The organism is Collinsella aerofaciens, assembly GCF_040926405.1.
Classification (GTDB): domain Bacteria; phylum Actinomycetota; class Coriobacteriia; order Coriobacteriales; family Coriobacteriaceae; genus Collinsella.
This window is the reverse complement of the sequence record NZ_JBCOIG010000003.1, coordinates 1-56,416: the sequence shown is the minus strand read 5'-3', so window position 1 is coordinate 56,416 and position 56,416 is coordinate 1. Positions and strand designations below refer to the sequence as shown.

The 56,416-nt window shown below is 59.4% G+C and carries 53 protein-coding genes and 1 riboswitch (1 of these 54 cut by a window edge); of the genes, 29 read left to right on the top strand and 24 right to left on the bottom strand.

The features are described 5' to 3' along the window. A protein-coding gene (locus AB5758_RS02045; protein ID WP_368141178.1) for a HAMP domain-containing sensor histidine kinase crosses the window boundary here: on the bottom strand, positions 1–1,026 show its 5' portion. 114 nt of this gene lie to the left of the window's left edge; only the first 1,026 of its 1,140 coding nucleotides appear in the window; its start codon is at positions 1,024–1,026; the stop codon falls past the left edge of the window. After that, entirely contained in the window at positions 1,023–1,715 is a 693-nt protein-coding gene (locus tag AB5758_RS02040) for a response regulator transcription factor (RefSeq protein WP_438265952.1), read from the bottom strand. Before AB5758_RS02040 ends, AB5758_RS02045 begins: the two co-directional genes overlap by 4 nt. Positions 1,716–1,844: 129 nt before the next feature. On the opposite strand from AB5758_RS02040, the gene AB5758_RS09735 reads away from it, so the two are divergent. The 5 genes from AB5758_RS09735 to AB5758_RS02015 all read left to right on the top strand — a co-directional run bounded on the left by AB5758_RS09735 (position 1,845) and on the right by AB5758_RS02015 (position 8,346). Then, the gene (locus AB5758_RS09735) at positions 1,845–1,934 is read left to right on the top strand and encodes a CD1871A family CXXC motif-containing protein (protein WP_022094046.1); all 90 of its coding nucleotides are present in this window, start codon (positions 1,845–1,847) and stop codon (positions 1,932–1,934) included. Positions 1,935–2,139: 205 nt separating this feature from the next. Then, entirely contained in the window at positions 2,140–2,829 is a 690-nt protein-coding gene (locus AB5758_RS02030; protein WP_438266098.1) for a 4Fe-4S binding protein, read from the top strand. Positions 2,830–2,858: 29 nt separating this feature from the next. Next, complete coding sequence (locus tag AB5758_RS02025; RefSeq protein WP_368141175.1) at positions 2,859–3,830, top strand: TlpA family protein disulfide reductase; 972 nt, start codon at positions 2,859–2,861, stop codon at positions 3,828–3,830. A gap of 254 nt (positions 3,831–4,084) precedes the next feature. Continuing rightward, on the top strand, positions 4,085–7,339 hold the full coding sequence (locus tag AB5758_RS02020) for an ATP-binding cassette domain-containing protein (RefSeq protein WP_368141174.1): 3,255 nt from the start codon (positions 4,085–4,087) through the stop codon (positions 7,337–7,339). Between the two features lie 53 nt (positions 7,340–7,392). Then, positions 7,393–8,346 (top strand): tRNA dihydrouridine synthase, encoded by a 954-nt coding sequence (locus AB5758_RS02015; RefSeq protein ID WP_368141173.1) that lies wholly within the window; start codon positions 7,393–7,395, stop codon positions 8,344–8,346. 169 nt (positions 8,347–8,515) lie between these two features. Here AB5758_RS02015 and AB5758_RS02010 read toward each other — a convergent pair whose 3' ends face one another. Further along, positions 8,516–8,761 (bottom strand): glutaredoxin family protein, encoded by a 246-nt coding sequence (locus AB5758_RS02010; RefSeq protein WP_368141172.1) that lies wholly within the window; start codon positions 8,759–8,761, stop codon positions 8,516–8,518. A 51-nt stretch (positions 8,762–8,812) separates the two neighbouring features. Continuing rightward, positions 8,813–9,640 (bottom strand): TipAS antibiotic-recognition domain-containing protein, encoded by an 828-nt coding sequence (locus tag AB5758_RS02005; protein WP_368141171.1) that lies wholly within the window; start codon positions 9,638–9,640, stop codon positions 8,813–8,815. A gap of 141 nt (positions 9,641–9,781) precedes the next feature. Here AB5758_RS02005 and AB5758_RS02000 point away from each other — a divergent pair, with 141 nt between their 5' ends. The 4 genes from AB5758_RS02000 (at position 9,782) to AB5758_RS01985 (ending at position 15,050) form a co-directional block, all read left to right on the top strand. Then, positions 9,782–10,519, top strand: a complete 738-nt coding sequence (locus tag AB5758_RS02000) for a tRNA (N6-threonylcarbamoyladenosine(37)-N6)-methyltransferase TrmO (protein ID WP_368152420.1) — start codon at positions 9,782–9,784, stop codon at positions 10,517–10,519. Between the two features lie 112 nt (positions 10,520–10,631). Continuing rightward, positions 10,632–11,846, top strand: coding sequence for a MalY/PatB family protein (locus AB5758_RS01995; RefSeq protein WP_368155336.1), 1,215 nt, complete (start codon positions 10,632–10,634; stop codon positions 11,844–11,846). 145 nt (positions 11,847–11,991) lie between these two features. Continuing rightward, positions 11,992–12,861 (top strand): substrate-binding periplasmic protein, encoded by an 870-nt coding sequence (locus AB5758_RS01990; protein ID WP_368141168.1) that lies wholly within the window; start codon positions 11,992–11,994, stop codon positions 12,859–12,861. Then, positions 12,858–15,050, top strand: coding sequence for a hybrid sensor histidine kinase/response regulator (locus AB5758_RS01985; RefSeq protein ID WP_368141167.1), 2,193 nt, complete (start codon positions 12,858–12,860; stop codon positions 15,048–15,050). The genes AB5758_RS01990 and AB5758_RS01985 overlap by 4 nt, the downstream gene beginning before the upstream one ends. A gap of 69 nt (positions 15,051–15,119) precedes the next feature. Here AB5758_RS01985 and AB5758_RS01980 read toward each other — a convergent pair whose 3' ends face one another. Both AB5758_RS01980 and AB5758_RS01975 read right to left on the bottom strand, forming a co-directional pair. After that, positions 15,120–15,599 carry a pyridoxamine 5'-phosphate oxidase family protein gene (locus AB5758_RS01980; RefSeq protein WP_270225690.1) on the bottom strand — a complete coding sequence of 160 codons (480 nt, stop codon included), beginning with the start codon at positions 15,597–15,599 and terminating at the stop codon, positions 15,120–15,122. Between the two features lie 42 nt (positions 15,600–15,641). Then, on the bottom strand, positions 15,642–18,446 hold the full coding sequence (locus AB5758_RS01975; protein ID WP_368141166.1) for an ATP-binding protein: 2,805 nt from the start codon (positions 18,444–18,446) through the stop codon (positions 15,642–15,644). A 198-nt stretch (positions 18,447–18,644) separates the two neighbouring features. On the opposite strand from AB5758_RS01975, the gene AB5758_RS01970 reads away from it, so the two are divergent. The 3 genes from AB5758_RS01970 to AB5758_RS01960 all read left to right on the top strand — a co-directional run bounded on the left by AB5758_RS01970 (position 18,645) and on the right by AB5758_RS01960 (position 21,070). After that, positions 18,645–19,070: a potassium channel family protein gene (locus tag AB5758_RS01970; RefSeq protein WP_225093282.1), complete on the top strand. Its 426-nt coding sequence runs from the start codon at positions 18,645–18,647 to the stop codon at positions 19,068–19,070. 36 nt (positions 19,071–19,106) lie between these two features. Continuing rightward, positions 19,107–19,640, top strand: a complete 534-nt coding sequence (locus AB5758_RS01965) for an LOG family protein (protein WP_225093283.1) — start codon at positions 19,107–19,109, stop codon at positions 19,638–19,640. Between the two features lie 125 nt (positions 19,641–19,765). Then, positions 19,766–21,070 (top strand): chloride channel protein, encoded by a 1,305-nt coding sequence (locus AB5758_RS01960; protein ID WP_225093284.1) that lies wholly within the window; start codon positions 19,766–19,768, stop codon positions 21,068–21,070. A gap of 88 nt (positions 21,071–21,158) precedes the next feature. Here AB5758_RS01960 and AB5758_RS01955 read toward each other — a convergent pair whose 3' ends face one another. From AB5758_RS01955 to AB5758_RS01945, 3 genes are read right to left on the bottom strand one after another with little or no spacing between them, the layout of a single operon-like run. Next, positions 21,159–21,857, bottom strand: coding sequence for an ABC-2 transporter permease (locus tag AB5758_RS01955; protein ID WP_368141165.1), 699 nt, complete (start codon positions 21,855–21,857; stop codon positions 21,159–21,161). Next, the gene (locus tag AB5758_RS01950; RefSeq protein ID WP_368141164.1) at positions 21,854–22,735 is read right to left on the bottom strand and encodes an ABC transporter ATP-binding protein; all 882 of its coding nucleotides are present in this window, start codon (positions 22,733–22,735) and stop codon (positions 21,854–21,856) included. The genes AB5758_RS01955 and AB5758_RS01950 overlap by 4 nt, the downstream gene beginning before the upstream one ends. A 23-nt stretch (positions 22,736–22,758) precedes the next feature. Next, a complete protein-coding gene (locus tag AB5758_RS01945) occupies positions 22,759–23,139 on the bottom strand; it encodes a GntR family transcriptional regulator (protein ID WP_117746148.1) in 381 nt (126 codons plus the stop codon). 472 nt (positions 23,140–23,611) lie between these two features. Between AB5758_RS01945 and AB5758_RS01940 the strand changes: the two genes are divergently transcribed. The 3 genes from AB5758_RS01940 (at position 23,612) to AB5758_RS01930 (ending at position 26,794) form a co-directional block, all read left to right on the top strand. Then, complete coding sequence (locus AB5758_RS01940; RefSeq protein ID WP_368141163.1) at positions 23,612–25,225, top strand: peptide chain release factor 3; 1,614 nt, start codon at positions 23,612–23,614, stop codon at positions 25,223–25,225. A gap of 156 nt (positions 25,226–25,381) precedes the next feature. Next, complete coding sequence (locus tag AB5758_RS01935) at positions 25,382–26,104, top strand: VUT family protein (RefSeq protein ID WP_022093974.1); 723 nt, start codon at positions 25,382–25,384, stop codon at positions 26,102–26,104. A gap of 9 nt (positions 26,105–26,113) precedes the next feature. Beyond that, positions 26,114–26,794 (top strand): SDR family NAD(P)-dependent oxidoreductase, encoded by a 681-nt coding sequence (locus tag AB5758_RS01930; RefSeq protein ID WP_368141162.1) that lies wholly within the window; start codon positions 26,114–26,116, stop codon positions 26,792–26,794. Between the two features lie 50 nt (positions 26,795–26,844). Here AB5758_RS01930 and AB5758_RS01925 read toward each other — a convergent pair whose 3' ends face one another. Then, complete coding sequence (locus AB5758_RS01925; protein ID WP_368141161.1) at positions 26,845–27,570, bottom strand: uracil-DNA glycosylase; 726 nt, start codon at positions 27,568–27,570, stop codon at positions 26,845–26,847. 88 nt (positions 27,571–27,658) lie between these two features. Then, the gene (locus AB5758_RS01920; RefSeq protein WP_368141160.1) at positions 27,659–28,561 is read right to left on the bottom strand and encodes a DMT family transporter; all 903 of its coding nucleotides are present in this window, start codon (positions 28,559–28,561) and stop codon (positions 27,659–27,661) included. A 158-nt stretch (positions 28,562–28,719) separates the two neighbouring features. Between AB5758_RS01920 and AB5758_RS01915 the strand changes: the two genes are divergently transcribed. Further along, a complete protein-coding gene (locus tag AB5758_RS01915) occupies positions 28,720–29,586 on the top strand; it encodes a LysR family transcriptional regulator (protein WP_271757054.1) in 867 nt (288 codons plus the stop codon). 27 nt (positions 29,587–29,613) lie between these two features. Here AB5758_RS01915 and AB5758_RS01910 read toward each other — a convergent pair whose 3' ends face one another. After that, positions 29,614–30,996 carry an MATE family efflux transporter gene (locus AB5758_RS01910; protein ID WP_195621471.1) on the bottom strand — a complete coding sequence of 461 codons (1,383 nt, stop codon included), beginning with the start codon at positions 30,994–30,996 and terminating at the stop codon, positions 29,614–29,616. 216 nt (positions 30,997–31,212) lie between these two features. Between AB5758_RS01910 and AB5758_RS01905 the strand changes: the two genes are divergently transcribed. Then, entirely contained in the window at positions 31,213–32,025 is an 813-nt protein-coding gene (locus AB5758_RS01905; protein WP_368141159.1) for a putative RNA methyltransferase, read from the top strand. A 125-nt stretch (positions 32,026–32,150) separates the two neighbouring features. Here the strand turns inward: AB5758_RS01905 and AB5758_RS01900 are convergent, their stop codons facing one another. Then, positions 32,151–32,552, bottom strand: coding sequence for a hypothetical protein (locus tag AB5758_RS01900; RefSeq protein ID WP_368141158.1), 402 nt, complete (start codon positions 32,550–32,552; stop codon positions 32,151–32,153). A gap of 436 nt (positions 32,553–32,988) precedes the next feature. Between AB5758_RS01900 and AB5758_RS01895 the strand changes: the two genes are divergently transcribed. Then, positions 32,989–33,693 carry a class I SAM-dependent methyltransferase gene (locus tag AB5758_RS01895; protein WP_368141157.1) on the top strand — a complete coding sequence of 235 codons (705 nt, stop codon included), beginning with the start codon at positions 32,989–32,991 and terminating at the stop codon, positions 33,691–33,693. Positions 33,694–33,741: 48 nt separating this feature from the next. On the opposite strand, the gene AB5758_RS01890 is transcribed toward AB5758_RS01895, so the two are convergent. After that, the gene (locus tag AB5758_RS01890; protein ID WP_006234539.1) at positions 33,742–34,038 is read right to left on the bottom strand and encodes a hypothetical protein; all 297 of its coding nucleotides are present in this window, start codon (positions 34,036–34,038) and stop codon (positions 33,742–33,744) included. A gap of 77 nt (positions 34,039–34,115) precedes the next feature. On the opposite strand from AB5758_RS01890, the gene AB5758_RS01885 reads away from it, so the two are divergent. From AB5758_RS01885 to AB5758_RS01870, 4 genes are all read left to right on the top strand, one after another. Further along, a complete protein-coding gene (locus AB5758_RS01885; protein WP_368141156.1) occupies positions 34,116–34,604 on the top strand; it encodes a GNAT family N-acetyltransferase in 489 nt (162 codons plus the stop codon). A gap of 254 nt (positions 34,605–34,858) precedes the next feature. Beyond that, a complete protein-coding gene (locus AB5758_RS01880; protein WP_368141155.1) occupies positions 34,859–36,862 on the top strand; it encodes a GTP-binding protein in 2,004 nt (667 codons plus the stop codon). A gap of 93 nt (positions 36,863–36,955) precedes the next feature. Continuing rightward, entirely contained in the window at positions 36,956–38,074 is a 1,119-nt protein-coding gene (locus AB5758_RS01875; RefSeq protein ID WP_368141154.1) for a DUF8462 domain-containing protein, read from the top strand. Between the two features lie 10 nt (positions 38,075–38,084). Then, positions 38,085–40,580, top strand: a complete 2,496-nt coding sequence (locus AB5758_RS01870) for an excinuclease ABC subunit UvrA (protein WP_368141153.1) — start codon at positions 38,085–38,087, stop codon at positions 40,578–40,580. A gap of 40 nt (positions 40,581–40,620) precedes the next feature. Here the strand turns inward: AB5758_RS01870 and AB5758_RS01865 are convergent, their stop codons facing one another. The 5 genes from AB5758_RS01865 to AB5758_RS01845 form a co-directional block, all read right to left on the bottom strand. Then, positions 40,621–41,721, bottom strand: coding sequence for a DUF8462 domain-containing protein (locus AB5758_RS01865; RefSeq protein ID WP_368141152.1), 1,101 nt, complete (start codon positions 41,719–41,721; stop codon positions 40,621–40,623). A 143-nt stretch (positions 41,722–41,864) separates the two neighbouring features. After that, on the bottom strand, positions 41,865–42,464 hold the full coding sequence (locus tag AB5758_RS01860) for a tRNA (cytidine(34)-2'-O)-methyltransferase (protein ID WP_225093302.1): 600 nt from the start codon (positions 42,462–42,464) through the stop codon (positions 41,865–41,867). 94 nt (positions 42,465–42,558) lie between these two features. After that, entirely contained in the window at positions 42,559–43,689 is a 1,131-nt protein-coding gene (locus AB5758_RS01855; protein ID WP_138341106.1) for a GTP-binding protein, read from the bottom strand. 86 nt (positions 43,690–43,775) lie between these two features. Further along, a complete protein-coding gene (locus AB5758_RS01850) occupies positions 43,776–44,114 on the bottom strand; it encodes an arsenate reductase family protein (RefSeq protein ID WP_368141151.1) in 339 nt (112 codons plus the stop codon). Between the two features lie 14 nt (positions 44,115–44,128). Further along, positions 44,129–44,752, bottom strand: coding sequence for a flavodoxin family protein (locus AB5758_RS01845; protein WP_368141150.1), 624 nt, complete (start codon positions 44,750–44,752; stop codon positions 44,129–44,131). Positions 44,753–45,010: 258 nt separating this feature from the next. On the opposite strand from AB5758_RS01845, the gene AB5758_RS01840 reads away from it, so the two are divergent. Next, entirely contained in the window at positions 45,011–45,880 is an 870-nt protein-coding gene (locus AB5758_RS01840; RefSeq protein WP_225093305.1) for a patatin-like phospholipase family protein, read from the top strand. Positions 45,881–45,992: 112 nt separating this feature from the next. Here the strand turns inward: AB5758_RS01840 and AB5758_RS01835 are convergent, their stop codons facing one another. From AB5758_RS01835 to thiM, 3 genes are read right to left on the bottom strand one after another with little or no spacing between them, the layout of a single operon-like run. Next, complete coding sequence (locus AB5758_RS01835) at positions 45,993–46,688, bottom strand: thiamine phosphate synthase (RefSeq protein ID WP_225093306.1); 696 nt, start codon at positions 46,686–46,688, stop codon at positions 45,993–45,995. Further along, complete coding sequence (locus AB5758_RS01830) at positions 46,685–47,026, bottom strand: thiamine-binding protein (RefSeq protein ID WP_225093307.1); 342 nt, start codon at positions 47,024–47,026, stop codon at positions 46,685–46,687. Before AB5758_RS01830 ends, AB5758_RS01835 begins: the two co-directional genes overlap by 4 nt. A gap of 3 nt (positions 47,027–47,029) precedes the next feature. Then, on the bottom strand, positions 47,030–47,869 hold the full coding sequence (gene thiM / locus AB5758_RS01825; RefSeq protein ID WP_055310018.1) for a hydroxyethylthiazole kinase: 840 nt from the start codon (positions 47,867–47,869) through the stop codon (positions 47,030–47,032). Positions 47,870–47,920: 51 nt separating this feature from the next. Continuing rightward, a riboswitch (TPP riboswitch) is annotated at positions 47,921–48,031 on the bottom strand. A gap of 93 nt (positions 48,032–48,124) precedes the next feature. Here thiM and AB5758_RS01820 point away from each other — a divergent pair. From AB5758_RS01820 to AB5758_RS01805, 4 genes are all read left to right on the top strand, one after another. Continuing rightward, positions 48,125–49,033 carry an HAD-IIB family hydrolase gene (locus AB5758_RS01820; RefSeq protein ID WP_225093308.1) on the top strand — a complete coding sequence of 303 codons (909 nt, stop codon included), beginning with the start codon at positions 48,125–48,127 and terminating at the stop codon, positions 49,031–49,033. Positions 49,034–49,043: 10 nt separating this feature from the next. After that, complete coding sequence (locus AB5758_RS01815) at positions 49,044–49,940, top strand: LysR family transcriptional regulator (RefSeq protein ID WP_055286633.1); 897 nt, start codon at positions 49,044–49,046, stop codon at positions 49,938–49,940. Positions 49,941–50,095: 155 nt separating this feature from the next. After that, positions 50,096–51,229 (top strand): 5-methyltetrahydropteroyltriglutamate--homocysteine S-methyltransferase, encoded by a 1,134-nt coding sequence (locus AB5758_RS01810; protein WP_368141149.1) that lies wholly within the window; start codon positions 50,096–50,098, stop codon positions 51,227–51,229. Between the two features lie 123 nt (positions 51,230–51,352). Beyond that, entirely contained in the window at positions 51,353–52,687 is a 1,335-nt protein-coding gene (locus AB5758_RS01805; RefSeq protein WP_368141148.1) for a uracil-xanthine permease family protein, read from the top strand. Between the two features lie 60 nt (positions 52,688–52,747). Here AB5758_RS01805 and AB5758_RS01800 read toward each other — a convergent pair whose 3' ends face one another. Continuing rightward, complete coding sequence (locus AB5758_RS01800; RefSeq protein ID WP_225094240.1) at positions 52,748–53,407, bottom strand: alpha/beta hydrolase; 660 nt, start codon at positions 53,405–53,407, stop codon at positions 52,748–52,750. A 143-nt stretch (positions 53,408–53,550) separates the two neighbouring features. Beyond that, complete coding sequence (locus tag AB5758_RS01795; protein WP_225093310.1) at positions 53,551–54,861, bottom strand: NCS2 family permease; 1,311 nt, start codon at positions 54,859–54,861, stop codon at positions 53,551–53,553. Between the two features lie 193 nt (positions 54,862–55,054). Here AB5758_RS01795 and AB5758_RS01790 point away from each other — a divergent pair, with 193 nt between their 5' ends. Continuing rightward, positions 55,055–55,474, top strand: a complete 420-nt coding sequence (locus AB5758_RS01790; protein WP_196025965.1) for a peptide deformylase — start codon at positions 55,055–55,057, stop codon at positions 55,472–55,474. A 243-nt stretch (positions 55,475–55,717) separates the two neighbouring features. Next, the coding region (locus AB5758_RS01785) for a linear amide C-N hydrolase (RefSeq protein ID WP_368155334.1) at positions 55,718–56,416 on the top strand (699 nt) is incomplete at its 3' end.

Below are 56,416 nucleotides of genomic sequence, written 5' to 3'. Positions count from 1 at the left end.
CCCGAGTCCTGCGCCGCCGTATGCCCTGCTGCGGGATTTGTCTAGGCGAAAGAACGGCTGGAAGATGCTCTCTCGGTACTGCTTGGGTATTCCCGGGCCCTGGTCCTCGACTCGCAGGAGTACGTGGCTGTCGCTGTCGCTGATGGAGACGTTGACAGTTGAGCCGGGGCGGCTGTAACGGATGGCGTTTTCGACCAGATTAAACACCAACCGATAGAGGAGCGTATCACTTCCGATTGCCAAAGCGTCTCCGGCGCAATCGAGGGTTACGTCCTTATTTTCGGCAAGTGGCGCAAGGTCGGTGAGGACCTCTTCGGACAGGGGACCGAGTTCCACATCGTCATCGCAAGGAACGCTGCGGAGCTCACTCATCTCGAGCAATACCTTGGTCATCCGCGACATCCGCTCGGTTTGTTCTTGTAGCAGGCCGAGCAGCTCGGCTGTTTCGGGTTGCAGACCGGAGTGTTCGGAGATGAATAGTTCAACCTGTGCTTGCATAAGGGCGAGCGGGGTGCGCAGCTCGTGTGCGGCGTTGCCGGTAAACTGACGCTGTGTAGAGAACCCTTCGCCAAGACGGGCGATCATGTCGTTGAATGAGGCGCTGCATCGTTGTAGCTCGGTGGGCACATCTTCACTGAGTCTGATTTCGCTTAGGTTGTCAGGCTGCACGCGTTCTACCTGGGCGGCAAAAGCCCGTAGCGGTTTGAGCGCACGGCCGCTCACAAAGTATGCCAGCGCGCCGCCAAGGAGTGTGACTCCAGCCGTGATGTACCAGGTTGTCGTGCCAAAAGACTCCTGTGCGTCGTTTACGACGATCGTGACCTTGTCATCGGGGGTCGCTTTCGTTGGGTCGAACGCCTGGGGCGAATCTTCGCCGGTTGCGTTAAATGCCGAGATGTTACTGCCGATGGCATCCATGTAGCGCATGCCCGTATAGCCGACCAGGCAGTTCGTCAGCACGCATGCCGCACACGTGAGCAGTGCCGTCATAATCGTTATGCGCCATTGCAGGGAAAGCCTTTTCATTCGCTATCCTCCATAACGTAGCCCTCTCCAATCCGATTGCGAATCGGGTCGTATCCCAAAGCGCTGCGTAGCTTTTTGCGGAGTGACGAGATGTGAACGCGGGTTGCGTTGCTAAAGCTGTTCACGCTGCTATCCCAAACGTGCTCGATAAGCTCCTCTTGACTTACCGGACGCCCCTGATTAAGCATCAGGTATTCCAAGATTCCCGTTTCCTTGCGCGTAAGAGATAAAGCCTCGCTGTTCACGGAGGCGATGCGCGCCTTGGTGTCAAAGCGGAGCTTTCCGCAGGTTAAAACTATGTCGCTTTGTGTAAAGCGTCTGAGGGTAAGGCTGCGGATCCTTGCCGCAAGCTCGTCCAGATGGAACGGCTTGGTGAGGTAATCGTTGGCGCCGCCATCGAGTCCGGCGACTTTATCGGATACTTCGCCACGTGCGGACAGAATCAGTACCTTAGTCTCGCAGTCAGTTTTCCTAAGTTTCCCGAGCACGGTCATGCCGTCGATGCGGGGAAGGTTGAGGTCGAGTACCACGAGGTCGAAGGCCTCAACGTCCAGTAGGTCGAGCGCCTCCTGTCCGTCGTGACAGCAGTCGACGCTGTATGCCAGGTTTCGCAAGCTGCGCGCGATTGCGTCACACAGCGCCCGCTCGTCCTCGACGATCAAAATACGCATAACAGTCTCCTTGCACATTTCAAATCGCGCTTAACACGGATTTTATAGTCGATATGGTCCAATGGTCGCGTAACGAAAGGAGTGGTCAGGTTGTTCAAAGCGGTAAAACCCGTGGTACAGGTCGCTTTGTTGATCGTCGGAATTGCCATGGTGTGCTTTGGCGTTATGCGTGGCGAGGCGGATGCCGTGCTGGCCAAAGCGATTAGGCTGTGCTTGGAGTGTATCGGAATTGGATAAAAGAGAAAACACTGCGTCGCATGTTTTGGCTCGATTTCGCGGATTCATTCAGGCGGCGGCGACGCTCGTCACCAACATTCACCTGCCAAACTTTGCCAAAGGCGGCATCTATCAGGGCACGGGGAAAACAGTCTGCGTACCTGGGCTTAACTGTTATTCGTGCCCCGCGGCATCGGGTGCGTGCCCCATCGGGTCGTTCCAGTCGGTGGTAGGTTCATCCAAGTTCAACTTTTCTTACTACGTCACCGGTACGCTCATTTTGCTCGGCGTGCTGCTGGGACGCTTTGTATGCGGCTTTCTGTGCCCGTTTGGCTGGCTGCAGGAGCTGCTTCATAAGATTCCCGGCAAAAAGTTCTCCACGAAAAAGCTTAAGCCGCTCACGTACATCAAGTACGGCATGCTGCTGTTTGCCGTGGTGCTGCTACCCGTCTTGGTGGTTAACGACGTGGGCATGGGCGACCCGTTCTTTTGTAAGTACATCTGTCCGCAGGGAGTGCTCGAGGGCGCCATTCCTCTGGCCATTGCCAATGCCGGCATTCGATCTGCGTTGGGACATCTCTTTACTTGGAAACTTGCCGTTCTCATTGCCGTGGTAGTGCTGAGCGTTTTGTTCTACCGCCCCTTCTGCAAATGGATTTGTCCACTCGGCGCATTCTATGCGCTCATGAATAGGGTGTCCCTACTGGGGATTCGGGTTGACGCATGCAAATGTGTCTCGTGCGGCAAGTGCTCAAAGGCTTGTCAGATGGACGTTGATGTGGTCCGCGCGCCCAATCATGCCGAATGCATCCGGTGCGGAAAGTGCATCGGGGCCTGTCCCGTCGATGCCATCAGCTATCGCTATGGCCTGGATGTGTCGGCGGAAAAGCTTCCCTTGACCGCCGATAAAAAGTAAACAAGCTTCGACAAAACGGAGGAATGACTATGAAGCTTTCTAAGATTGCGGCCCTGTTTATGGTGCCGGTATTGGCCTTGTGCCTTGTGGCATGTTCGGCGCCCGGTGGCAATGTGAGCGAATCTGCGAGCTCCGATCCTAAGATCGCAGAACTCACTGCGCAGAAGCCGGCCAATGCCGACGAGGCCGCCGAGCTGTATGCGAAGCTCATGCAGAAGGAGAACGAGATCTTTTCGAGTGATAACGCGCTGTGGGAAAAGGTATTCAATGCGGCAAATAAAGACTCGGCAATGATTGAGGACGGCAGCAATTACGGCGAGTTTCTGCTCAAGACCATCGACGGCGCCAAGGATAAGTTCACGGCGGATGAGCTTAAGACGCTCAAGGCCGGTGCGCAGCAGATCAAGGAGATCGAGGACAAGCTCGAGAGCCTGGAGAAGGAGTTCCCCGGCTGTGGAAGCACGCCGAGTGCAGGCGAGAGCGTCGACGCTTCGACCGCTGGCATGACGGCTGGTGCCAATGCTTCGAGCGAGGCGACGAAGTTCCCCAGCTTTACGGGCAAGGACCTGGATGGCAACGACGTGAACAGCGACGAGCTGTTCTCTAAGAACAAGGTCACCGTCATGAACTTCTGGTTCACTACTTGCAAGCCGTGCGTGGGCGAGCTGGGCGATCTTGAGAAACTGAATCAGGAGCTTGCCGAGAAGGGCGGCCAGGTCGTGGGCGTCAATTCCTTTACGCTCGATGGCAACAAGGGCGAGATTGCGGATGCCAAGGACGTGCTGAGCAAGAAGGGCGTGACGTATAAGAACATCTGGTTCAAGTCGGATAGCGAGGCCGGTAAGTTTACGTCAAATTTGTTCTCGTTCCCGACAACGTATGTCATCGATCAGAATGGCAACATCGTAGGGGATCCAATCGTGGGAGCCATCAGCTCCGCCGAGCAGCGCGCGGCACTCGACAAGCTTATCGACCAGGCGATTGCGAATAGCGAGCAGTAGAAAACGCGTAAAACATAGCGAGGATCGTGTGCCGCCGTGCGAAGTAGTCCGCTACCTCTCAAGATAAACTCCACCATATAGAGGTCCCGCTTGGGACCTCTTCTTTTGGGCACCGTCCCGTTCGTTTTTTGCTGCGGTTCCCTACATTCCTCACTGGTGCCGGCAAAAAATGGGGATAGAGTAGGACAAACGCGTCGAATACGAACGGCGGAGGAGAGCGGGTGAACGTGCCCGCGTGGGAGAGGTTGCCGTCCATGCTGGAGCTCAAAGGTATTTGCAAAAGATACGTTACGCAGTCGTTTACGCAAGTGGCGCTCGATAACGTGAGCCTGGCTTTTCGCGATAACGAGTTCGTGGCCATTTTGGGTCCCTCGGGTTCGGGCAAAACCACGATGCTCAACGTTATCGGTGGGCTCGATCATTTCGATTCCGGCGACCTGCTCATCGACGGCATCTCGACCAAGGACTTTCGCGATCGCGATTGGGATGCCTACCGCAACAACCGCATCGGCTTTGTGTTCCAAAGCTATAACCTCATTCCGCATCAGACCATTTTGGAAAACGTGGAGCTGGCGCTCACGCTCACAGGCGTGGGGCATGCCGAGCGCCGCCAGCGTGCGCGCGAGGCGTTGGAGAAAGTTGGCCTGGGCGAGCACGTTAACAAACGCCCGAGCCAGCTTTCCGGCGGACAGATGCAGCGCGTGGCCATCGCCCGCGCCCTGATTAATGATCCCGAGATTGTGCTGGCAGACGAGCCGACCGGCGCCCTGGACTCAACGACATCCGTGCAGGTCATGGATCTGCTCAAGGACGTGGCGCGCGACCGTCTGGTTATTATGGTCACGCACAATCCCGAGCTGGCGTACCAGTACGCTACACGCATCGTCAACCTGGCGGACGGCAAGATCACCGACGATTCCGATCCTTTCGATGTCGCTGACGCCACGCGCCGCGAAGCCAAGCCTACGCGCAAAACCTCGATGAGCTTTGTGACGGCGCTGGGGCTTTCTGCCCGAAACCTCATGACCAAGAAGGGCCGCACGGCCATGACTGCCTTTGCGGGCTCGATTGGCATTATCGGTATCGCGGCGATCCTGGCGCTCTCCAATGGCGTAAACGGCTACATCAAAAAGGTCGAGGAGGATACGCTCTCGAGCTACCCGCTCACCATTTCCAAGCAGGATTACGACCTGTCGTCCATGATGGGCGGACAGGGGGCTGCGGATGATGACTCGCCTGAAAACGTGGATTCGTCCGACGACAGTGCCGGCGACAAGGCTCAGGGAAACGATAAGATTCCCGTGGTCACGGCCGTAAAGGATATGTTTGCGAGCGTTAAGTCCAACGACATGACGAGCTTTAAGGCATGGCTCGATGCCGGTGGCGACGGCATCGACAAAGAGGTCAACGCCATTCAGTACGGCTACGGTGTATCGCCGGTTGTCTATCGTGCGGGTAAGGGCGACGAGAAGCCTGTCCGGTTGGTGCCCAACGCCATGACCGAGGCCATGAGCGGAGGCGCGAGCTCGGCGGCAACGGTGAGCATGGAATCCATGGGAACCTCGGTCTTTAACGAGATGATCGACGACCAGAGCCTGCTCGACAGTCAGTACGATGTCGTCGCCGGTCATTGGCCCACGTCCGCCAACGAAGCCGTAATGGTGCTCTCGAGTCGTGGCACGGTGGGTGACTACACGCTTTACAGCATCGGCGCGCTGGATATCAATGAGCTCAACGATCTGGTAAACAGCGCTATGACGGCTGACGGTGGGGTCGAAACGCCCGAGACCGGCACCGAATTTACCTACGACGATGCGCTGTCCACGACGTTTAAGGTGCTGTCGCCGGCCGATGCCTATCGCAAAAACGAAGAGACCGGCATGTGGACTGACATGTCTGACGATGCCGACTTTATGACGGCCAAGGTTGCCGACGGTATCGACGTGCACATTGTGGGTGTGGTGCGACCTAACGAGACCGCCAACGCGAGCGCGTTGTCTCCGGGTATTGCCTATACGCATGCACTGACTCGCCAGCTTATGGAGCGCGCCGCCGATTCGCAGATTGTGCAGGAGCAACTCGCCCACCCCGAGACGGATGTCTTTACGGGCAAAACCTTCGACGAACTGCAAGGCGAGGCCAAGCAAGGCGTTGATCTGGGCAGCATGTTCAGTGTGGACGAGGCGGCGCTCAAGAGCGCGTTCTCGTTCGATACCTCCGCGCTCTCGGGTGTTGCCGGCGGTATGGACCTGTCGGGTCTTGACTTGTCCGGGCTGGACATTGACCTTTCGGGCGTTGGCAAGGACATCGACTTCAGCGACATCATGGCAAAAGCGCCAACCCCAGATTTCTCGGGCGTCTTCGATGGCTTGGAACTCACGCCCGAGCAAATGCAGCAGGTGGGAACACTAGCCAACCAGCTGTTTGAGGGCTTTTTGCAGTCTGATCAGTTTAAGGCGCTGTCGCCCGATGATCTTAAGGACGCGTCAAAGCTCTCTGCCGCATTCTCAACGTATCTTGAGAATGATGACACAGCCCAGCAAATCCTGGCCCAGCTCAAAGCGCTCGGCGGCGATGCTCCGGCCGAGCGTCTGCAGCAGGCGATGACCGACTATGTGCAAAAGCAGCTGGCTCCGTATCTGCAGCAGGCTATGGATCAGGTGATGAAGTCGATCAGCGATCAGATTGCGGCGACGGTGTCAGCTCAGCTCAAGGCAGGCACAGCAGAGCTCATGGGCCAGATGGCGACGCAGATGTCGTCGAGTTTTGCTAACCTGGCGAGCGCCATGCGCGTGGATGCGAGTGCCTTTGCTCATGCCATCCACTTCAACATGGACGCCGAGGACCTGAGTTCGCTCATGATGAGCTATGCCAAGGCTTCGAAGCTCACCTATGATAACAATCTGGCCACACTGGGCTATGCGGACGAGGCCGATCCCATCTCGGTTAAGATTTTCCCGCGCGACTTTGAGGCCAAGGAGCGCGTACTCGATCACATCGATGCGTACAACAAGCAGGTCAAAGCCGCTGGCCACGATGATCGGGCAATTTCGTACACAGACTACATGGGCATCATCATGGGTTCGGTGACCGACATTGTGAACACCATCAGCTTGGTGCTCATCGCATTCGTGAGTATCAGCCTGGTGGTGAGCTCCATCATGATCGGCATCATCACGTACATCAGCGTGCTGGAGCGTAAAAAGGAGATTGGCATCCTGCGTGCGATTGGCGCGTCGAAGCGTAACGTGGCAAACGTGTTCAACGCCGAGACCTTTATCGAGGGCCTCATCGCCGGCGTCTTTGCCATTGTCGTCGTGGTGCTCGTGAGTTTCCCGGTCAATGCCTGGGCGCTTGCGGCCAAACAGGTCCCCAACCTGATGAGTCTGCCCGTGCAGGATGCGCTGGTGCTCATTGCAATTTCGGTGCTGCTGACGGTTGTTGCCGGCCTGCTGCCGGCCCGTAGCGCATCCAAGAAGGACCCCGTCGAAGCCCTGCGCTCCGAATAATGTGACAAAGGGACAGTCCCTTTGTCACGTTCGTTGATATGAGAGAAGAGTAGATGATCCTTTCGCTGGCCCCCATGGAGGGGATTACCGGGCATGTGTTCCGTCGCGTGCATGCGGAGTGCTTCGGTGCGCTCGATTGCTATTACACGCCGTTTTTGCCGCCGCCGCGGGTGGGAAACCGCTTTGGCGGCAAGGCGTTTAAGGAGATCGATCCTGCAAATAACCAGGGGCTCAACGTGGTGCCTCAGCTGATGTCCAAGAATGCGGACGAGTTTGTGTGGGCGGCACAAGTGCTTGCCGACATGGGCTACCGCGAGGTCAATCTCAACCTGGGTTGCCCCTCGGGTACGGTTGTTGCCAAGGGCAAGGGCTCGGGTTTCTTGCGCAATCTCGACGAGCTCGAGACGTTCTTAAGCGATGTGTGCGAGCGGTCGCCGTTGCCGGTGTCGGTAAAGACCAGGCTGGGGTTGGAACGCGATGACGAGTATGAACGTGTGCTCGATCTGTATTGCCGCATGCCGTTGGCAGAGCTGATTGTGCACCCGCGCGTACAGAAGGACCGTTATACGGGCTCGCCGCGCAAGGAGTTTTACGGCGAGACGCTGGAGCGTGCGCCGTTTCCGGTGGCCTATAACGGCGACATTTTCGATCTTGAGGATATGGACGCGCTGGCGGAGGCCTATCCCGACACGCGCCATGTAATGCTAGGGCGTGGCCTGCTCGCGAACCCCGCGCTGGCTCGCATGGTTAAGGGCGGTCCTGCTGCCACGGCAGCCGAACTGCAGCGTTTCCACGACACTCTGTTTGCGGTCTATGCAGAAGAGATTGGCGGCAACGCGGTCTTTCGTATGAAGGAGTGGTGGTTCTACGCCAAGTGCGCTTTCGCTGACCCCGCTACCGTTCACAAGCTCGTGCGTAAGACCAAAAAAGTCGACGAATATCGCGCCGCCGTCGAGCGCGTCTTTCGCGAGCAGCCACTCGCACCCATAGCTCGCTTCCGCGGCTAGTTAGACATCGGGGACGTTCTTTAACGACTAGTCATTTAAGAACACCCAATGACTATGTTGCAAAAGCTGTACACCAGCATCCAAAGATGTCGAAAAATGTCGACTTTGGATGCTGGTGTACATGTTTAGGCCGTATGGGGTGGGGCCTTGGACGGACGGGATGCGCGTACTAGAGCAGGTTCTCTTGCGCCCACGCGATGATGTCGCTCGATTCGTAGAGTGGCTTGCCGTCGATGAACAGGCAGGGAACCTGGCGCTTTCCGCCGACGGCGATGAGTGTCTGTTCGGCATCGGAATCGGTCGAGATATTGCGCTCGGGGATGGTCACGCCGTTATCGGCAAGGAAACGCTTGACCTTTATGCAGTACGGGCAGCCGGTCATAACGAATAGTGCGAGCTCATGATTAGTAGCCATAGGTCTCCAATCGGTTGCGGTTTTGATTGAAATACCCAAAGCCGCCGCGGTCTATGCACGCGCCAAAGACGACTCGATGGCCTGGACCAGAAACGCCGTAGCTCCGGTGCCGCAGGGCTTGTCGTAGTAGTCGATAAAGCGCTGGTCGGCAAGATAGCCGTGGGCGAGGGCCAGGTACGCTTCGTTCTGGGGTTCGCGTCCCCAGTTGAGACCAATCCAACGACGATGCATCGCGACAAGCTTGCGAGCCTCGCTTCCGTTCGCATCGCCATCGCCCATGGCAATCGAGAGTTGGCCCAGAATAGCGCGTTCAAGTTCCTTCATGTCGTTCCATGTCTCGGGGTCCATGTCCAGCAGTGCTTCGTTTGCTGCGTCGATCGCCTCGGCGCCGTAGCGCTTCCGGGCTTCGGCGCCGTAGCGCTCCTCGTTTTCCTGCACGGTGCGCCAGCGCTCCAGTTGCGGCAGGACGGCGCCCATGAGCGAGACGGCTTCGTCGAGCGACATGCCGGTGTTTTGCGCCAGCCGTGGGGCACAGTCCTCGATCATCGCCTCCATCGTGGTCTCGTAGGTGTACTTGCCGTGGTCGTAGCACCACTTGCAGTAATGGTCGGTCGCGGTGCCCGCAGCATCGGTGCCGCAGTCGTCGGGCGTGAGTGTCATGCCGCAGCTCTGGCAATAGTGCTCGGGCATTTCGAGCAGGTGAGACAGGGGTTCTCCGGTTACGGCTGCAATGAGCTTCATCATGTCGATGCCCGGTGTGACCTCGCCGCGCTCCCAACGGCTGACGGCTTGGCGTGTGACGAAGAGCTTGGCGGCGAGCTGCTCCTGGGTAAGGTGATGGGCGCGACGGACGGCGATGAGCTTTTCTGCAAAGGCCATAGCGGCTCCTTTCTGCTGGTTGATGGCTTAAGCATACGCGGCGGCAGGCGCCCTTCCAAGCAACCGTTGGTTGCACGACGGAGGACCGCGGCGAAGAATTGCGCACAACGCCTCACGCCTTCATGCCGTACAATGACCGGCATGGAACCTATCGCACACATACATACCGACCTGCCGCAGAAGTTCGGCATTCCGCGCAACAGCTTTTTGGCGCCCCATCTGCAGGGACGCATCGTCTTTGAGCCGGAATTTGCCTCCAGTGCGGCGGTTGAGGGTCTGGATTCTTTCTCTCACCTGTGGCTGCTCTGGCGCTTCGAAAACGGAACGCCCGGCGGCACGGCTAAGGACATAGCCGCCGATGCCAAGACGCGGGGCAGGTCCGGCACCAACGCAAAATGGTCGAAAACCGTGCGCCCGCCGCGTCTGGGTGGAGCCGAGCGCGTGGGCGTGTTTGCCACACGCAGTCCGTTTCGCCCTAATCCCATCGGTCTTACCTGTGTCAAGCTCGATCGTGTCGAGCTCACCGACGATGGTCCCATCATCCATGTGCTGGGGGCCGACCTGCGCGACGGTACGCCCATCTACGACATTAAGCCCTACATTCCGTTTGCGGACTGCCACCCGGATGCAACGGGCGGCTGGATTGAGGACGCCCCGTGGCAAGAGCTCGACGTCGAGTTCCCGCAAACACTACAAGACAAAGTCCCAAGCGCAAAGCTCCCCGGCTTGGTCGAAGTCCTTCGCCAAGATCCGCGCCGCGCGGGCAGCAAGCACGAGCCAAACCGCGTCTATCATCTGGCCTTCGCCGGGCTCGACATATCTTTTACAGTCGATGAAACCCAGCTAACCGTAGTCGCCGTCAACGACGCGCAAGACTAACCAGCCATTCGTCCGCACCCGTCAAATTAAGCGCCAAACCCCGCGCCAAAACCGCCCGCGCTGGTGGACAATAACGCCTACCGAAACAATCCGCTTTGCACGGGAGCTCAGCATGAAATACGACTTTAGCTTGCTTATCGACCGCCACGGCATGGACTCTATCGCCGTTGACTCTTGGGGTGAAATTCCCGGTATGGCTCCGAACGCACCCGACGAGGGCTTCGACCGCATCCCCATGTGGGTGGCCGACATGAATTTTGCCACGGTGCCCACGGTCCAGGAGCACATCATTCAGCGCGCGCAGCACCCCATGTTTGGCTATTTCAATCCGCGCGACGAGTACTTTGACTGCATCATCGAATGGCAGAGTCGCCGCAATGGCGTCGAGGGCCTGGCACTTGAGCATATCGGCTACGAAAACGGCGTGCTGGGCGGTGTCGTGTCGACGCTGCGTGCGTATGTTCAGCCGGGCGATGCGGTGCTGGTCCACAGCCCCACCTACATCGGCTTTACCAAGTCTATCGAAGCCGCAGGCTATCGCATTGTCCACAGCCCGCTTAAGCTCGACGACCAGGGCGTGTGGCGCATGGACTTTGAGGACATGGAGCGCAAGCTCGCCCAAAACCACATCCATGCCGCGGTGTTCTGCTCGCCGCACAATCCCTGCGGCCGCGTGTGGGAGCGTGACGAGATTGAGCGCGCCATGGACATTTATCGCCAGCACGATTGCGTGGTGATCTCGGACGAGATTTGGTCCGATATCATCCTGCCGGGGCACAAGCATATCCCGACGCAGTCGGTGAGCGAGGATGCCCGCATGCGCACGGTTGCCCTCTACGCGCCCAGCAAGACGTTCAACCTGGCGGGTCTGGTCGGCAGCTATCACATCATCTATAACGAGACGCTGCGCGACCGCGTGTGCGCCGTGTCCAACAAGACCCACTACAACGAGATGAATGTCCTCTCCATGCATGCGCTTATCGGTGCTTACCAGCCGCAGGGCTATGAGTGGGTGGACGAGCTCAACCAGGTGCTTGCCGGCAATATCGAGTACTTCTGCGATTACGCGGACGAGCATTTTGAGGGCGTGTCCTATTCGCGTCCGCAGGGCACGTACATGGTGTTTCTGGACTGCGCCGAGTGGTGCTGCGAGCATGGCCGCGATATTCAGTGGCTGCTCGACGAGGGAGCGCGCGTGGGCGTGGGGTATCAGGACGGCCGCCCGTTCCACGGACCCTGCCACATTCGCGTGAATCTGGCGCTGCCGCTTTCGCGCGTGAGAGAGGCGTGCGACCGCCTGGACCACTACGTTTTTAATGCACGGTAAATGAGAGCTTCGCGCGGGGCCTTCTGCCGCGTCGGCGGGAAGGTCCCGTACGGTAAGGCGTCTGTAACCATTGGGCGCTCGAGTGATTTCATTTGCTATTATTTTTTTAGCATTTCAGTCCGTGAATAGGATCGTCTGGAGCTCGATGAAAAGACCTCGCCGCTCGGTTGCCATATCGTTGTTTGTTGCGCTTGCGGTAGTGTGTGCCTTTGTCGTAGCGATAGCCGGCTGTTCCGGGTCGAATGACGGAGCCTCGACGTCTGCATTAGAAGGTCTGGACGCCTCGCAAGTCAAAGACGACGACCTTACGACGCTCAACGTCGGCAGCGACCTCTATCCACCGTTTGTGTATACCGACGAGTACGGCGATATCGTTGGCCTGGATGTCGAGATATTGACCGAGGCTTTGGCCCGCATTGGTTACAAGCCAAAATACCAGCTGATCGATTGGGAAAAGAAGAAAGAGCTGCTGGCGAGCGGCGAGCTCGATTGCGTCATGGGCAGCTTTAGCATGACGGGTCGCGAGAACGAGTATCGTTGGGCCGGCCCGTACCTTGCGAGCCGCCAGGTAGTCGCGGTCGATCCCCAGAGCGATATCTACACGCTTGCCGATCTTGAGGACAAGGTTGTGGCGGTCCAGTCCACTACCAAGCCCGAGGACATTTTGCTCAATCGTACAAATGAAAACGTTCCGCAGATCAAGGAGCTCTACAGCTTTTCGGACCGCTCATGCCTGAACCCGGCGCTCGTCGAGGGCCTGGTCGACGCCATCGCCGCGCATGAGTCTTCGCTGCTCACCTACGAAAAAGACTATGGTGTGACGTATCGCATTTTGGATGAGCCGCTGCTGGAGGTTGGTTTGGGCACCGCTTTCGATCTCAACGATACGCGCGGCATCGACGTTAAGCTCACCCATGCCTACCAAGAAATGCTTGTCGATGGCACCATGGAACGCCTGGTGTCAAAGTACTTTGATGACCCTGCACCATTTTTGAATACGGAGGGCCTGTCATGATCGATGCGCCCGACCACGCCGTAGAGGAGCGGGACGATCGTTCGGCATGGGTATGGCTCATTGCCGCCCTGTTGGGGATAGCGCTCTCGGTTGTTGCCGGCATGATGAGCTACGGTTACACGACAGCCCAGGCCGAGCAGCGCTTTGCCGACGTTGTCGATTACGTGGCGACGCAGAGCCTTTCCTACGATGCATTCAATAGCGCCTATACGACCAAAAACCTGATTCGCGTTATGGAGATCGCCGGAGAGGCGGCGCGCGATATGGAGCGCGACGGCTCGGTGGATAACGCCGCGCTGGAGCAATATGCTGACCAGTTCAACGTGAGTGCGCTGATCGTGACGGACGCATCGGGCAACTTGGTGTCCGAGTCCTCGACGGATGGCGTGGGCTACGAGTCGCTTGCTACGTATCTCAAAGAAGCGCCCGTGTTGGAGGTGGCAACCCATCCGCTTAAGTCTTATACCGATAGTATTACGCTTGCGGATGATTCGGTTGCAGACATTGGCTGCGTGACTCGGCAGGATGGCGAGGGCATCGTTATCGCGGTAAGGCATCAGAGCGCGAAAGCGGTTGCAAGCAATACACTCAAACTGCAGAGCCTGCTTGATGGCTATGAAACCATCGATAGCGGCAATATCGTGATCGAAAGCGACGGCAAGGTCGTTGCGACCAATGCCGTTGAACCCACCGTATTGGGCGTGTTCGATCTGCCTGCGACGGATGTCTTTATTGTCGACGGTATTAAGGATCGATGCCTGGCTGGTAAGGTCAGATTGGTTAACGCCGACGGCGAGTGGTATTTGGGCACATTTGGAAAAGCGCACAAATTCTATGTGTACACCTATGCCTCGGCGCAGCGCTACTTTGAGGTCGCCGCGGCTGTTGCCGCCGGCGTGCTGGTGCTCTACGGCGGTGTTATAGCCGTTGTTGTGACGGTGCGTCGCCGCGCTGATCGTCGACGTTTGACGGACTTGCTGCAGCAGGAGCGCGACTATGGCGACAAGCTGGCAAAGGCGGCGCGTGAGGCCTCGTCTGCCAACTCGGCAAAGACGGAGTTTCTGCGTCGCATGAGCCACGATCTGCGCACGCCCATCAACGGCATTCGCGGCATGGTCGAGGTTGGCGATGCCAATGCGGACGATCTGCAAAAGCAGACTGAGTGCCGCTCAAAAATCTGGACGGCATCGGGACTGCTGCTCGACCTTGCCAACGAGGCGCTCGATATGAGTCGCCTGGAGAGCGGGCAGGTCGACCTGAACCTCGTGCCCATAAATTTGGTGGCCCTCAACTGTGAAGTGCGCGATATTCTGGAGCGCCAGGCCGAGGAGCGTCTGGTGACAATTATCTCCGACCAGCAGACGCTTAATCATCCCTATGCGCGGGTGAGCGTGACGCACCTCAAGCGTTTGTTGCTCAATATTGCCGGCAATGCCGTCAAGTACAACCGCCAGGGCGGCTATGTCCGCCTGGTGTGCCGCGAGGTGGAGCCAGCGGATGGCGTCCCCGTCTATGAATACACGATCGCCGACAACGGTATTGGCATGAGCGAGGAGTTCCAAAAGCACCTCTACGAGCCGTTTTGCCGCGAGGAGCAGCAGGTGGAAGGCGCTTCGTCGGGAACTGGCCTGGGCGCGCCTATCGCAAAACAGCTGGTCGAGCTTATGGGCGGAACCATGAGCTTTACGAGTGTCTTGGGGCAGGGGACGACGTTTACCATTCGCCTGCCGTTCGAGAAGTGCGACCGCTCCGAGATTCCTCAGGCAGTTCCCGCGGATGCGGGAGACGGCGATGCGCTCCAGGGCTTGCGCGTTTTGCTCGTAGAGGATAACGATCTGAATGCCGAGATCGCGCAGTTTACGCTCAGCCGTGCCGGTGCCATCGTGACGCATGCTAAGGATGGTGAGTCTGCCGTCGAGATGTTTACCGCGAGCGCACTGCACGAGTACGACGTGGTGTTGATGGACATCATGATGCCTGGCATCGATGGCCTTGAGGCCACGCGTCAGATTCGAGCACTCGATCGCGAGGATGCCGCGACCACGCCGATTATCGCCGTGAGTGCCAACGCCTTTGCCGACGACCGTAGGCTTTCGCGTGAGGCGGGCATGAACGCGCACCTGAGCAAACCTGTGAGCTCGCAAGAGCTCGTCGAGGCGCTAGCGCACATCGCCGCCGACGCTTCATAAGCATATGGCCCGGTTCCAAGGTGGGTTGGAACCGGGCCATATTATTATTGATGAGGCCTGCTGAGGGGCTTACTTTTCTTGAATCTGCTTGCCGCAAAGATGCTCAATCGAAATCTCGTAGAGCTGGACGCCCTTGATGTCTTTGGCGATTTCCTCTTCGACTTCTTCGGCAGAAGGGTAGTACTTAAGGGCGAGCTGGCGGACTTTGTCTTCGATAAACGCGGGAGTGTCGTTCGCTAGGCGACAGCGGCCAAAGACCACGGTACTCATAACGTAGGGAGCCCAGTCACCGTCCTTGTGCCACTCGTTGCCGTAAACGGTAAAGCAGACCTTGTCATCGCGCTTGAGTGCGTCGACCTTGTGGCCGGCTTTGGCGCCATGGAAATAAATCTTGTCGTGCTCGGCGTCAAAGAAGTAGTTGACGGGAATGGCGTACGGGTAGCCATCGTCGCCGTTGACGGCAAAGACGCCGCGCTTGCAGGTAGCGAGCAGTTCGCGCGCTTCCTCGTCAGTGATGGCGCGTTTCTTTCGACGTAAGGGCCTAAACATCGTTGGCTTCCTTTCTGGTCGTGCGTGGTGGTTGAGCACAAACTATAGCGAAACGGATCCGTTTTTCTTGATGCGGGCGAGTATGTTTTTGAGCTTGTTAAAGTCGAGCGGTTTGGACAGATGGGCGTTCATGCCGGCGTCGTGTGCCGCCTTGGCGTCCTCGGCAAAGGCATTGGCGGTGAGCGCGATGATGGGGATATCGGCTGCATCGACCTTCTCGCTCAGGCGAATCGCGCGGGTTGCCTCGTAACCGTCCATGTCCGGCATCATAATGTCCATCAGGATCGCATCGAAGCTGCCGGCGGGATGAGACAGGTACAGATCGACGACTTCGTTGCCGTTGACGGCGCGGGTGACCACGACGCCCTCGGATTCTAGCAGCGCCTGGGCAATCTCGGCATTCAATTCGTTGTCTTCGGCGAGCAGCACGTTCATGTCGGCGAGCGAGCAGTCGAGCGCCCTCTCGACCGTATTCGCCCGCGCCCGGGGGTTCTTGTCGATATCGAGCGGAATTTCCACGTAGAACGTGGTGCCCACATGGAGTTCGCTGGTGACTTCGATGGTGCCGCCCATCAGTTCAATAAGCGACTTGACGATTGGCATGCCCATGCCGGTTCCTTGGAACCTGCTGCGCGCATCGTCGCCTTCTTGGGCAAACGGCTCATAGATATGCTTTAAAAACTTGGGAGTCATGCCAATGCCGGTATCCGAAACGCTAAAGCAAAAGAGCGCGCGCCCGTTATCGAGTGGCTTGGTCTTTGAACTAAAGGTGACGGAGCCGCCGTGCTTGTTGTACTTAATGCTGTTGTCTAACAGGTTGATCATGATCTGTCGGATATGGGTGGGACTGCCGATCATGTATGGCCCCGTGGCGTACGGCAGACTATTGTCCTGCATGGTGATGCCGTTACTGGACGCGCGGAGCTTGCACAGCACCAGCGTATTGTCACAGAGCTCTTTGAGGTTAAAAGGCGTATGCTCCAGTGTTAGCTTGCGGTCTTCGATTTTGCCCATCTCGAGGATGTCGTTGATCAGCGAGAGCAGGTGATTGGCGGCAACGCGCGCCTTGGCACGGCTCTCGCGGGCGACCTGGATATCGCCTTCCTTCAATTCCTCGATCTCGATAAGGCCCAGGATACCGTTGAGCGGCGTTCGGATGTCGTGGCTCATGCGCGTGAGGAATGCCGTCTTAGCGGCGTTGGCAGCATCGGCTTTTTTGCGCTCGGTTCGAGCGCGTGCGAGCGCCCAGATGAGCAGGACGATGCCGACCGACAACATACCGATGAGGGTAGCTGCAACGGCGGCACGGTTGCGATAAAGGAATTGAAGCGTGTTTGATTCCTGGGCCGTGTACGACGTGGAGGAGTAATTGCTTGCGGAGAGCGATTCTCCGGCATTGATGATGCCCTTGTTGATGATTCCCAGCAGCTCGGGCTTTCCGCGCGAAATCCAGCACGAGAGCTCACAGGTGTCAGGGAGCTCGACCGTCTCGTAGCCTTCGAGATCATGACGATCGCCGATGGTTTTTATGCGTGAGCTGGGAGCGACGATGCAGTGCGCCGTTCCCTTCCTGAGGGCGTCGAACGCTTCATCGTCGGATTGGTATTCGGTCACGGTCGCTGTGGGGAACAGACTTTCAAGTACATTTTGGTTGACAAACGATGATTTAGTGCAGGCGATGTTCTGAAGGTCTTTGTTCAGATTGCCGTCGGTGTGGATGGCGGTGAGGGACACGGTCCCCAACGATACCGACTGCACAACGCCTGATTGCTCGGCAAACCAGTAATCTCGGTATACCGGCAGCGCAACGTCTATGCTTCCCTTTGACAGGGCCTTTGACATCATCTTGTAGCTATCAAAGGGGACGGTTTTGACCGTAATGCCAAATTTATCGTGCAGCGTCGTCGCAAGCGATGCGAGCGAGCCTTCCATTTCGCCGTTTTCGTCTTCGTTGCAGTAGGGGAGTTTGCCCGTAATGTAGCCGAGCGTGATGGTGTTGCCATTTGCTTTGAGCCAGGAACGTTCGGGGCCGTTGAGCGATGATGAACCGCTGTTTTGGGCCGAGTAGTTAGATTTGACTTCGTCGATATAGCGTGGGTTGACGCGGGCGATTGCCGACATGGCGGCATTGATGTCGTCCATCAGGTCGGGGCGGCTTTTGGGGACGGTAAAATAGTAGTCGCTCGAACCAATGTAGAACATGGGGGAGGCGCTGGGCGACGAGGTCGTGTCGTTCATGATGATGGCATCGACCTCGTTGTTTGCGAGCGCGTCAAAGAGGGCACTGCCAGTGTCGATTTCTTTATAGGTGCAGGTAATGCCTTCGTTGGCGAGCCACTGCTGGCCGACGAGGGTTTGCATAACACCGCGGTTGCAGCCGATAGTGAGACCTTGAAGTGCTTGAGGGTCACCCTTTGCGAGGTCGTCACGGTCGGGCCTGGCGTAGATGTAGTAGCGCTCGGTGCCCTCGGGGTTCGAGGAAAAGAGCAGCTTTTGGGCGCGTTCCTCGGAGTAGGAGATGTTGGGCATGAGGTCGATCTCGCCCGCCTCGAGCATGTCCATAAGCTCGGTGAAGGTGCCGGAGACGTATTCGTACCGCCAGCCGGGCGTGTAGTATGACAGGGTCTGGAGGTACTCGTAACCCCATCCCGAGAGACGCTCGCCGGGGGTGCCGTCTTGGAAGCCCTCGTTGCTGACGAGCCAACCAACGCGGACCGTCTTGACTTGCTGACTAGAGTCATCGGCAAAAGCCTGGACAGGCGCGATAGAACTCAGCACGGCAAGCGCGGCAAGCACAATGGTCAGGGCGCGATATATAACTGAACGAAGGACAGTGGCAGCTCTCACGTGCAATCCTAACGAATCGAGACATTACCGCATAAGGATACCAGCTCAGCCTGCCCAGTCGGCAGCTGCACCGCTAAACGCTCCCGCCCGGCAGTTGGGGACAGTCCCTTTCTGCTGGCACAAAAGGAACGTCCCTAACTGCCGGTTGTGGGACAATACCGAGCGAACGAGATTGGGTGTCTGGGAAAAGGGGTCGCGATGAACAGGTTGAGGACGCTTGCCGATGTGCTGCGACAGGCTGGCTTTGCACGCATCACGGGCCTGTTTCTTATCTTTTACCTGCTGTGCTCGACGGCTGTCTGGCTGTCCGAGCCTACGACCCTCACCTTTGGTGATGGCCTGTGGTTTAGCTTTGAGACGGTCTCGACGATCGGCTTTGGCGATATCCCGGCAGAAACGCCGGTTGCCCGCGGCATTACCGTCATCCTAAGCGTCATCAGTATCTTCTATATCGCCATGCTTACGGGCGTGGCGGTGAACTACTGCAATACGCTCATCAAGCTGCGCCAAAAGGACACCATGGCGCGCTTTATGGACGATCTTGAGCATTTGGAGGAACTCGATCGTGACGAGCTCGCCGACCTGTCGCGCCGCGTGCGCGAATATCGCCGACGCCAACGCTAGAACGGACGTCGCGCGTCACGACGAGGGGGACTGAATATGAATATCACCGTGTATCTGGGTGCCAGCGTCGGTAATGACCCGGCGTTTCTGCCCGCGGTGCAGGAGCTGGGCAACTGGATTGGCGCCAACGGACACGCGCTGGTATACGGCGGGTCCAAGTCGGGACTGATGGGCGCGCTCGCCGATAGCGTACTCGAGGCAGGTGGACATGTGACGGGTGTTGAGCCGAGCTTTTTTATCGAGGCCGAGTTTCAACATGACGGAATCGACGACCTCATCGTGACGAGCGATATGGCCGAGCGTAAAGCCAAGATGATCGAGCTTGGTGATGCCTTCATTGCCTTTCCCGGCGGGACGGGCACGCTCGAGGAGATTGCCGAGGTTATGTCCGCGGTGTCGTTGGGGCACCTGAGTGCTCCGTGCATCCTGTATAACCTGGACGGTTACTACAACGACCTCAAGGCGCTGCTCGGGCACATGATTGATAAAGGGCTTTCGAGCCCGAGGCGCCAGCACGGCATCTACTTTGCCGACGATTTGCGCGAGATCGCCTCGATTATCAACGGATAAGGCTTGAGCCTGCCCCACTATGACTCCCAATGGTGCCGTTTGCAGCGCAGATGGTTGGCTCGTTCGGGCGACGCTCGCTCTACAATAAAACGCATCTATGTCGACTTTGACCGCGGGAGGACCCGATGGATAACCTTGCCAAACCCACAAACCGCGTGCTGTTTTTAGTTAGCGTTGCCGTGACCGGCGCACTCGCGGGCGCCGCAGTCTGGCTGTTCTTCTTTGCGATGGAGCACGGCATCGACTATCTATGGACTGAGATCCCGCACGCACTGGGCGTCGCTTCGCCCGAGCTCGCCAGCGGCCCGTTTGGCTTTCTGCCGTACCCGTTTTTTGTCTGCCTGCTGGGCGGCCTGTTAATCGGTCTGTACGAAAAGCTTACGGGCGCCAAGACCGATAACCTCAATCAGGTGATGGCTAAGGTCAAGCAAGATGGGCGCTACCCGTACGACAACCTGGGCAAGCTTTCGCTCGCGGCATTGCTGCCGCTGCTGTTTGGCGGAAGTATTGGACCGGAGGCGGGCCTGACCGGCGTTATCGCGGGTCTGTGCAGCTGGGTTGGCGACCGCATGCGCCGCTTTGGCGCCGAGTTTAGGGAGCTCACACTGCTGGGTACCCAGGCTGCCCTGACGGCGCTCTTTACCGCGCCCGTCTTTGGCTTTGTGGCGCCGCTCGCCGGTAGCGCTGACGGCCAGGGCGAAGACGCCCACAATGAGTCCGCGTCCGACGAGATCACCATCAAGCTGCCCAAGGCGCAAAAGACGGTGGTCTATGGCATTGCGATTGCCAGCGGTCTGGGTGCCTACCTGCTGCTTGGCCAGCTTGTGGGCGGCGGCATGGGCATGCCCAGGTTCGAGTCCGCCGAGGTGGGCAACCTGGAACTTGCCTGGCTTATCCCCCTGTCGCTCGTCGGTACGGTCTGCGGCTGGCTGTACTTTGTTTCGGAGCACGCGAGCGAGGCCCTGGCGCACGCGATGGGGGAGCGCCCCATCGCCAAGGCAATGCTGGCCGGTCTGGTACTTGCCGCCTGCGGTACGGCTCTGCCCTTCACCATGTTTGCCGGCGAGACGCAGGCCGACGTGCTCATGGAAACCTATCTGACCATCCCCGCCGGCGTGCTCATCGCGACCGGTCTGGTTAAGGCCATGCTGACCCCCGCCCTCATCAATATGGGCTGGCGCGGCGGCCATTTCTTTCCCGTCATCTTCTCGGGCGTAAGCCTGGGCTACGGCCTTGCCATCCTCACCGGCGCCGATCCGGTATTTTGCGTCGCCGTCTGCACGGCATCGACGATGGGTGCGGTCATGCGTCAGCCGGTCATGGTCGTGGGCCTGCTGCTCATGTGCTTCCCACTCAAGGGTATCGTCTGCATGATCATCGCCGCCGTTATCGCCGCTGGCATTCCGCTGCCCAAGCCGCTGCGCAAGTAGTACGGTGGCGCACGCCGGGGACATGCCGTTTGCCACGGATTGGCGGGGAGGGGGCGATCACGCCCTTCGTAGATCGAGACTCGCGTGCTTACAAATCGCGTGCTCGGTAAACCTTGGTGCTGACGGTGCAGCTGATTGCACATAGCGCGAGGGCCAGTACGGCAATTCCTGCACACAGACAGCCAAGAACGGCGGGATCGGGATTCGCTCCGGCAATCGACATGAGCCAGTTGCTGATGGGGTTGGAGGAACCCAGCATTGCCATGGTGCCGCAGCCAAACAGGGCAAACAGGCCAAGGGAAAGGCGCAGCGCCTCCATGTGCCCAAAGCGAAAGAACAGCGGCTGTGTCAAGAATACCATCATGAGGGAGATGAGCATCGATGCCGCCGAGGCGATTGCGATTTCAAAGATCGTCTGGCATGTCGAAGGGATGCCCATGGGGTCGAAGAGCGGAAGGGCGAGGATGTTCAGAAGCGTAGCCGCGCATGCCATGACGACCGAGAAGACAACGATGCACAGGTAGCGTGCGCAAATAATGTCTTTGCGCGAGAACGGCAGCGTTGCCCGATAGCGCTCCCAGCCGTTTTGGTTATCGTAGCCAGCCAGTGAGTTCATGATCATGATGGGCGACATGGCGCTGACCGCGCAGGCGCCGGCGCTCATACCGGAATCACCGTCCGATGCGTTGGCAAGGGTCAGCACGACGAAGATGAACAGGCCGACGCCCGCAATGCTCGGGATGAGCGTGCGAGCGATGGCGAGCTCGGACATAAAGGCGCGTTTCATTTCGAAGCCCCTTTCAGCGTGAGGCGAAGATAGTCATCAATGGTTGCCCGATCGCAGGGAATCTCGGGAAAGGCCTCGAGCGTTTCGCGACGGTTGGGCACGAGCACGTCCACGCTATAGGCGTGGCGGGCGGCATGGGCACCTTCGACGCAAGCCATAAGCTCGGCGGCCAGCGCTTGGGTGCAGTGGGCGATGCCGGCGCGGTCGGTAATGTCCTCGCGTGGCAGGTCAAACACAATCGAGCCGTTATCGATGCAGATGACGCGGTCGGCAGCACGATCGAGGTCGGACGTAATGTGGCTCGAGAGCAGCACGCTGTGCAGGCCGTCGGAAACAAAGGCGAGCAGCTCATCAAGCAGCTCCTCGCGTGCCATGGGATCGAGGCCCGCGGTGGCTTCGTCCAAAACGAGCAGCTTGGCCTTGTGGCTGAGTGCGCAGGCAAGCTGCAGTTTCATGCCCATGCCGCGGGAGAGGTCCTTGACCTTTGTCTTGGGATCGAGGCCAAATCGGTTGATGAATCGGGCGAACGTTTCGCGGTCCCACGTGGGGTACGCTGGGCCTACGAGCGACTCGATCTGGCCCACCTTGAGCGTGGAGGGGAAGGGGCACGTGTCCAGGACAAGACCGATGTGGGAACGCAGGCAGCGCTGCGCCTCACCGGGTGCGTCGGCGCCACAGTGCTGCCCAAACAGGTGTACCTCGCCGGCATCGAGTTTGATAAGCCCAAGCGCGGCTCGAATCGTCGTTGTTTTGCCGGCACCGTTGGCACCCACAAAGCCGACGATCTGGCCAGGCTCCACGGCAAGCGTGACGTCGCGCAGCGAAAAACGGTCACTCACATGGCGTGAGATGCCTTTGAGTTCTAAAAGGTTTTGCATGGTATAGCCTTTCTTGCAGATGGCTACTGCATGGTTTCGGGGGCTACCAGGTCGAGCATCTCGTGCAGCTTGTCGCGCGTGACGCCCAGGGCCTCGGCTTGGCTTGCCGCTTTCGCGAGCAGCTCTTCGATATGGCAGAGCTGGTTTTCACGCAAGAGCTCTTGGTTGCCTTCGGCGACAAAACAGCCCTTGCCCTGCACGGTGCAGATAAAGCCGAGCTGCTCCAGGTCGGCGTAGGCGCGCTTGGTGGTGATGACGCTCACGCCAAGATCGCTCGCGAGTGCACGGATGCTGGGGAGTTTGGCTCCCGCAGCGAGTGCGCCCGAGAGTATCTGTGCTTTAACCTGCGAAGATATCTGCTCGTAGATGGGCTTGTCGCTCGAATTGGATAGGATGATGTCCACAGCGGCTCCTTAGCTGATGGGCTACACGTGTATATAACCGGTAAGCACAGTATATATACACTATATACAGTTATGCAAGAGGTAAATAGGGATTGTCCGCTCGTTCATTCATCTCAATCTGTAACATCTGGAACCGGTTTGGACGGCTACCTGTTACAGATTGAGATTTTGCTGGCGGACCCCATTTGGTTGTCTCAATCTGTAACAACTGGAGAAGTTTTTGGCTGCTAGATGTTACAGATCGAGATCTTTCTGGGACGCCCACCTGTTTGTCTTAATCTGTAACAGGTAGAGGTTCAAAAACCGTCTAGATGTTACAGATCGAGACAAACTGCTGCGGAGTGCCGCCATCGACTGCTACCCTAGGCCCCAACTGATGAATTTGTCCTGATAGGTGCCCTATGGCGGGATTTCGCGGCTACAATAGTGCGGTTACAACGACGTAATGCACTCAATGCAAGAAAGGATCCGCATGGCAAGCCTGTCGGATGAAATCTCGTCGCGCCGCACATTCGCGATTATCAGCCACCCGGACGCCGGTAAGACCACGCTTACCGAGAAGCTGCTGCTCTATACCGGCAGCATTCAGACCGCCGGCTCGGTCAAGGGCAAGAGCTCGGCCAAGCATGCCGTCTCGGACTGGATGGACATCGAGAAGGAGCGCGGTATTTCCGTTACCTCCTCGGTCCTGCAGTTCACCTACAACGGCGCCTGCGTCAACATCCTCGATACCCCCGGCCACCAGGACTTCTCGGAGGATACCTACCGTACCCTTATGGCCGCCGACGCCGCTGTCATGGTCATCGACGGCGCCAAGGGCGTCGAGGCCCAGACCAAAAAGCTCTTTAAGGTCTGCACGCTGCGTCACATTCCCATCTTCACCTTTGTGAACAAGCTCGACCACGAGGCTCGCGACCCGTTTGAGCTCATGGAAGAGATCGAGAATGTCCTGGGTATCAATACGTATCCCATGAACTGGCCGATCGGCAGCGGTCGTAACTTCCGCGGCGTGTTCGATCGTCAGACCCGTCGCGTTATCGCCTTTGAGGGCGATGGTCACGCCAACGCCACCAAGAAGGTCGCCGAGGTCGAGGCCGAGCTGGGCGACCCCGCCATGGATGAGCTCATTGGCGAGGAGAACCATAAGAACCTAATGGACGATATCGAGCTGCTCGATGGCGCCGGCGACGAGCTCGACTTGGATGCCGTGGCCTGCGGCAAGCTGAGCCCGGCGTTCTTTGGCTCGGCGCTCACCAACTTTGGTGTGGAGCCCTTCCTCAAGGAGTTCCTGCGTCTGGCCCCGACGCCGCGCGCCTATACCGATACGCTCACCAGTGAGCCGGTCGATCCTTGCCGCGACGACTTTAGCGGCTTTGTGTTTAAGATTCAGGCCAACATGGACAAGAACCACCGTGACCGCATCGCCTTTGTGCGCATTTGCTCGGGTAAGTTCGAGCGCGGCATGGATGCCTTTCACGTGCAGGGCAACCGCAAGCTCAAGCTTGCCACGGGCACGTCGATGATGGCCGATGACCGCGCCATCGTGGACGAGGCGTACGCGGGCGATATCGTGGGCCTGTTCGATCCGGGTATCTTTAGCATCGGCGACACCGTGTGCTCCGGCAAGCGCCACGTGCAGTATCCGCAGATCCCGACGTTTGCCCCCGAGATGTTCGCTCGCATTACGCAGGTCGACACGCTCAAGCGCAAGCAGTTCGTCAAGGGCATGGAGGAGCTTGCCCAGGAGGGCGCCATCCAGATCTTCCGCGAGCTGGGTGCCGGCATGGAGAGCGTCATTGTGGGCGTGGTCGGCGTACTGCAGTTTGAGGTGCTCGAGCGCCGCCTCAAGGCTGAGTACCGTGTTGAGGTTCGTCGCCAGCCGCTGCCCTATACGGACATCCGCTGGATCCAGAACGACCCCGATACTATCGATATCCCGGGCCTTTCGCTCATGCGCGACACGCTGCGTGTCGAGGACATGCGCGGCGGTAAGCTACTGCTGTTCACGAGCCCGTGGAACGTGGATTGGGCAACCGACCACAACCCCGACCTGATCCTGTCGGAGTTTGGCAACGTAGCCTTTTAACGCATTGGCGCGGTGGTCCTGTGGGGCTGCCGCGCCGTTTGTTTGCCTTATGCCGCGCGAGCGGCTATCATACCCACCGTCGTCTCAAGACCGGGGCGTCCGAGCAGTTCGGGTCCGATATCCTGCTCGTTAAACCTAAAACCAAAGGAGTACATAATGATCAAGAAGGTCATGGAGGACTACAAGGTCCTGTTGCGGAGCATTCCCGCGGCAACGGTTTCGCTGTTTTTCGTGAGTGTCATCATGATGAACCTGCTGGCCAACAAGGAGCTTATCAGCCTGCCGTATCTGGCGCTCGATTGCGGCTTTGTGGTGAGCTGGGTCTCGTTTTTGTGCCAGGACATGATTTGCAAGCGCTTTGGCGCCAAGGCGTCCATTAAAATCTCTATCCTCGCGCTGCTGGTCAACCTGGCCGTGAGCCTGTGCTTTTGGGCATGCTCGCTCACGCCCGGCATGTGGGGCGCCTACTACGACACGGGCATGATTGAGGTCAACACTGCCCTTAACGCCACCATCGGCGGCACCTGGTACGTGGTGCTGGGCTCTTCGCTGGCAATGCTCGTTTCTGCCGTGGTTAACTCCACGCTCAACCAGTCGCTCGGCCGTATGCTCAAAAAGAATAACTTTGCGAGCTTTGCCTTCCGTTCCTATGTGTCTACGGGTGTTGGCCAGTTTATCGACAACCTGGTCTTTGCCATTGTGGTGAGTCACACGTTCTTTGGCTGGACCTGGGTGCAGGTTCTTATGTGCTCGCTGACCGGCGCTGTTGCCGAGCTACTGTGCGAGGTCTTCCTGAGCCCCGTGGGCTACAAGGTCGTGCGCGGCTGGGAGCGCGAGAATGTGGGTTCCGAGTACCTCGAGCGCCACGCAACCGCCTAAGGAGCAAGTATGCGGGTTTTGATCACGGGCGCTTCGGGCGGTATCGGAGCCGCGTGCGTGCAGCGCTTTTTGGACGAGGGCCACGAGGTCGTGGGCTTTGATCTTTTGCCGGCGGCGATCAAACACGAGTGCTACCGCCATCTGATTGTTGATGTCCGCGAGCCTGACTCGTTTCCAGGTGACCTTGAACCCCAGGTGATCGTGAACGTTGCCGGTACGCAGGATTCGGCCGACGACATCGCCGCCAACCTGTGTGGCACCATCAACGTGACCGAGCGCTATGCCTTTGTGGGGGAGGGGCTTGCCGCCAAGCCGGCGCCGGCTATCAAATCCGTGGTCAATGTGGGGTCGGCGAGTGGGCATACGGGATCGGAGTTTCCCGCCTATGCCGCCAGCAAGGGCGGCGTTATCGCCTACACCAAGAACCTTGCAAACCGTCTGGCGCCGCAGGCCATCGCCAACAGTGTGGACCCGGGTGGCGTTATCACGCCGCTCAACCGTTGCGTGATGGAAGACGAACATCTGTGGAACCAGATTATGGAGCTCACGCCGCTTAGGCGCTGGGCCACTGCCCAAGAGATTGCCGAGTGGATCTACTTTGTGGGCGTGACCAACCGGTTTATGACCGGGCAGAGCCTGCTGATCGATGGCGGCGAGGCCGGCCGCACGCAATTTATTTGGCCCGAATAGGAAAAGCGCCCGATGGGAAGCCGTCGGGCGCTTTTTTGATGTATCGGTTTTTAGCCGAGGCAAGTCCAGTTGACTGGGGTCGAGCCGTGCTGTTCGAGTAGCCGATTGGCTGCCGAGAAGGGGCGCGATCCCATAAAGGCGGGGAGTTCTGCCGTGGCACGGTTGGCCGAAAGCGGCGAGGGGTGCGTGGAGGCCAGACAGAACTTGTCGGTTGCCTTGCCCGCGCCAGTTGCGACGAGCTTACCTTCGACCATCTGCTGGGCAAAGCGGCCCCATGCCAAAAAGACTACCGACTGGGGCAGCTGACAGCAGCGTTCGATAACGTAGTCGGTGAGCGTGCTCCAGCCCAGTTTGGCGTGCGAGTTGGCGGCATGCTCGCGCACGGTGAGCGTAGTGTTGAGGAGCAGGACGCCCTGTTGTGCCCATGGGGTTAGGTCTCCCGTGGCGGGAATGGGGCAGCCCAGATCGGCTTTGAGCTCCTTATAGATGTTGCGCAGGCTCGGCGGCAACTTGGTTTGCGTCGCGGGGACCGAGAACGACAGTCCCATGGCCTGGTTGGGCCCGTGATAGGGGTCTTGACCCAAGATGACAACTTTGACCTGGTCGGCCGGCGTGTAAGCGAGGGCATTGAGGATGTCGTCTTGTGCCGGGTAGATAGTCTGCTCGGTACGCAAAAGGGCGATGCGCTCGAGCAGCTGGTTCGTAGTGTCACGTACCGGCTGCGGCGCATCGCCCAACCAAGTTGCTATGTTGCGGTCGCGGGTCGCGGCGTCCATGGGGCTCCTTTACGTCAGATGCTTTGTTGGCATCTATTGTAAAGGCGCACCGGTTGCCTTTATGCCACGGCTGTATGAAGAGTAGGATCTACGAGACGTGCTCGGGCGCTCCTGCCATGCGAGCCTGTCCATGTGCGCGGAGGCGCGGAAGCTCGACGGTTGCCACCATGACGCCGGTGAGGATGAGGGCTGCGCCAAAGAAGGCGATGGGGCTCAGGACCTCGCCGACCAGGAAGAACGAGAAGACGGCGGAGCATACCGGCTCGAGCGAGAAGGCAAAGCCGGTGGTCTCGGCGGGCACGTGGGGCTGCACGAGCGTCTGGGTGATAAAGCCGTAGGCAGAGCAGATGAGTGCGAGCGCGACGACAACGACGATCTCGCTCGGCGTGCTGGGAAGCGTGAAGCCGCCAAAGACGCATGCGGCAATGCCCGAGAACAGGCCGCCGAAGCCCAACTGCCAAACGCCCAGAGCCAGCGGGTCGACATCTTCGACAAAGCGCTTCGCCACAATGATGTGGCCGGCATAGACAAAAGCGGAGAGCAGCATGATGAGCGCGCCCGGGTTCAGGCTGGTGAAGTCGGCGCCCGAGAGCAGCAGCATGCCGCAGGTGACGATGGCGGTGCCGATGAGCACTTTGCGCTCGGGGGCACGACGCAGCAGGGCGGCGTTGGCAAACGGCACGATCACGACCGTCAGGCTCTGCAAAAAGCCGGCGGTGGAGGCGGAGGTGAGGCTGGAGCCCAGGCACATGCAGGTGAGCTCGGTTGCCATAATGGCGCCGATGATGGCGGCGCGGACCATAAGGTCACGGTTGATGCGCAACGCGTGCTTGTGGAAGAGCAGCAGGCAAGCCGCAAAGGCGATGATGCAGCGCAGCGCGACGATACTCGTGGCGTTCATGCTGTCCATGCCGATCTTCATGAGGGGGTACGAAAAGCCCCATGCGACGGGAACGGAAAATGAGAGCGCGATTGCTTTTTTGCGATCCATGGGACTCCTTTTGTTACAGAACGGTTTCGTAAAAAGGATTCTGCTCCCAGATATTGATGTAGTAAAGCGAATGTATCTTCAGTATGATTAAGAAACGCTAATGTTGGCAGAAAAAGCGCTGGCAAAACGTTTTACGGCTGCATTGATGTGGAGGCACGATGGCATCGCGGTATCAGATTGTTTGTATGGTGGTCGATTGCGGCAGCCTGAAACGCGCGGCGGACGAGTTGGGCTATACGCAAAGTGCAGTGAGCCAGGCCGTCAAGGCGCTCGAGCGCGAGCTGGGCACCACGCTTATCGAGCGCGGTAAGCAGGGCGTTTCGCTTACGCGCGACGGTAAACAATATCTGCCGTACCTGCGCCAGATTGTGACCGCCGAGGCCGAGCTCGAGGGCAAGCGCCAGGAGCTGCTGGGGCTTTCGTCGACCGATATTCGCATCGCGACGTTTACCAACGTGAGTCGTACCGTGCTGCCGCGTGTGATTCGCGACTTTGGGGCGCTGCACCCGGGCGTACGCTTCACCCTCAAGCAGGGCGATTACACGCGCAACGCTCAATGGGTGCACGATGGCGTGGTTGATTTTTGTTTTACGGCGCGCGGATTTACCGCTGGGCTCGAGAAGCGCGTGGTCTATCACGACGAGTTGGTGGCATTGTTGCCGGCCGCGCATCCGCTGGCGGCAAAGGAAAAGGTGACGCTCGCCGACCTGGCGTCCGAGCCGTTTGTACTGTTGGATGAGGGCGAACAGAGTCTGGTGCTCGATGCATTTGCGGCGCATGGGCTGTCGCCGCACGTGACGAGTGAGGTGACCGACGACTACACCATCATGGCGATGGTGGAGGAGGGCCTGGGCGTGAGCATGCTCTACCGTCGTACTGTGGAGGGCATGCGGGCCGATATTCGCGTACGCCCCATCGTGCATGCCCCCTCGCGCGACGTGGTGGCCGCCTGGCGCAGCTGGGACACCATGCCTATCGCCACGAGGCGCTTTATCGACTATATGAGCTCGCATATTGTCAATTAATGACTGGCGTGGCGTTGAGTGCGGTGTTTAGCGGGCTGTCGCTTTGGCTTGGGTGGCGCGATAGGTGCGTGCCGGGTGGCAGAGTAGTACCGCCACGACCATAAAGAATGCCGTGGTGCCCAGGCTGATGGGGTAGACCATCATGATGTTCGCAAAGGTGCGGAAGTGCGGGAACACGCAGAACACCCAATAGAAGCGGATGCCGCAGACGCAGATCATGGTGATGAGGGCCGGCGTGAGCGAGATACCAAAGCCGCGCAGGTAGCCCGACATGTTTTCGTAGAACATGCTAAAGGCGTACGCCGGGAAGATCGAACATACGCGGATATAGCCGATCGAGACGATGTTGGGATCGCTGTTGAACAGCGACAAGATCTCGCGCCCCAGGCCAACAATAACGATAATTGTGGTGAGTGCGACGATACCGCCTTCGACTAGGCAGACCTTGAGCGTTTTGGTACAGCGGTCGATCTGGCGGGCACCGTGGTTTTGTCCCACAAAGGTGGTGCAAGCCTGGCTAAAGCTGTTGAGCAGGTTGTAGCACACGTACTCCAGGCTCATGGCGGCGCTCGATGCTGCCATGACCTCGGTGCCCAGGCTGTTGATGGCAGACTGGATGATGATGTTGGCGACGGCAAAGACAGCGCTTTGGATGCCGGCGGGCAGGCCGATCTTGACGATGCGCTTGAGGGCGACGGGGTCGATAGCCAGGTCGCGCGGGGTGACGCGGACGACGGAGTCGGTCTTGAGCAGACGGATAAAGAGCGTGGCGGCGCTGACGGTGTAGGCGATAGCGGTGGCGATGGCGACGCCCGCGACGCCCCAGTGGAGTACGGGGACAAAAATGAGATCCAGGCCAATGTTGAGGACGGTGGACACGGCAAGCGCCTGCAGCGGCATGCGGGTGATGCCGACGGAGCGGAAGATCGCGGCCTCAAAGTTGTAGAGCAAGATCGAGGGCATGCTGAGCAAAAAGACGCGCAGATAGAGTGAGGCGAGCGGCATGGTCTCGGCGGGAACGTTGAGCGCGGCGAGCATGGGCTCGGCAAAGATCTCGCCCAGTGCGATGACGACAAAGCCCACGAGTGCCATTAAAATCGAGGTATGGACGGCGCGTTTGACCATGTTCTGATCGTTGCGGCCGATAGCGTTGGCGATGACCACGTTGGAGCCAAGCGACATGCCAATAAACAGGTTGAGCATAAGACTGGTAAGCGGAACATTGGAGCCGACCGCCGCCATGGCGAGGGTTCCCTGGTCGCCCGAGAAGTTACCGATGATGACCGTGGCGATGAGGTTCGACAGCTGCTCCAAGATGCTCGTGGCGGCCACGGGGAAGGCGAACAGGGGAATATTGCGCCACAGCGAGCCGGTGGTCATGTCAATGTGCTTAGATGCGGTATCAGCCATACGCTCTCAATCTCTAACATGCTCTTTCGTGCTTATTTGCGCAGACAATGATACTCCTAATGCAACCATCCGGCACTTAGGGACGTACCTTTTCTGTCGACAGCTGGGGACACTCCTTATCTCTTCTAACTAGTCATTCAAGAACGTCCCCAATGACTAGGTGGGGAAGGCGTGCGACAATGGTGGGCGTTGTGTTGTTCGCGCTAAGGAGTTGCCATGTTGTTGTGTCCCGTTTGCCATGAGCCGTTGGTGGATGACGAACGCGGTGCTGCATGCGCGGGCGGGCATCGGTTTGACCGTGCGCGCGAGGGTTATCTGTACCTACTGCGCTCGTCCAAGAGCGGCGACTCCATGGGTGATCCCAAGTCGCAGGCGCGCAGTCGTCGCGACTTTCTAAACCGTGGCTACTATGCGCCGTTGCGCGATGCAATGGTCGAGCTCGTGCGCGAACGAGCTCAGCGGTGCGCGGCTACGTCGGACAAGCCGCTGGCCTTGCTCGATATTTGCTGCGGCGAGGGCTACTACACCAGCGCCATGGGCGCGGTGCCGGGCGTGGACGCTTACGGGTTCGACTTGGGCAAAGAGATGGTGCGCCTGGCCGCCAAGCGCGGCGATGCGACCTATTTTGTGGCCAATATGAAGGATATCCCCGTGGCCGATGGCGCCTTCGATATGGTGACCGAGCTCTTTGCTCCCTTTAACGAGCGCGAATTTGCCCGCGTGCTGGTGCCCGAGGGCTCGCTCTACACCGTGGTGCCGGGCGCCCGTCATCTCTTTGGGCTCAAGGAGGTGCTCTACGACACGCCGTACCTTAACGATGAGAAGCTGCCGCAGACCACCGAGCTCGAGTTGGTCGGAACGCAGCGGGTATCTGCGAATATTACGCTCCAGACGCAGGCCGACATCGAAGCGGTGTTCCAGATGACGCCGTACTACTATCGCACGCGCCCTGCCGACAAAGAGCGCCTGGCAAACTTGGACACCCTTCAAACCGACATCGACTTCATCATCGCCGAGTACCGCCACTAACCTACCAAAAAGGGACAGGTTTGTTTTGGTAGGTTTTGTCTGGGCAAACGTAAAGGGCCGACCGCGGAGATGCGCGATCGGCCCTTTTTAGTTGCTTGGCTGCAGAGCTTATGAGAAGCGAGCGCTTACAGGCGGTCCTTGTTCTCGGCCTTAACGGCGTGCGCCTGCTGAACAAAGAACAGGTCGTACACCACGATGACAAAGGCGACGATATTGACGGAGCTGCCGCCGAGCGCGGGAAGCGTGAGCGCGGCCTGGAGGAGCGTGGCTGCCGCGGCGACGATGCCGAGCTTAAACGCGCCATCCACCTGCGAAGGCTTGTTGGCGCCCTTGATACCCGCAACACCTGCGGCAAGGTCGACAAGGCCCTTAACAATCACCACAACAGCGGCGAGCGTGGCGTTCGATCCGTAAGCGGATCCAAAATTGCCGGTAACAATGCCGGCAATTCCGATGACGAGGCTGGCGATGCCCAGAACAAAATAAATCAGGGCAAGGATTTTGAGTGTCTTGCGAGCAGCGCTCATAGCTGGTCCTTTCGATGCGGGCGCGGAGAATCTGTCGCGCCCAGGTTACGGCACATATCGTGAAGCACATTGTAGTTCAACGGGACGATGCATGCGTTTGAAAGCGTCTCTTGCCTGTACGGTCCAACCTTTCAAAAAGGAAAGCTGGACGTAAGCCAAATCGATGGCAGCTCATGTGCGGCGCTGCGATGATGAGGCCGTAACAAGGAGCTGGTCTCAAGGAGGAGTCATGATGTACGGAGCAGGGCAAGTACGAGAGCCGCGGTCGCTGGGAAGGCGCATGAGCGATTCTGTGATCGCTGCCGTGTGCACGGGGTTGATGGCGGTGCTTTGCATTGGGATGCTGTGGGCCATGTCGCATGTGGGACAATAGCGGATGGTTGGGCGCTGGCATAAACGGCGCCCCGCGTATTCGTTTGTTTGTTAAGGAGTGTCCATGGGCGTCGCCGATCCCTTTTCTGTTGCTCGAGCCGCGGGGCTTGAGCTGATCGGGAAGTCCGAGGGCCTCACGCTCACCGACGGCACGATGGAGCTGCGTGCCGATTTTGGCCGCATGCTTCCGCGGCTCAAACAGGGCCGTCTGCAGCAAGAGCTGTTGGTAAAGGCTGCGCGCGCAAAAGGCATCGAGCGCCCATGGGTGATTGATGCCACGGCAGGCTTTGGCGAGGATTCGCTGCTGCTGGCTGCCGCGGGCTTTACCGTCGATCTGTATGAGCAGGATTGCGTGATTGCGGCGCTCCTCAAGGATGCCTTGGATCGCGCAGCAGATGATCCGGCGCTTGCGGTTGCCGTGTCGCGCATGCGCCTTCATGCGGGCGAGGACAGCATTGCCGGTCTTCGCCATGTAGCTGAGTTGATCGGGCGGGGCGAGCTTGCCGCCCCCGACGTGGTGTATCTGGACCCCATGTTTCCCGAGCGCACCAAAAGTGCGGCGGTCAAAAAGAAGTTCCAACTCTTGCACCATCTGGAACAGCCATGTACCGATGAGGAATCGCTGGTCGAGGCGGCGCTTGCTGTGCATCCGCGCAAGGTCGTTATCAAGCGGCCGGTGAAGGGCTCGCTGCTTGCCGGCGTTAAGCCGAGCTATCGACTTGCGGGCAAGGCCGTTCGTTACGATGTTTTGGTGCCGCCGCGCCCGTAGCTTGCGTGCGATGGTTGGCGCTCCGTCGGTGCCGTGCCGATGCGGTGCCTATTTCCAAGGGTGCGACGTCAGATGCCAGCCGCCGCAGTATTCGCATTTGTAGCAGGCCAAACCACGCCGCCCGCGGTTTTCGCAGTCGGCCATAACGGCCTCGGCCTCGGCGCGCGTGTCGTAACGGTTTTTGCGTTCGCACGACTTGTAGCGCCAGGCTTCATCGCGCTCGGCGTTCAGGGCGTCGCGGCGCTCGTCTTCGCGCGCAAACAGGTCGCTCATATCGCCGCCGGTAGCAGCGCCCAAAAACTCGCTTTTGGCCTTTGACCAGGCGGCTCGCTTTTTGCTTCCCATCTGCTTCGCGCCTCTCTCCAAACGCTGGTATCATTGCCCAATCAAAGTGATACCAATAAACGTGAGGTCGCCGCGTGATGATCAGAAAAACCCTCGATACCGACATTCCCGCCGTCATGGCCATCTATGACGCCGCCCGCGCCTTTATGCGCGCGCATGGCAACGCCACGCAGTGGCCCGAGGGCACGCCTTCGGCCGAGCAACTGGCTGCCGATATTGCCGCTGGTGGTAGTTACGTGTGTGAAGTCGACGGTCGCGTGGTGGCGACGTTTGCCTTTTTACCGGGTCCGGACGAGTGCTATGACGTAATTGAGGACGGTCAATGGCGAAGCGACACTCCGTACGCCGTGCTGCATCGTGTGGCATCCGACGGCACCGTGCACGGTATCACGGCTGCGATGTTTGCCTTTGCCAAGGAGCGCGCCGATCACCTGCGTATCGACACACATCAGGACAACCTGCCCATGCAGGGAGCCATCGCCAAGGCCGGGTTTAAGCGCGCCGGTATCGTATATGTGTCGGACGGTACGCCGCGCGTCGCGTTTGATTGGCTGCGCGAGGCATAAGAGCGGGGACGCGTATCAACAATTTGCACGAACGAAAATGGCCCCGGGTGGGGCTATTTTCGTTCGCTGCGCTGTTTTGCAAGCCGGCTTTCGCAAGGCGCGAACCTACGAAAATCGCCGCGCGGCAACGCAGGGCGATGAGCTCGGTCGGGGGATAGGGCCCGCTTCGCCCGCCGGCCCGTTAATTGTATCATCCAGTGTGGAACGAGGATGCCCGTTGCCGCGTGCGATGGGCTTGCAATAAGAGGAGAGCCATGTCGAAGCAAGCGGTCGTTGGAATCTTGGCGCATGTCGATGCCGGCAAGACCACGCTGGCTGAGGCCATGCTGTTCAACGCGGGTCGTATTCGCAAGCGCGGCCGCGTGGACGATGGCGATTCGCATCTGGACACGAACGCGATCGAGCGCGAGCGCGGTATCACGATCTTCTCGTCACAGGCTGTGCTCGACCACGGTGAAACCCACGTCATGCTCGTGGATGCACCGGGGCATGTCGATTTTTCTGCCGAGGCGGAGCGCACGTTGTGCGCCCTGGACTACGCGATTTTGGTTGTGGGTGCCAACGATGGCGTGCAGGGGCATACCGAAACCCTGTGGCGCCTGCTTGCGCGCTATGACATCCCGACGTTCATCTATATCAACAAAATCGATTTGGAGAATCCCGGCCGCGATGTTTTGCTGGCACAACTTGGGCAACGTCTTTCCGAGGGCTGTCTGGATGCCAACGAACTGCTGGCGGGCGGCGCCGTTCAGGAGGACGCTGCTGCGTTGGACGAGGCGGCGCTCGAGGAGTTTCTTGATGCGGGTGAGCTTTCTGTCGCAACGCTGTCGCGCATGGTTGCCGAGCGCAAGCTCTTTCCCTGCTTTGCTGGCTCGGCGCTCAAGGACCGAGGTGTGGACGAGCTACTCGACGGCATGTGTACTCTGATGCACGAGCGAACATGGCCCCAGGAGTTCGCCGCGCGTGTCTACCGCGTGAGTCGTGGAGACCGTGGCGAGCGTCTTGCCTGGGTCAAGGTGACGGGCGGTGTACTGCGTGCAAAGCAAGTTGTCGAGGGATGCTCTGGCGCCTCCACTTGGGAGCAAAAGATCGACCAGGTGCGCATCTATAACGGCGAGAAGTATGAGCTTGCTCAAGAAGTTGCTGCTGGCGGTATTTGTGCCGTGACGGGTCTTGCGCACGTTCGCCCGGGGGACGCCCTGGGCGCGGAGCCCGCGGGCGATGCGCCTGTCATTGCGCCGGTCCTCACCTATACGGTGCTTCCGGGCGAACACGATGTCCACGCGGTGTTCAAAGCGCTGACTGAGTTAGCGGACGAAGATCCCATGCTCGGCGTAAGCTGGAATACGCATCTGGAGCAGATTCACCTGCAGTTGATGGGCGCCGTGCAGCTCGAGGTCGTGCAGCGGGTGTTGGCCGATCGTTTTGGCCTTGCGGTCGAGTTTGAGCCCGGCGGCATTCTCTATAAGGAGACTATTTCGCAGCCGGTCGAGGGCGTGGGCCACTTTGAGCCACTGCGCCACTATGCCGAGGTGCATCTGCGTCTGGAGCCGTTGCCGGCGGGCTCGGGCGTGCAGTTTGGCACCGTGACCTCGACCGACGAGCTCGATCTTAACTGGCAGCGTTTGGCACTCACCAACGCCATGGAGCGCGACCACTTGGGCGTGCTGACCGGCTCGCCCATCACCGATGTGTGCATTACGCTCACGGGCGGCCGCGCGCATGCCAAACACACCGAGGGCGGCGATTTTCGCCAGGCCACGTACCGCGCGATTCGCCAGGGGCTCATGCAGGCGCGTGAGGCCGGCGCGGCGGTGCTGCTGGAGCCGTGGTACCACTTTGAGCTTGAGGTGCCGGGGGAGTGCGTGGGCCGGGCGCTCTCGGATGCCACGCGCATGGGTGCCGAGTACGAGCCACCGACGATGGCGGGGGACCGGGCAAAGCTTGTGGGTCGCGTGCCGGCATCTGAGGTGCAGGATTACGCGCTGGAGGTGGCTGCCTACACGAGTGGTCGTGGGCATCTGTATCTAGAGTTCGCCGGCTATGCGGCTTGCCATGATGCCGAGCGCGTCATCGAGGCGGCCGCCTATGAGCCCGAGGCCGATCTGCCCAACACGCCCGACTCGGTCTTTTGCTCTCACGGCGCCGGCTACACGGTCAAATGGTACGACGTGCCCGCCGCAGCGCACGTAAAGGTCGATCCCGCCACCTTCCGCCCTTGGCGAGCAGCAGACGCCGAGTTTTTCGGCCACATGTGACAGAGGGGCAGCCCCTTTGGCAGATTCAGTTGGTATAACTCGGTATAAGTTGGTATAACTATTACCAGGGTTTGCCAATCCGAGGAGGCCGACATGAATCCAAATCCCTTTAAGCCAACGGCAGGCAAGCGGCCTCCGATACTCATCGGCCGCGAGTCGGTCATCGAAGATTTCGAGGAAGGACTCGATAACGGCGCCGGAGCGCCGGGCAGGCTCATGCTCATTACGGGAAACCGCGGCTGCGGCAAGACGGTTCTCCTGCGGGAGCTGCAACGTCTGGCCAGCGAGCGCGAATGGGCGGTTGTCTCCGATTCCGCTTCTCTTGGCTTATGCGATCGCTTGGCCGACGCGCTTCGCTCGAATAGGCCCGTTGTGACGTCAATGGAGTTCGGTCCGTCGTTTGGCCGGATGTCGGTCGAGGCGGCGCGGGCAAAGGGCGAAACGTTGCGAGGGCTGGTCAACGAGCGCCTCAAGAAGCTCGGTCCAGGCAAGGGCATACTGTTTGCGATTGACGAGGCGCAATCTGCGTCTATCGAGGAACTGGCGGCTCTTGCCGTTCTCTATCAGCAAGTGCTCGGAGATCAGGATGCTACGGGATTGCCCGATAGCGACCAGCGCGGTCTTGCGCTGGTGTTCGCTGGATTGCCCAGTATGGTTGATGACTTGCTCGAAGAGCCGAGCGTGACGTTTTTGCGCCGTGCCCAGCAGCGTACGCTGGGGGCGATTTCTTTGCCCAAGGTGCGCGATTCATATATCCAGACAGTCAAAGACGCTGGTCTTTGCCTTGATGCGGGGACGGCGGACCTTGCGGCACACAAGAGCATGGGGCATCCATATATGGTTCAGCTGGTGGGCTATTACATGTGGCGGTCTGCTGTTCGACGCGGCTCGCAGGTCATCGAAAGGCGCGATGTCGAGGATGGCCATGCGGATGCCGTCTCCGAGTTTTACGAAGCGGTTGACGCGCCCCTGTATTACGGGCTGCGCAGTCCGCAACGCCTCTTTATCGAGGCCATGGCTGCTGACGAGGGTAAACCGACGCGCATGGCGGATATCATTGAGCGCTGCGATCGCACTCAGAGCTGGGCGAGCAAATATCGCGCAAGCCTGATTCGCGAGCGCGTCATCGAAGCTGCCGGATACGGCCTCGTCCGGTTTACCGTGCCCATGCTGGGCGCGTACATTCGCGATCGAGTTTTATGGCATGAGTAGGGTGATAAAGATGACGGAACAGAAGATGAGTCCGCAGGCTATCGAGGTGCGTGGCGCGTGCGTCCATAACCTCAAAGACATCGATATCGATATTCCGCTGGGAAAGCTGGTGGGTATTGCCGGCGTATCGGGTTCGGGCAAGAGTTCGCTGGCGCTGGGAGTTCTTTATGCCGAGGGCTCGCGTCGCTACTTGGAAGCACTCAGCACCTATACTCGCCGTCGCCTGACGCAGGCCGAGCACGCTCAGGTGGACGAGGTGCTGCACGTGCCGGCGGCGCTCGCATTGCATCAGCGCCCCAGCGTGCCGGGCGTGCGTTCCACCTTTGGCACCATGACCGAGCTCAACAATAGCCTGCGTCTGCTCTTTAGCCGCTGCGCCCATCACGTGTGCCCGCATTGCGGGACGCGTGTGGAGCCGAGCCTTAACGTGGCTGCGGGCCTGTCGCTCACGTGCCCCGCATGCGGCCGCGAGTTCTACGCGCCGGGTGCCGAGGACCTTGCCTTTAACAGCGGCGGTGCGTGCCCCACCTGTGGCGGCACCGGTGTCATGCGCGAGGTGGACGAGGCGAGCCTGGTGCCCGACGAGTCAAAGACTATCAACGAAGGTGCGGTCCTTCCCTGGGGCACGCTCATGTGGGATCTGATGAAGCAGGTGGCTGGCGAGATGGGCGTGCGCACCGACGTGCCATTTAACCAGCTCACGCCCCAAGAGCGCGACATCGTGTTCCATGGTCCGGCGGTTAAAAAGCACATTCTCTACGTGCCCAAAAACGGCGAGGGCGCCACGCCGCTCGATTTCACCTATTACAACGCCGTCTATACCGTTGAGAATGCGCTCGCCAAGGTCAAGGACGATAAGGGCTTAAAACGTGTTGCGCGCTTTTTGCGCGAGGGAGCATGCCGTGATTGCGGCGGCACGCGTCTCTCCGAGGCTGCGCGCCAGCCCCAGGTGCGCGGTATCAATCTGGCGCAGGCGGCGGCCATGACGCTGGGCGAGGCGATTGAGTGGGTGCGCGGGGTGCCTACGTCCTTGCCGCCCGAGATGCGGCCCATGGCAACGGATATCTGCGATTCGTTTTTGAGCGCGGCCCGTCGTCTGGTCGACCTGGGTCTCGATTACCTTTCACTCGATCGCGCCGGCGCCACGCTCTCCACGGGCGAGCGCCAGCGCGTGCAGCTCGCCCGCGTGGTGCGCAACCGGTCGACGGGTGTGCTCTATGTGCTGGATGAACCCTCGATTGGCTTGCATCCTGCCAATGTCGACGGCTTGGTAGGCGTGATGCGCGATCTGGTGGATGACGGCAACACCGTGGTTGTTGTTGACCACGATACGCGCGTGCTGGCGGAAGCCGACTATCTGGTCGAGATGGGTCCCGTTGCCGGAGCGGGCGGTGGCAATGTGATTGCCGCGGGTACGGTGGATGAGGTCGAGCAATCGCAGAGCAGCCGCATCGCCCCGTTTTTGCGCTCGGAGTCCAAGCGCTTGCGTCCGCAGGTGACTGACGAGGAAATGTTCGACCAGGGCCATATCCGCATGGCGACCGATGCCATCCATACCGTCAAGCCGCTCGAAGTCGATATCCCGCGCGGCCGTCTCGTCGCGGTGACGGGCGTTTCGGGTTCGGGCAAGACGACGCTGGTGCTCGAGACACTCATCCCGGCACTTAAGGCACAGGCAGCCAGCGAGCGCCTGCCAAAACACGTGCGTTGGGTCGATGCCGAGGGCATTGCACGTGCCAACCTGATTGACGCCACGCCCATCGGTGCCAACGTGCGCTCGACGGTAGCGACCTATGCCGACATCCATGATGAGCTGCGACGCGCCTTCGCCCGCACGCCCGAGGCAAAGGCAGCCGGCTACAAGGCGGGTGCCTTCAGCTACAACACCGGTGCCTTGCGCTGCCCTACGTGCGATGGAACGGGCTCGATTTCGCTCGACGTGCAGTTTTTGCCCGACGTCGAGATCGTCTGCCCGGCATGCCGTGGTTCGCGCTACGCCGAGGCCGCCTCGCATATCCATCGCGAGGGCAAGGACGGCAGTCTGCTTACGTTGCCGCAGCTCATGGACATGAGTGTGGACGAGGCCCTCGACGCCACGGTGGGACTCAAGAAGGTTCAGACGCGCTTACAGACCTTGCACGACCTGGGCCTGGGTTATCTCACGCTCGGTGAGCCCACGCCGGCGCTCTCGGGCGGCGAGGCACAACGCCTTAAGCTCGCGAGCGAGATGGGCCGCGTGCAGGACGATGCCGTATTTGTGTTCGACGAGCCCACGATCGGCCTGCATCCGCTCGATGTCCAAGTGTTGCTGAGTGTGTTCGACGGCCTCGTTGCCAAGGGCGCCACGGTTATCGTGATCGAACACGATCTCGACCTTATCCGCAACGCCGATTACGTGATCGACATGGGCCCGGGCGGTGGCGACGCGGGCGGGCAAATCGTCTGCGCCGGTACGCCGGGTGACATCGCGGCCTGCCCCGCAAGCATCACCGGTCGCTACCTATAGACAATGAGGCAAAGGGACAGCCCCTTTGCCTCATTGATGCTTATTTCACGCATTGAGCCGCGAGATAGTCGCGGAAGAATGGCAATTCAAATGCGACGAGCCCTCGTCCTCGTTCCCCGATGATGCCGGCATCTATCATGCGGCGTCGGTAGCGGGAGACCTGCTGTGGCGAACGCTTAAGGCGCTCGACAAGGTCAGCGGTGGTGGACTCTTCCTCGTCATCGAGCATGGCGATGAGGAATCGCTTGTCCTCTGCAGTGAGTTCCCGATAGGTTGCCGCGAGGATTCGGTCGTCCATCTCGTCGCGCGCGATTTTGATTCCCAGGTCAAAGTCGCGTGACGAGATTTCCTTCGAATCGCTTGTGAGATCCCAGGCACGGTAACCTACGAGTTGCAATAGGAAGGGAAATCCAGAGATCGAGCGAACGGCTCTATCAATTCCCTCAGCATCTGCCAGGCGATCGTTTTCCTGGATTGTGCGAATCAAGGCCTCGCGCACGTCATAGTCGGCAATGCGACCCAGATGATATTGTTGGGCGCGGCGAAGGAACGAGACCGTCTTGTGGTTCAGCAACGTAGAGACGTTGTTGGGAAGTCCCGCCATAAGCAAGGCGACGCGTTTCCCATCGGTCACAAAGTGCTGATACGTCGCTGCGAGTTGGATCATCTCGTCGAGTGTCGGGTCCACCTCGTCAACCGTGACGAGCAGACCGGTGCCCGCCTCGTTGAGCTGGTCGATGATGTCGCTCATGCGATAACGCCAGGTTGAAGCATCGTGAACGCGATTGACCTCGACGCTGCCGAGCGGTGCAATTCCGAGACCGGTGACTTCGAAGTTCTTAGACGGGTCGATAAGATGGCCGGCAGCACGTTTCGCCCCGAACTCGATTTCCTCAAGCATTCCCGGGAGCGCGGTCGTCTTTACGGCTATCCAGCCGTGGGATTCCGCCCTTGTCGCGAGCGACGACATGAGAGCGGTTTTACCGGTTCCACGTGCGCCTGAGAAGATCGAGGTCAATTCTGGGCGCCTGCGCTGGCTCAAGAAGGCGCGGTCCAAATCCCGAATAATCTGTTGTCTGCCAGCGAGATGGGCAGGAACCTCACCAAAACTGGGGGTAAACGGGTTCTCGAGATATTTCACACGGCTCTCCTTTCACACCGCCGTTTAACTTCATTTTACTTTAGTTAATTCTGATTAAAAGTGAGGGCCTTTATCTAGAGCATCAATTAGGCGTGTGTGCCATCGACGTGGCGCTCGAATGTAGCAAAAGGATAGTCCCTTTGTCACATTCCCGGAAAGCCTGCCTGGCGTAGGGCCTCGTAGAGGACGATGGCGGCGCTGTTGGAGAGGTTGAGCGCGCTGATGCGGTAGTCGTCGGGGTTAACGAAGTTGCCGCAGATGTCCTGTTGAAGGATGGTCTCGTGGCTGTCCTCGGTATGCCCCAGCGATTCCTCGTGAGCTTCCCAAGCCTCGGCGTTATCGAGTGAGTCGCAATCGCGCAGCATCGGGATGCGCTCGCAGCGCTCGGGCGCCACGGCAAGCAGTGGCTCGGGAATGCCCGAGCTCTCGCTGCCAAAGACCAAGTAGTCACCATCGCGGTAGGTACTCTGCGCATAGGTGCGGCGTGCCTTTTTGGTCAGCAGATGCAGGCGTTCGTCGGCAGGGGAGAGACCGTTGCGCGCAAGGAAATCCTCCCAGCCGGCATAGGTGGTCACGTCCAAGTTTTGCCAGTAGCCCAGGCCGGCGCGACGTACTGTCTTGTCGTCGAGTGAAAACCCCAGCGGCTCCACCAGATGCAGGCGGGCGCCGGCAACCACGCAGGTGCGGCCGATATTGCCCGTATTGGCCGGAATCTCGGGCGCATACAGCACAATGTTGAACATGAATCTCCTTGGCTCAGAACGAAAAACCACCACGAAGAGCACCTTCGTGGTGGTTTGGCGGCTACGTAGGCGGAAAATGCCCGCTTGAATAAACCTAGGCGCGGTGCCAGTCGGTCAGGCAGGCATCGAGGGAGGCGATGAGCGCGTCCTTGTCCATGTGACGGCCGATGATGCACAGGCTTGTCATGCGGTCTCCCGTCTCGTCGTCCCAAATCTGCATGATTTCGGGGTTCTCGTCGATGATCTTCTGCTTCTCGCCCTCGGGCGCCGAATCGACAAACAGGCCGTTCTCCATCAGGCGCATCTGGTGGCCGGCCTGCTCAAACATGTAGCACATGTCCGGATCGCCGGTCTGCCACAGCGGACCCTTGACGCGGATGACCTCGTCGGGCCACTCCTGCTCAACAAAATTGGTGAACTTCTGCAGGTCAAACGGCTTGCGGCGCGAGTACACAAAGGTCTCGATGTCGTACTCGAGCACCTCGGGGTCGTCGTGCTCCTCGGGATGCTCCATGGCCTCGATCCAGGCGGCGGAGTTGTAGGCGCGCATAAAGTCGAAGCGGTCGGTGTCGAGCAGCTCCTCCATGGGGACCTCGCCGTTTTGGGCCTCGACAATCACGGCGTCCTTCTGCAGGCTGCGCACGATGGCCTTGAGCTCGGCGATCTGCTCGGGCGTCACGGTATCGGTCTTGTTGAGGATCAGCGTGGAGCAGAATTCGATCTGCTGGATGAGCAGGCTTTCGATGTCGTCCTCGTCGATATCCTCGGCCAGCAGGTCGCGACCGCCGTTGAACTCGTCGTACATGCGGGCGCAATCGACCACGGCCACGATGTTGTCGAGCGCGAGCTTGGGCTCGCCGCCCACCTTGGCCTCGTCGCAGAAGCTCGAGATGGTGTAGGCGATGGGGATAGGCTCGCAAATGCCCGATGCCTCGATGATGATGTAGTCGAAGTTGCCCGAATCGGCGATGCCCTGCAGCTGGTTGGCCAGGTCGTCCGAAAGCGTGCAGCAGATGCAGCCGTTGGTGAGCGGGATGAGGTCATCGGTCTCGGAAAGGCCGCCGTCGGCGATAAGGCTGGCGTCGACGTTGATCTCGCCGATATCGTTGACGATCACGGCGGCGCGGATGCCGCCGTCGTTAGCGAGGATGTGGTTGAGCAGCGTGGTCTTGCCGGCACCGAGGTATCCGGTAAGCATGATGATCTTCACGGGTTTGTTGGGCATGTGCCCTCCTTTGTTAGACATGGCTTACAGTTGAATCTTATGCCAAACGCCTGCTCTTATACCCACGCGCCGGCAAATAACACAAGCTACTCCCAGGCTCCCCATACATCGGGGCAATAACCGACGGTGGCCTTTTTGCCGTTGCGCACGATGGGCTCGGCCAAGACCTGCTGGTTCTCGAGCAGCTTGTCGAAGCGCTGACTGGGGGTGAGATGCTGAATGAGCGCGCGCGTCTCCTCGTCCTTGGCCTTGGGGTTGAGCAGCTTGTCGATACCGCCGACCGCCTGCATCACGCTCGTGAGCTCGCCCTTGCTCATCTCCTTTTCCTTAAGGTCAATAAACTGCACCTTAATGCGGCGCTCCTTAAAATAACGCTGCGCCTTCTTGGTGTCGAAGGACTTCTTGGTGCCAAAAATCTGAATCATTTTGTTCCGCCGTTCTACCTGATAAAGTTGGTGCGCTCGCGATCGGCTTCGGGGGCTTCGATGCCGGCGGCCTGTCCTGCCTCGATACAATGCAGGAGCCAGGCCATGTTCTTGCCGATGTTGCGCATGGTGGCCAGGCCCTCGGCGTCTTGGGCGGCCTCGCCCGGCATGGCGCCAAACACGTTGTTCCAGTACGTGGAGGCAACCACGGGCATCTGGTTGATGGTGAAGTACTTGTTGAGTACGTCGAAGGTCGTTGACGTGCCGCCGCGACGGGCGACAGCGACGGCAGCGCCCGGCTTGTGTGCAAAGGCCTTGCTGCCGGCATAGAAGGCGCGATCGAGGGCCGAAAGGATGCGTCCGCTGGGATGCGCGTAGTAGACGGGCGAGCCAAAGACAAAGCCGTCTGCCTGCTCGGCGGCAGCGATGAGCTCGTTCACCACGTCGTCGTCAAAGGTGCAGCGTCCGCCAAGCTTGCCGCACTGACCGCAACCGATGCAATCGCGAATGGGCTTGGCGCCTAGCTGAAACGCCTCGGTATCAATGCCTTCGGCATTGAGCTGCTCTGCGATCTCGGCGAGTGCGCGGGCAGTGTTGCCGTTTGCCTTGGGGCTACCGTTGACTAAAAGAACCTTCATCACAAACTCCCTCTGCTATCGGTGAATTCTGCTGAGAATTATCTCACGTTGCGTGCGATGACGTCGGCATGGTGCGGGCGATGTTTATCCCGCAACGTTCTTAAGGGCGTTCATGCCTAAGGCCATCTAGGGGCATTGCGGTACGGCATGGGGAATGCATTGGGAAACGTTCGATAAATGCTTATAAACACGTTTTTGACGGCATACGTTGACAGATATACTTGTTGAGTTCAAAAGCATGGGAACGGAGATGGTTGCATGACACAGCCGGAGACATCACACACGGTGGGGCTTGCGCTCGAGGGAGGCGGCTACCGCGGTATGTATACGGCGGGCGTGCTCGACGTTTGGATGGAGCACGGTTTGACTTGCGACCATATGGTGGGTGTCTCGGCGGGCGCGGCGTTTGGCTACAACTTTAAATCGCGCCAGATCGGCCGCGCCATTCGCTACAACAAAGCCTATTGTGCCGATAAGCGCTATGCGAGCGTGACGAGCTGGTTGCGAACCGGCGACATGTTCAATGCCGATTTTGCCTATCACGAGGTGCCCATCGAGCGCGATCCCATCGATTTGGAGACATATCGCGCCTGCCCCATGCGGTTTACGTGCGTGTGTACCGATATCGAGACGGGCAAGGCCGTCTATCACGATCTGCCGTATGGCGACGAGCGCGATATCGAGTGGATCCGGGCGTCGTCGGCAATTCCCGTGGCGACGCGTCCCGTTGCTATTGACGGGCATAAGTATCTGGATGGTGGCGTGGCTGATTCTATTCCCAGCGCATGGCTGTTTGCGCAGGGGTATGACCGCAATATCGTGGTACTCACGCAGCCAGCGGGCTTTGTGAAGCAGCCCAACAGCGTGATGCCCATGCTGCGACGCGTGTTCCGTCACTATCCGGAGTTTGTCGCAGCGCTTGAGCATCGGCATGAGGTCTACAATACCACGCTCGATGACCTGGCACGTCGCGAGGCTGCCGGCGAGATCTTTGTGGTGCGGCCGAGCGAATCGGTGAAGGTGCCGTCGCTGTGTCGCGAGCCCGATGAACTTGAACGCATCTACCAGATTGGTCGCCGCGATGCGGAGGCGACCTTGCCGGCACTGGAGGCATATCTGGCAGAGTAGGGCAAACTGCCGCGTGCTCAGCGGAAAGCGCATCCCAGAATGGACGTCCAAACTGGGATGCGTTTTCCATTGCTGAAGTTATGGGGCCGCGGAGCAACTGCTCGGCTTATGCCTATGCCTGCTGCCAGGTGTCTACGAGCTCCTTGGCCGCGGCGTAGGGGTCATCGGCGCTGCAGACGGCACTCACCACAAAGAAGCCGTCGACGCCGGTAGCCTTGAGCTGCGGAAGGTCGGCCGTCTTGACGCCGCCGCCCACCACGATGGGCACGGGGCTTGCCGCATGGAGCGCGGCCAGGTCCTCAAAGCTCTTGGTGATGATAGAGCCGTCGGCCGCGCGTCCGCAGTCGCGCTTGGTCTCGGTCTCGTGGAGTGGGCCGATGCCAAGGTAGTCGACCAAACTCATATCGGCGGTCTTGACGTACTTGAGCATCTCCTCGCAACGGGCCGAAAGGCCCACGATGGCGTCGGGGCCCAGCAACTTGCGACAGACCTCGACGGGAATATCGCTTTGGCCCACGTGCACGCCGTCGACAGCAATACCCTGCTCGCGCGCGGCAAGCACACAGTCCAGACGGTCGTCGATCAGCAAGGCGACCTGACCGGTCTTGCCGGCCTGAGCGATTGCCTGCGCGGCGTCGCCGGTCAGCGCAATGATCTCGCGGGCGCTTGCCACCTTGGAGCGCACCTGGATGCAGGTAAAGCCGGCGTCGAGCGCCTGGGCCACCACATCGCCCACGGGGCGCCCGAGCGTGTTTTCGGGGCCGAGTACCAGATAGGCCGAGATATCAAGGTTGTCGCGGATGCTCATCGTGCTTCCTCCTGCTTTTTGATCTGTGCTTCCATGCGCTCGAGTTTGCCGGTCATGGTGTCGGTAAATCCGGGTCGAATATCGGCTTTGAGCACGACTTCGGTGCGGATGCCCTTGCTCGCCAACACAAAGGTTGCGTCGCGCACGACCTGCATGACCTCGTCCCAGTCGCCCTCGATCTCGGTGAACATGGAGGTGGTGCGGTTGGGCAGGCCGCTCTCGCGAATGACACGCACGACCTCGGCGACCTCGGCGGATAGCTCATCGCCGGTGCCGCACGGGGCGATGGCCACGGCGACGAGCGTGTTCATGCCGGCATTGGTTGCGGGCTCGGACATGGCCTATGCCTCCTCGAGCTCGAGTCGGTTATCGGCGATGTCTTGGGCGGTTGCGCGGTAGAGCTCGTCGATAAAGGCGACCTTAAAGCTTGCCGGGGCGTCGGCGACAGCGGCGGCACGCGTGCCGGCCACGTTGTAGACGGCGGTGCCGCAGACGGCTGCCGTAAACGGGTCGGCGGCGCAGGCATACACGGCCAGCACGCCGCCCTGCGAGCAGCCGCAGCCGGTGATCTTGGACATGAGCGGGCTGCCGCCGTGAGACTTGGCCACCGTCGTGCCGTCGGTGATTAGGTCGACTTCGCCCGAGACCACAACGGCGCCACCGGTGTGGCGAGCGAGCGCCACGGCGGCATCGCGGGCGGCGTCGACCGTGTCGGTGGTATCGACACCACGCACGCGGCTCAGATCAGCCGCCTCGCCCTCAAGACCCCACAGGCCGGCGAGTGCGATAATCTCGGAGGCGTTGCCGCGCACGATGGCGGGCTTGTACTGCTTGAGCTCGTTTACCAGCTGGGTGCGCAGGCTGCCGATACCCAGGCCCACCGGATCGAGCACCCAGGGCTTGCCGGCGTCGTGTGCCGCCTTCGCCGCGCGGGGAATCGTCTGCTCGTAGATAGGGAAGAGCGTGCCCATGTTGAGATAGATGGCGCCGCCGCCGGCAACGAGCGCTTCGCCCTCGTCGGGCAGATAGACCATGGCGGCCGATCCGCCCACGGCGAGCTGTGCGTTGGCGACAAAGTCGATCGTCACCGTGTTGGTGATGGAGCCGGCCATCGGATTGGTGGCGCGAATTTCCTCTACGGCCTTGACCATATGTTGCTTAAGCTGTTCCGAATCAATCACTGCACATGCCTCCTTGGCATAGAAAAGGGGCGCTGTGCATAGACAGCGCCCCTGTAAAGGCGGCATGCTCCCTACGCCAGCATTAACTGACAGGTTCAAAGGATTGGGCCCCATGCCCTCTCAGCCTTGTGGTTTGCACCGCCGGCACTCCCGCATCGAATCTGTTGTTCCCTATACTAGCGCACCTGCCAAAAAGGGACAGGTTTATTTTGGCAGGTCGTTACAATAGGTAGGACCGATACGAATGGGGGCCTTATGATTAAACTTGTGCTGACCGATATGGACGATACACTGATTCCAGCCGGGCATGACGGCGCCAGCGACTACGCCATTGAGGGTGTTCATGCCATGCAGGCGGCGGGTCTGCACTTTGGGCCGGTTTCGGGTCGTCAGCCGTCCGCGATGGGCTGGATGTTCAAAAACCGTTCCGAGTGTTTTTCGACCGGTGCGTTCTGTAACGGCCAGGTGATGTTTGTCGACGGCGAAGTAGTCGCTTCGCGCGCAATCGACAACGATGCTCTGATGCGTTTGGCTGACTATCTGGAGCAAGAGACCGACGATACATTTCTAAAAGTCTACAGCCTGGGCGATGACTTTTGGGGCAACGATGCCTATTGCGTGACGAGCAATCCCGAGCGTGTGCGTCGCGCTATGGAGTCGGGCGGCAATGCGTGGCTCAAAGGCGAAGAGGCCCCGTGTCGTCCCGTCGTCGATGGCGCGCCGGTGTTTAAGGCGAATATCTGGAGTGCCCGTTCGCGTGAGGAGCTCGCGGAGCTACGCGAGCGCGTTGCCGTTGAGGTGCCGGAACTCTCGCTTGTGTTTCCCAACAACCGAGTGCGCCTGTTCGACATCCTTCCGGATGGTTGGGACAAGGGCTGCGCTGCGCTGGAGCTGGCGCGCGCCTTGAGCCTGACGCCCGACGAGGTGGCCGTATTTGGCGATTCCGATAACGATCTGCCCATGATCGATGCCGTTCCCAACTCCGTTGCAGTCGCCAATGCCAACGAGGCCGTCACGGCTGCCGCGCGCTGGCATATCGGCGCCGCGGTGGATGATGCGGTCGCCGGAGTCCTGCATCAGATTGCCGCCTGCGCCGCGACGGGGGAGATGCCGCCGTTTATGCGCCTGCCGGGTACTGCCGACGCGAATCTCACTAACAGCTAAGGAGACAGCCATGAAGCTCCAGCAGCTCAGATATGTCGTCAAAGTTGCCGAATGCGGCAGCATTACCGAGGCCTCGCGCCGGCTCTTTGTGTCGCAGCCTTCGATTACCGCGTCGATTCGCGATCTCGAAAACGAGATGGGTGTGCACATCTTTGAGCGCACCAACAAGGGCGTCATTGTGTCCGAGGAAGGCGAGACCTTCTTGGGCTATGCGCGCCAGGTACTCGACCAGGCCGACCTGCTCGAGGGCAAGTACAAGGGCGCATCCGAGCAGGTGCCGCACTTTAGTGTGAGCTGCCAGCATTATTCCTTTGCCGTCAACGCGTTTGTCGACGTGATCCGCGAGTTCGATGCCGCGCGCTACGACTTTACCCTGCGCGAGGAACAGACCCACGAGATTATCGAGGATGTCGCGCACATGAAAAGCGAGCTGGGCATCCTATATCTGTCCGAGCACAACCGCGAGGTCATCGAGCGCATGCTGGTGGCCAACGAGCTCGTGTTCGAAGGACTCTTCTGCGCCACGCCGCATGTCTTCGTCTGCGCCGACCATCCGCTGGCGGACCGCTCCAGCGTGACGCTCGAGGATCTGGAAGACTACCCGTTCCTGTCCTACGAGCAGGGCAGCTACAACTCGTTTTACTATTCCGAGGAGCTGACCTCGACGTTCGAGCGTCGCAAAAATATCCGCGTGCGCGACCGTGCGACGTTGTTCAATTTGGCCATGGGCCTCAACGGCTACACGGTATGCTCGGGCGTGATCAGCCACGAGCTCAACGGCCCCGGCATTATCTCGATTCCGCTCGACGTGGACGAGTACATGGAGATTGGCATCATCACGCGCAAGAACACGACGCTTACGCGCTACGGTCGGGCCTATATCGACGCGATTCGTCAGCATATCTAGGCTGCTGTGCTCCGCACGGTTCAAGTCTCTTTATGACAGTCCAGACTGATATAGGAAACATCTATATCAAACTGTTATAAACGTATATTTTACGATGGTCATATGAGCGCTCATACTCTGTCCCGGTAAAGCAACCAATGCAAAGGGAGATATCTATGAGCACTTCGATTCAACCGAACGCGCCGTTTCGCGCCGATATCGTCGGCAGCTTTCTTCGTCCGCAGGCTGTAAAGGACGCCCGTGCCGCCTATGTCGCGGGTAAACTCGACGCTTCCGGCCTTAAGGCCGTCGAGGACGATGCCATTCGCGATTTGGTGGCCAAGCAGAAGGCCGCCGGCCTGCAGGTGATCACCGATGGCGAGTTCCGCCGCAGCTACTGGCACCTCGATTTTATGTGGGGCCTTAACGGCATTGAGCGCCGCACCTCACGCACGGGTTATATGTTCCATGATGAGGAGACGACGGCCGACACCGCCGTGGTTACTGGTCCCATTAGCGGCGAGAACCACCCGTTCGTCGAGCATTTTAAGTTCGTCAAGGCGCTTGAGGGGGAGGGCCAGGTCGCACGCCAGACCATTCCGGCGCCGATCCAGACGTTCTCTGAGGTCACGCTCGATCGCTGCGACGGCCAGCAGGAGAGCCTGCGCGCTGTCTATAAGACCGATGAGGAACTTGCCGACGCCATTGCGGCCGCTTATCGCACGGTGATCGCCGACCTGTACGCAGCAGGCTGCCGCAACATCCAATTTGATGACTGCACCTGGGGCATCTATTGCGATACCGACTTTGTGTCCAAGGCCGGCATGAGCCCGGTTGACCTGCAAAAGGTGAGCGAGCTGGGCGTGGCGCTCAACAATGCCGCCATCGCGGGCAAGCCCGACGATCTGGTTATCAACACGCACGTGTGCCGCGGCAACTATCACTCCACGTATGCCTTCGAGGGTGGTTACGATCCCATTGCGCCGTACCTGTTCGTACATGAGAACGTTGACGCGTTCTACCTTGAGTTCGATACGCCACGCGCCGGTGGCTTTGAGCCGCTCAAGTACGTTGCTCCCGGCAAGAAGGTCGTGCTGGGTCTGGTGACCACCAAGGCGGCTGAGCTTGAGGACGAGGACGTTATCGTCGAACGTATCCACGAGGCCGCAAAGTATGTGCCGCTCGAGAACCTGTACCTGTCGCCCCAGTGCGGCTTTGCCAGCTGCGAGATTGGCAACAAGCTGACCGAGGACGAACAGTGGGCAAAGATCGCGCTGGTCAAGCGCATTGCCGAGCGCGTTTGGAAGTAACGCTACCGCTTGCAGGTGACGGCGCGCGCGAGACATGACGTATCACGTACAATGGTCCGGATCGTATCGTTCGGGCAGGTTATCCGATATGCCTGATCGCCCTTCCATCATGAAAGGACTTCCATGTCCCAATCCTCGACGCCCGCCGTCACCGATGCCATCTACGATGCATCATCGCTCGGCCGCCCGCGCATGTTCGTGTTGGGTTTGCAACACATGTTTGCGATGTTCGGAGCCACGGTGCTCGTGCCCGTGCTCACCGGCCTTTCCGTTTCGGCGACGCTTCTGTTCGCCGGCATCGGCACGCTGCTGTTTCATTTTCTATCGCGTGGTAAGGTGCCCGCGTTTCTGGGCTCGTCGTTTGCCTTTATCGCGGGTTATGCCGCCATTGCACCCAACGGCGAGGCCGAGCTTTTGCCCTACGCTTGCCTGGGCGTTGCCTGCGCCGGCCTGCTCTATCCGGTGCTGGCGGCGCTGTTCCGCGCATTTGGCGCCAAACGTGTCATGCGCTTCTTTCCGCCGGTGGTGACCGGCCCCATCGTCATTTCCATCGGCCTGATCCTAGCGAGCTCTGCCATTGCCAACCGTCAGACCAACTGGCTTGTCGCCGTTATCGCTGTGGCCGTGATCATCATCTGCAACATCTGGGGCCGCGGCATGGTCAAGATCGTGCCGATTCTGCTGGGCGTGGTGGTGAGCTATGCCGTTGCGGCTGCGTTGGGTGAGGTCGACTTCTCTGGCGTCGCAGCTGCCCCCTGGGTTGGCTTGCCCGTCGTGTGGGACAACACCGTGTTTGCGCTCTTTGGACCGCAGTTCGATAGCGGTCTTGCCACGACGGCCATCATCACCATCATGCCGCTGGCCTTTGCAACTATGATCGAGCATATCGGCGATATCTCCGCCATTGGCTCTACCTGCGAACGCAATTACATTGCCGATCCCGGTCTGCACCGTACCTTGCTCGGCGATGGCCTGGCGACCATCTTGGCATCGCTTTTTGGCGCCCCCGCCAATACGACGTATGGCGAGAACACCGGCGTGCTTGCCCTGACGCGCGTGTTCGACCCGCGCGTGATTCGCATTGCCGCCTGCTGCGCCATCGTGCTTTCGTTCTGCCCCAAGTTTGCTGCTGTGATCGCTGCTATGCCGGCGTGTGTAATCGGCGGCGTGTCGCTCGTGCTCTACGGCATGATCAGTGCCGTGGGCGTTCGCAACCTTATCGAGAATCAGGTTGATTTCCAGAACAACCGCAATGTGCTGGTTGCGGCTTTGGTGCTCGTGCTTTCGCTCGGCATTGCCTACAGTACCGCCGGTGCCATCGTGCTGGAGCTGGGCGGCGTGACGATTTCGCTTTCGGGCCTTGCCGTGGGCTCGCTGGTGGGCATTGTGCTCAACGCCATCCTGCCCGGTAATGACTTTGAGTTCGATACTTCCGAGCTTGAGGAGACTGCCGAATAGTAGCTGCGTTCAGCCAAATTAAAAATGGCATCCATGCGTATGTACGCGTGGACGCCATTTTTAATGCGTCAGTATCCAGTGGATGCCGCGCGCCATGCGCAGGTCAGTTTGGGCAAAGTGGTTGCCGGGGTTGAGCTCCAGCGTTGTTGGAATGTCATGCTCGATAAACAGCTCTTCCATCGCACGCGTATCGTCGAGTACGTGCCGCATCATGCGGTTGGGCGTCTTGGTTTCCTTTTTACCGAGCGACAGATAGGCGGCGTCGGGCGTGGCTGTCATCGTGCGCTCTCGCGCGTAGTCGATAAAGCCGGGGAACCACAGCGACCCCGATGCACTTGCGGCGCGGTCAAAGGTACCGGTCTGCCAGAGGGCCCAAAGCGAAAAGAGGCCCGCCAACGAGTAGCCGGCAACGCCGCGCCAGGCGGGTGGTTGCGGGAGCGATGATTCGGCCTGGGGGATTATCTGCTTCAACAACTCGTCAAGAAAACCAGCAGCCTGTCCGCCAAAGGGCTCGGCATCTCGTATAGTTCCCTCACATTCCCAGGGGCTCAACTCGCGATTCCAATCGAGTCCTCCGATGGCGACAAGGGTGAACGGCGGGCAGTCGAGCTCTCGGCAGCGCTCGTAGACTTCACTACCGTCGCCCATAACCACGGGGAGGTAGATGACGGGCGCGCCTTCTGCACACTCTGAATAAACGGTTATCTGCTTCTGATGCACTTCCAAGGCAGGCTTCTCTCGGTGTTGTGATATTGACAGCCTCAATTGTCGCACGCTGGCACGGGGGCAGACGCTAAAAGAAAGGCGCGGAGCCGCTCGATGCGATTCCGCGCCTTGTTGTTTTGCTTTAGCAGACTATGCTGTTACGCCACGAAGAAGTAGACGAGGAAGGCAAGGGCTGCGATCCACATGAGCGGCTTGATCTTGGAAGCCTCGCCCTTAAAGAGCGCGACGATCACGTAGGCGATAAAGCCCAGGCCAATGCCGGCAGAGATGGAGTAGGTGAAGGGCACGCCGGCGACAATCATGAACGCCGGGAAACCCTGCGACACGTCGGACCAGTCGATCTCGGAGGCCTCGCTCATCATGAGGTAGCCGACGTAGACCAGGGCGCCGCAGGTGGCGGCGCTGGAAACGATGGTGACGATGGGGGAGAAGAACGCAGCGAGAATGAACAGCACGCCGGTGGTGACGGAGGTGAGGCCCGTGCGGCCACCGTCGGCAGCGCCAGAGGTGGACTCGACGAAGGTGGTGATGGAGGAGACGCCCATGAAACCGCCCACAGCGGCGGCGGCGGAGTCGACGATCAGGATCTCCTTGATATTCTCGACGTTGCCGTCGTCGGTGAGGAACTCGCCCTGCTTGGCCACGGCCATCGCGGTGCCCATGGTGTCGAAGAAGTCACTCATGAGCAGCGAGAACGAGATGACGAGGAGCGTGGGGTCGGTAAGGACCTTGACGATGGCGGGCACGCCGCCGGCGTCGGCGATGGGGCCACCGATGCTCGAGAAGTCGAGCGGGGCGATGATACCGGTCGGAGCCTGGGTCACACCTAGGGGGATACCGGCGATGACGGCGACGACGATGCCGATGAGCAGCGAGCCGGGGACGTTGCGGCAGGCGAGGGCGACCGTCACCAGGATGGAGATGATGCCGACGATGAAGGTGGGGGAGGTGATGTCGCCCAGACCGACGAGTGTACCGGCGCCAGCGGTGATAATGCCGGCATCGCACAGGCCAATCATGGCGATGAACAGGCCCAGGCCCACCGAGATAGCGTGGCGCAGAACCACGGGGATGGCGTCCATGATGGCCTCGCGCAGGCCACAAAGCACGAGCAGCAAGATGACGACGCCCTCAAGGAAGATGACGCTCATGGCCACGTGCCAGTCACCGCCGCAGACGGTGGTGGCGATTCCAGCGATCATCGCGTTGACGCCTAAGCCCGACGCGCAGGCGAGCGGGCGGTTGGCGAAGATGCCCATGCAGATGGTCATGATGCCGGCGCCCAGGCAGGTGGCGCAGGCGAGCGCTCCCGCATCGATGCCAGCGCCCGAGAGCACCGCGGGGTTGACGGCGATGATGTAGGCCATCGCCAGGAATGTTGTCAGTCCAGCGCGAAGTTCGGTCCCGATTGTGGACTTGCGCTCGCTGACGTGAAATAGTTCGTCCATGCATACCCTTTCCTTGTTCGGCCCCGAGTTTAGGCCGATTGACACGAACTCACTCACTATAGCCCCTTTACGACGCTGTTGTTCCTCGCATGTTGATGTTCGGCGCTTTGTAGCAGACGGACGGTATTTTTCGCATGAAAATGAGTGGGTACCGTATACTTAAGCAGTTACAACGACCCCTATGGAGGAACGTATGATTAAAGAGCTCTGCCGCGACGAGGCTATCCTGTCTCAGCGTTGCGAGGTTGCGACTGTCGAGGACGAGTCGGTCGCTCAGGATCTGATTGATACCATCAAGTCGCTCGATGATGCCGGCTGCTTGGCCGCCAACCAGATCGGCGTCACCAAGAAGGTCTGCGTCTATCTGGACGACGCCGGCGAGCCCCATGTGCTCTACAACCCCCGTCTGGTGTTTGGCCTGGGTGCCAGCAAGATGGAGGAGAGCTGCCTGACGCACGAGGAGGTCACCAAGTCCACGCGCTACATCAAGTGCAAGGTTGCCTTTGACCAGATCGTCGACGGCAAGATGAAGGAGTGCCGCCGCGACTACGCGGGCTTTGAGGCACAGATGATCCAGCATATGATCGATCACTGTCTAGGAAAGTTGGTCTAAGGGGTCAAAGCACCGCACCTTGCCGCTCAATCGTCGCTCGCGTACCTTAAGTACGCTTTGCTCCTCTTTCGTGGCAATCTGCGGCACTTTGACCCCTTAGACGACCTGCGGGGTTAACTTGGTTGAGTTTATCCTGCTTGAATAGTCCGGGCGTGACATTGTTGTCATGTCCGGGCTTTTGTGTTTAGCGCCTTTTTGTTTGGAGACAATGAAATTAGCAAGAACGTAAAGCTAGGAGGCGCTATGTGTACGAGTATTCGATTTACCGATAATTCTGGCCACATGTATCTGGGCCGCAATCTCGACTGGAGCTTTGACTACGGCCAACAGGTTCGCGTGATGCCGCGCGGGTTTCACATTCCGTATTCGTTTATCGACGACGCGACAGCGGCGCACGCGGTGATTGGTATGTGCATCGATTACAGGAACTACCCTATGTTCTTCGATTGCGGCAACGATGCGGGCCTCGCCGTGGCGGGTCTCAATTTCCCGGGTTATGCCGAGTATGCCGAGGACCCTGTCGACGGCAAGACCAATATCGCGGCCTATGAGTTCCCCCTGTGGGTGGCAGCGACGTTCTCGACGGTCGATGAGGTCGAGGCCGCGCTGCGCGACACGGTGATTGTCGCCAAATCTGCCGGAGAGGGGCTGGGCGTGTCGCTGCTCCATTGGATTATCGGCGACAGCCAGCGCAGCATCGTGGTCGAGATGATGGCTGACGGCCTGCATGTATACGACGATCCGGTCGACACCCTTGCCAACCAGCCGACCTTCCCGTGGCACATGGAAAACCTGCGCACCTATATCACCGCCACAAGCGATTTTCCGCAGACGGCGACATGGCGTGGCGCCGAGCTCAAGCCCTATGGAGCCGGTGCCGGCATGCGCGGCATTCCGGGCGATTGCTATTCGCCGAGCCGTTTTGTAAAGGCGGCGTACCTC

Bases quoted from the DNA above. Each gene is read 5' to 3' on its own strand.
- AB5758_RS02040 (WP_438265952.1), bottom strand. From the start codon at position 1,715: ATGTGCAAGGAGACTGTTATGCGTATTTTGATCGTCGAGGACGAGCGG.
- AB5758_RS09735 (WP_022094046.1), top strand. From the start codon at position 1,845: ATGGTGTGCTTTGGCGTTATGCGTGGCGAGGCGGATGCCGTGCTGGCC.
- AB5758_RS02025 (WP_368141175.1), top strand. From the start codon at position 2,859: ATGAAGCTTTCTAAGATTGCGGCCCTGTTTATGGTGCCGGTATTGGCC.
- AB5758_RS02020 (WP_368141174.1), top strand. From the start codon at position 4,085: ATGCTGGAGCTCAAAGGTATTTGCAAAAGATACGTTACGCAGTCGTTT.
- AB5758_RS02015 (WP_368141173.1), top strand. From the start codon at position 7,393: ATGATCCTTTCGCTGGCCCCCATGGAGGGGATTACCGGGCATGTGTTC.
- AB5758_RS02010 (WP_368141172.1), bottom strand. From the start codon at position 8,761: ATGGCTACTAATCATGAGCTCGCACTATTCGTTATGACCGGCTGCCCG.
- AB5758_RS02005 (WP_368141171.1), bottom strand. From the start codon at position 9,640: ATGGCCTTTGCAGAAAAGCTCATCGCCGTCCGTCGCGCCCATCACCTT.
- AB5758_RS02000 (WP_368152420.1), top strand. From the start codon at position 9,782: ATGGAACCTATCGCACACATACATACCGACCTGCCGCAGAAGTTCGGC.
- AB5758_RS01995 (WP_368155336.1), top strand. From the start codon at position 10,632: ATGAAATACGACTTTAGCTTGCTTATCGACCGCCACGGCATGGACTCT.
- AB5758_RS01990 (WP_368141168.1), top strand. From the start codon at position 11,992: ATGAAAAGACCTCGCCGCTCGGTTGCCATATCGTTGTTTGTTGCGCTT.
- AB5758_RS01985 (WP_368141167.1), top strand. From the start codon at position 12,858: ATGATCGATGCGCCCGACCACGCCGTAGAGGAGCGGGACGATCGTTCG.
- AB5758_RS01980 (WP_270225690.1), bottom strand. From the start codon at position 15,599: ATGTTTAGGCCCTTACGTCGAAAGAAACGCGCCATCACTGACGAGGAA.
- AB5758_RS01970 (WP_225093282.1), top strand. From the start codon at position 18,645: ATGAACAGGTTGAGGACGCTTGCCGATGTGCTGCGACAGGCTGGCTTT.
- AB5758_RS01965 (WP_225093283.1), top strand. From the start codon at position 19,107: ATGAATATCACCGTGTATCTGGGTGCCAGCGTCGGTAATGACCCGGCG.
- AB5758_RS01960 (WP_225093284.1), top strand. From the start codon at position 19,766: ATGGATAACCTTGCCAAACCCACAAACCGCGTGCTGTTTTTAGTTAGC.
- AB5758_RS01955 (WP_368141165.1), bottom strand. From the start codon at position 21,857: ATGAAACGCGCCTTTATGTCCGAGCTCGCCATCGCTCGCACGCTCATC.
- AB5758_RS01950 (WP_368141164.1), bottom strand. From the start codon at position 22,735: ATGCAAAACCTTTTAGAACTCAAAGGCATCTCACGCCATGTGAGTGAC.
- AB5758_RS01940 (WP_368141163.1), top strand. From the start codon at position 23,612: ATGGCAAGCCTGTCGGATGAAATCTCGTCGCGCCGCACATTCGCGATT.
- AB5758_RS01935 (WP_022093974.1), top strand. From the start codon at position 25,382: ATGATCAAGAAGGTCATGGAGGACTACAAGGTCCTGTTGCGGAGCATT.
- AB5758_RS01930 (WP_368141162.1), top strand. From the start codon at position 26,114: ATGCGGGTTTTGATCACGGGCGCTTCGGGCGGTATCGGAGCCGCGTGC.
- AB5758_RS01925 (WP_368141161.1), bottom strand. From the start codon at position 27,570: ATGGACGCCGCGACCCGCGACCGCAACATAGCAACTTGGTTGGGCGAT.
- AB5758_RS01920 (WP_368141160.1), bottom strand. From the start codon at position 28,561: ATGGATCGCAAAAAAGCAATCGCGCTCTCATTTTCCGTTCCCGTCGCA.
- AB5758_RS01915 (WP_271757054.1), top strand. From the start codon at position 28,720: ATGGCATCGCGGTATCAGATTGTTTGTATGGTGGTCGATTGCGGCAGC.
- AB5758_RS01910 (WP_195621471.1), bottom strand. From the start codon at position 30,996: ATGGCTGATACCGCATCTAAGCACATTGACATGACCACCGGCTCGCTG.
- AB5758_RS01905 (WP_368141159.1), top strand. From the start codon at position 31,213: ATGTTGTTGTGTCCCGTTTGCCATGAGCCGTTGGTGGATGACGAACGC.
- AB5758_RS01900 (WP_368141158.1), bottom strand. From the start codon at position 32,552: ATGAGCGCTGCTCGCAAGACACTCAAAATCCTTGCCCTGATTTATTTT.
- AB5758_RS01895 (WP_368141157.1), top strand. From the start codon at position 32,989: ATGGGCGTCGCCGATCCCTTTTCTGTTGCTCGAGCCGCGGGGCTTGAG.
- AB5758_RS01890 (WP_006234539.1), bottom strand. From the start codon at position 34,038: ATGGGAAGCAAAAAGCGAGCCGCCTGGTCAAAGGCCAAAAGCGAGTTT.
- AB5758_RS01885 (WP_368141156.1), top strand. From the start codon at position 34,116: ATGATCAGAAAAACCCTCGATACCGACATTCCCGCCGTCATGGCCATC.
- AB5758_RS01880 (WP_368141155.1), top strand. From the start codon at position 34,859: ATGTCGAAGCAAGCGGTCGTTGGAATCTTGGCGCATGTCGATGCCGGC.
- AB5758_RS01875 (WP_368141154.1), top strand. From the start codon at position 36,956: ATGAATCCAAATCCCTTTAAGCCAACGGCAGGCAAGCGGCCTCCGATA.
- AB5758_RS01870 (WP_368141153.1), top strand. From the start codon at position 38,085: ATGACGGAACAGAAGATGAGTCCGCAGGCTATCGAGGTGCGTGGCGCG.
- AB5758_RS01860 (WP_225093302.1), bottom strand. From the start codon at position 42,464: ATGTTCAACATTGTGCTGTATGCGCCCGAGATTCCGGCCAATACGGGC.
- AB5758_RS01855 (WP_138341106.1), bottom strand. From the start codon at position 43,689: ATGCCCAACAAACCCGTGAAGATCATCATGCTTACCGGATACCTCGGT.
- AB5758_RS01850 (WP_368141151.1), bottom strand. From the start codon at position 44,114: ATGATTCAGATTTTTGGCACCAAGAAGTCCTTCGACACCAAGAAGGCG.
- AB5758_RS01845 (WP_368141150.1), bottom strand. From the start codon at position 44,752: ATGAAGGTTCTTTTAGTCAACGGTAGCCCCAAGGCAAACGGCAACACT.
- AB5758_RS01840 (WP_225093305.1), top strand. From the start codon at position 45,011: ATGACACAGCCGGAGACATCACACACGGTGGGGCTTGCGCTCGAGGGA.
- AB5758_RS01835 (WP_225093306.1), bottom strand. From the start codon at position 46,688: ATGAGCATCCGCGACAACCTTGATATCTCGGCCTATCTGGTACTCGGC.
- AB5758_RS01830 (WP_225093307.1), bottom strand. From the start codon at position 47,026: ATGTCCGAGCCCGCAACCAATGCCGGCATGAACACGCTCGTCGCCGTG.
- AB5758_RS01820 (WP_225093308.1), top strand. From the start codon at position 48,125: ATGATTAAACTTGTGCTGACCGATATGGACGATACACTGATTCCAGCC.
- AB5758_RS01815 (WP_055286633.1), top strand. From the start codon at position 49,044: ATGAAGCTCCAGCAGCTCAGATATGTCGTCAAAGTTGCCGAATGCGGC.
- AB5758_RS01810 (WP_368141149.1), top strand. From the start codon at position 50,096: ATGAGCACTTCGATTCAACCGAACGCGCCGTTTCGCGCCGATATCGTC.
- AB5758_RS01805 (WP_368141148.1), top strand. From the start codon at position 51,353: ATGTCCCAATCCTCGACGCCCGCCGTCACCGATGCCATCTACGATGCA.
- AB5758_RS01795 (WP_225093310.1), bottom strand. From the start codon at position 54,861: ATGGACGAACTATTTCACGTCAGCGAGCGCAAGTCCACAATCGGGACC.
- AB5758_RS01790 (WP_196025965.1), top strand. From the start codon at position 55,055: ATGATTAAAGAGCTCTGCCGCGACGAGGCTATCCTGTCTCAGCGTTGC.